The organism is Polaribacter gochangensis (genome assembly GCF_046224025.1).
GTDB lineage: Bacteria > Bacteroidota > Bacteroidia > Flavobacteriales > Flavobacteriaceae > Polaribacter > Polaribacter gochangensis.
The window spans coordinates 980,414-1,038,084 of record NZ_JBJXRF010000001.1 but is presented as its reverse complement, the minus strand read 5'-3'; the positions used below and the strand labels follow the sequence as shown (position 1 = coordinate 1,038,084).

55 protein-coding genes (2 of these 55 running past the window's edge) are annotated in these 57,671 nt (G+C 31.2%); 29 read left to right on the top strand and 26 right to left on the bottom strand.

Annotated features, from left to right (window positions below; all coding sequences use genetic code 11):
* Window positions 1-139, bottom strand: partial view of an alpha/beta hydrolase gene (locus ACEWL1_RS04840; protein WP_409232151.1) — the 5' end (the start) only. The gene continues 659 nt to the left of window position 1, outside the view; only the first 139 of its 798 coding nucleotides appear in the window; its start codon is at window positions 137-139; its stop codon lies beyond the left edge, outside the window.
* Window positions 136-1,005: an alpha/beta hydrolase gene (locus ACEWL1_RS04835; protein ID WP_409232150.1), complete on the bottom strand. Its 870-nt coding sequence runs from the start codon at window positions 1,003-1,005 to the stop codon at window positions 136-138. Before ACEWL1_RS04835 ends, ACEWL1_RS04840 begins: the two co-directional genes overlap by 4 nt.
* 89 nt (window positions 1,006-1,094) lie before the next feature.
* Here ACEWL1_RS04835 and ACEWL1_RS04830 point away from each other — a divergent pair, with 89 nt between their 5' ends.
* A complete protein-coding gene (locus ACEWL1_RS04830) occupies window positions 1,095-1,502 on the top strand; it encodes a cupin domain-containing protein (RefSeq protein ID WP_409232149.1) in 408 nt (135 codons plus the stop codon).
* 367 nt (window positions 1,503-1,869) lie between these two features.
* Here the strand turns inward: ACEWL1_RS04830 and ACEWL1_RS04825 are convergent, their stop codons facing one another.
* The 10 genes from ACEWL1_RS04825 to ACEWL1_RS04780 all read right to left on the bottom strand — a co-directional run bounded on the left by ACEWL1_RS04825 (window position 1,870) and on the right by ACEWL1_RS04780 (window position 11,931).
* Complete coding sequence (locus tag ACEWL1_RS04825) at window positions 1,870-3,177, bottom strand: DUF4886 domain-containing protein (RefSeq protein ID WP_409232148.1); 1,308 nt, start codon at window positions 3,175-3,177, stop codon at window positions 1,870-1,872.
* A 282-nt stretch (window positions 3,178-3,459) separates the two neighbouring features.
* On the bottom strand, window positions 3,460-4,173 hold the full coding sequence (locus ACEWL1_RS04820) for a LytR/AlgR family response regulator transcription factor (protein ID WP_409232147.1): 714 nt from the start codon (window positions 4,171-4,173) through the stop codon (window positions 3,460-3,462).
* 1 nt (window position 4,174) lies between these two features.
* Window positions 4,175-4,933 (bottom strand): sensor histidine kinase, encoded by a 759-nt coding sequence (locus ACEWL1_RS04815; RefSeq protein WP_409232146.1) that lies wholly within the window; start codon window positions 4,931-4,933, stop codon window positions 4,175-4,177.
* Complete coding sequence (locus ACEWL1_RS04810; protein ID WP_409232145.1) at window positions 4,926-5,579, bottom strand: hypothetical protein; 654 nt, start codon at window positions 5,577-5,579, stop codon at window positions 4,926-4,928. Before ACEWL1_RS04810 ends, ACEWL1_RS04815 begins: the two co-directional genes overlap by 8 nt.
* Window positions 5,580-5,837: 258 nt before the next feature.
* The gene (gene nqrF, locus ACEWL1_RS04805) at window positions 5,838-7,148 is read right to left on the bottom strand and encodes an NADH:ubiquinone reductase (Na(+)-transporting) subunit F (RefSeq protein ID WP_409232144.1); all 1,311 of its coding nucleotides are present in this window, start codon (window positions 7,146-7,148) and stop codon (window positions 5,838-5,840) included.
* Window positions 7,148-7,885, bottom strand: a complete 738-nt coding sequence (nqrE, locus tag ACEWL1_RS04800) for an NADH:ubiquinone reductase (Na(+)-transporting) subunit E (RefSeq protein WP_409232143.1) — start codon at window positions 7,883-7,885, stop codon at window positions 7,148-7,150. The genes nqrF and nqrE overlap by 1 nt, the downstream gene beginning before the upstream one ends.
* An 82-nt stretch (window positions 7,886-7,967) precedes the next feature.
* The gene (locus ACEWL1_RS04795; protein WP_409232142.1) at window positions 7,968-8,615 is read right to left on the bottom strand and encodes an NADH:ubiquinone reductase (Na(+)-transporting) subunit D; all 648 of its coding nucleotides are present in this window, start codon (window positions 8,613-8,615) and stop codon (window positions 7,968-7,970) included.
* Window position 8,616: 1 nt separating this feature from the next.
* Complete coding sequence (locus ACEWL1_RS04790; protein WP_409232141.1) at window positions 8,617-9,363, bottom strand: Na(+)-translocating NADH-quinone reductase subunit C; 747 nt, start codon at window positions 9,361-9,363, stop codon at window positions 8,617-8,619.
* Window positions 9,364-9,365: 2 nt separating this feature from the next.
* Window positions 9,366-10,574: an NADH:ubiquinone reductase (Na(+)-transporting) subunit B gene (locus ACEWL1_RS04785; RefSeq protein ID WP_409232140.1), complete on the bottom strand. Its 1,209-nt coding sequence runs from the start codon at window positions 10,572-10,574 to the stop codon at window positions 9,366-9,368.
* Window positions 10,575-10,578: 4 nt separating this feature from the next.
* Window positions 10,579-11,931: a Na(+)-translocating NADH-quinone reductase subunit A gene (locus ACEWL1_RS04780; RefSeq protein WP_409232139.1), complete on the bottom strand. Its 1,353-nt coding sequence runs from the start codon at window positions 11,929-11,931 to the stop codon at window positions 10,579-10,581.
* A 203-nt stretch (window positions 11,932-12,134) separates the two neighbouring features.
* On the opposite strand from ACEWL1_RS04780, the gene ACEWL1_RS04775 reads away from it, so the two are divergent.
* The 3 genes from ACEWL1_RS04775 to ACEWL1_RS04765 all read left to right on the top strand — a co-directional run bounded on the left by ACEWL1_RS04775 (window position 12,135) and on the right by ACEWL1_RS04765 (window position 14,949).
* Window positions 12,135-13,367, top strand: coding sequence for a type IX secretion system plug protein (locus ACEWL1_RS04775; RefSeq protein WP_409232138.1), 1,233 nt, complete (start codon window positions 12,135-12,137; stop codon window positions 13,365-13,367).
* Between the two features lie 68 nt (window positions 13,368-13,435).
* The gene (gene apaG / locus ACEWL1_RS04770) at window positions 13,436-13,822 is read left to right on the top strand and encodes a Co2+/Mg2+ efflux protein ApaG (protein ID WP_409232137.1); all 387 of its coding nucleotides are present in this window, start codon (window positions 13,436-13,438) and stop codon (window positions 13,820-13,822) included.
* Window positions 13,822-14,949, top strand: coding sequence for a DUF3667 domain-containing protein (locus tag ACEWL1_RS04765; RefSeq protein WP_409232136.1), 1,128 nt, complete (start codon window positions 13,822-13,824; stop codon window positions 14,947-14,949). Before apaG ends, ACEWL1_RS04765 begins: the two co-directional genes overlap by 1 nt.
* On the opposite strand, the gene ACEWL1_RS04760 is transcribed toward ACEWL1_RS04765, so the two are convergent.
* Window positions 14,946-15,623, bottom strand: coding sequence for an NRDE family protein (locus tag ACEWL1_RS04760; RefSeq protein ID WP_409232135.1), 678 nt, complete (start codon window positions 15,621-15,623; stop codon window positions 14,946-14,948). The two genes, ACEWL1_RS04765 and ACEWL1_RS04760, sit on opposite strands and share 4 nt — an antisense overlap.
* Before the next feature lie 112 nt (window positions 15,624-15,735).
* On the opposite strand from ACEWL1_RS04760, the gene pruA reads away from it, so the two are divergent.
* From pruA to ACEWL1_RS04735, 5 genes are all read left to right on the top strand, one after another.
* Window positions 15,736-17,361 (top strand): L-glutamate gamma-semialdehyde dehydrogenase, encoded by a 1,626-nt coding sequence (pruA, locus tag ACEWL1_RS04755; RefSeq protein ID WP_409232134.1) that lies wholly within the window; start codon window positions 15,736-15,738, stop codon window positions 17,359-17,361.
* A gap of 171 nt (window positions 17,362-17,532) precedes the next feature.
* On the top strand, window positions 17,533-20,367 hold the full coding sequence (locus tag ACEWL1_RS04750; RefSeq protein ID WP_409232133.1) for a M16 family metallopeptidase: 2,835 nt from the start codon (window positions 17,533-17,535) through the stop codon (window positions 20,365-20,367).
* A gap of 5 nt (window positions 20,368-20,372) precedes the next feature.
* Window positions 20,373-23,594 carry a S41 family peptidase gene (locus ACEWL1_RS04745; protein WP_409232132.1) on the top strand — a complete coding sequence of 1,074 codons (3,222 nt, stop codon included), beginning with the start codon at window positions 20,373-20,375 and terminating at the stop codon, window positions 23,592-23,594.
* Between the two features lie 57 nt (window positions 23,595-23,651).
* The gene (locus ACEWL1_RS04740) at window positions 23,652-25,178 is read left to right on the top strand and encodes an N-acyl-D-amino-acid deacylase family protein (RefSeq protein WP_409232131.1); all 1,527 of its coding nucleotides are present in this window, start codon (window positions 23,652-23,654) and stop codon (window positions 25,176-25,178) included.
* Window positions 25,179-25,330: 152 nt separating this feature from the next.
* Complete coding sequence (locus ACEWL1_RS04735) at window positions 25,331-25,960, top strand: DUF2306 domain-containing protein (protein WP_409232130.1); 630 nt, start codon at window positions 25,331-25,333, stop codon at window positions 25,958-25,960.
* 98 nt (window positions 25,961-26,058) lie between these two features.
* On the opposite strand, the gene rsmG is transcribed toward ACEWL1_RS04735, so the two are convergent.
* The gene (gene rsmG / locus ACEWL1_RS04730; protein ID WP_409232129.1) at window positions 26,059-26,688 is read right to left on the bottom strand and encodes a 16S rRNA (guanine(527)-N(7))-methyltransferase RsmG; all 630 of its coding nucleotides are present in this window, start codon (window positions 26,686-26,688) and stop codon (window positions 26,059-26,061) included.
* 122 nt (window positions 26,689-26,810) lie between these two features.
* Here rsmG and ACEWL1_RS04725 point away from each other — a divergent pair, with 122 nt between their 5' ends.
* Together ACEWL1_RS04725 and ACEWL1_RS04720 are read left to right on the top strand one after the other, a co-directional pair.
* Window positions 26,811-27,902, top strand: coding sequence for a fatty acid desaturase family protein (locus ACEWL1_RS04725; RefSeq protein WP_409232128.1), 1,092 nt, complete (start codon window positions 26,811-26,813; stop codon window positions 27,900-27,902).
* A 21-nt stretch (window positions 27,903-27,923) separates the two neighbouring features.
* On the top strand, window positions 27,924-29,111 hold the full coding sequence (locus ACEWL1_RS04720; RefSeq protein WP_409232127.1) for a pyridoxal phosphate-dependent aminotransferase: 1,188 nt from the start codon (window positions 27,924-27,926) through the stop codon (window positions 29,109-29,111).
* A gap of 207 nt (window positions 29,112-29,318) precedes the next feature.
* On the opposite strand, the gene ACEWL1_RS04715 is transcribed toward ACEWL1_RS04720, so the two are convergent.
* Complete coding sequence (locus tag ACEWL1_RS04715) at window positions 29,319-29,534, bottom strand: hypothetical protein (protein ID WP_409232126.1); 216 nt, start codon at window positions 29,532-29,534, stop codon at window positions 29,319-29,321.
* Between the two features lie 226 nt (window positions 29,535-29,760).
* On the opposite strand from ACEWL1_RS04715, the gene ACEWL1_RS04710 reads away from it, so the two are divergent.
* From ACEWL1_RS04710 to ACEWL1_RS04685, 6 genes are all read left to right on the top strand, one after another.
* Entirely contained in the window at window positions 29,761-30,834 is a 1,074-nt protein-coding gene (locus ACEWL1_RS04710) for a 7TM diverse intracellular signaling domain-containing protein (RefSeq protein ID WP_409232125.1), read from the top strand.
* Window positions 30,835-30,847: 13 nt separating this feature from the next.
* Window positions 30,848-31,702: a hypothetical protein gene (locus tag ACEWL1_RS04705; protein WP_409232124.1), complete on the top strand. Its 855-nt coding sequence runs from the start codon at window positions 30,848-30,850 to the stop codon at window positions 31,700-31,702.
* Between the two features lie 183 nt (window positions 31,703-31,885).
* Window positions 31,886-32,149 carry a hypothetical protein gene (locus ACEWL1_RS04700; RefSeq protein WP_409232123.1) on the top strand — a complete coding sequence of 88 codons (264 nt, stop codon included), beginning with the start codon at window positions 31,886-31,888 and terminating at the stop codon, window positions 32,147-32,149.
* Window positions 32,150-32,170: 21 nt separating this feature from the next.
* Window positions 32,171-32,605, top strand: a complete 435-nt coding sequence (locus tag ACEWL1_RS04695; protein WP_409232122.1) for a hypothetical protein — start codon at window positions 32,171-32,173, stop codon at window positions 32,603-32,605.
* Between the two features lie 18 nt (window positions 32,606-32,623).
* Window positions 32,624-37,165 carry a LamG-like jellyroll fold domain-containing protein gene (locus ACEWL1_RS04690; protein WP_409232121.1) on the top strand — a complete coding sequence of 1,514 codons (4,542 nt, stop codon included), beginning with the start codon at window positions 32,624-32,626 and terminating at the stop codon, window positions 37,163-37,165.
* Window positions 37,165-37,329, top strand: a complete 165-nt coding sequence (locus ACEWL1_RS04685) for a hypothetical protein (protein WP_409232120.1) — start codon at window positions 37,165-37,167, stop codon at window positions 37,327-37,329. The genes ACEWL1_RS04690 and ACEWL1_RS04685 overlap by 1 nt, the downstream gene beginning before the upstream one ends.
* 90 nt (window positions 37,330-37,419) lie before the next feature.
* On the opposite strand, the gene ACEWL1_RS04680 is transcribed toward ACEWL1_RS04685, so the two are convergent.
* Window positions 37,420-37,917 carry a retropepsin-like aspartic protease gene (locus ACEWL1_RS04680; protein ID WP_409232119.1) on the bottom strand — a complete coding sequence of 166 codons (498 nt, stop codon included), beginning with the start codon at window positions 37,915-37,917 and terminating at the stop codon, window positions 37,420-37,422.
* A 119-nt stretch (window positions 37,918-38,036) separates the two neighbouring features.
* Here ACEWL1_RS04680 and ACEWL1_RS04675 point away from each other — a divergent pair, with 119 nt between their 5' ends.
* From ACEWL1_RS04675 to ACEWL1_RS04660, 4 genes are all read left to right on the top strand, one after another.
* Window positions 38,037-38,801, top strand: coding sequence for a TatD family hydrolase (locus ACEWL1_RS04675; protein WP_409232118.1), 765 nt, complete (start codon window positions 38,037-38,039; stop codon window positions 38,799-38,801).
* Window positions 38,791-39,273: a methylated-DNA--[protein]-cysteine S-methyltransferase gene (locus ACEWL1_RS04670; protein ID WP_409232117.1), complete on the top strand. Its 483-nt coding sequence runs from the start codon at window positions 38,791-38,793 to the stop codon at window positions 39,271-39,273. Before ACEWL1_RS04675 ends, ACEWL1_RS04670 begins: the two co-directional genes overlap by 11 nt.
* Before the next feature lie 31 nt (window positions 39,274-39,304).
* On the top strand, window positions 39,305-42,682 hold the full coding sequence (locus tag ACEWL1_RS04665) for a hypothetical protein (protein WP_409232116.1): 3,378 nt from the start codon (window positions 39,305-39,307) through the stop codon (window positions 42,680-42,682).
* A 110-nt stretch (window positions 42,683-42,792) separates the two neighbouring features.
* Entirely contained in the window at window positions 42,793-43,293 is a 501-nt protein-coding gene (locus ACEWL1_RS04660) for a hypothetical protein (protein WP_409232115.1), read from the top strand.
* Window positions 43,294-43,408: 115 nt separating this feature from the next.
* Here the strand turns inward: ACEWL1_RS04660 and ACEWL1_RS04655 are convergent, their stop codons facing one another.
* Both ACEWL1_RS04655 and ACEWL1_RS04650 read right to left on the bottom strand, forming a co-directional pair.
* A complete protein-coding gene (locus ACEWL1_RS04655; RefSeq protein WP_409232114.1) occupies window positions 43,409-44,950 on the bottom strand; it encodes a glycine--tRNA ligase in 1,542 nt (513 codons plus the stop codon).
* A gap of 45 nt (window positions 44,951-44,995) precedes the next feature.
* Window positions 44,996-45,559 (bottom strand): class I SAM-dependent methyltransferase, encoded by a 564-nt coding sequence (locus tag ACEWL1_RS04650; protein ID WP_409232113.1) that lies wholly within the window; start codon window positions 45,557-45,559, stop codon window positions 44,996-44,998.
* Between the two features lie 41 nt (window positions 45,560-45,600).
* Here ACEWL1_RS04650 and ACEWL1_RS04645 point away from each other — a divergent pair, with 41 nt between their 5' ends.
* From ACEWL1_RS04645 to ACEWL1_RS04635, 3 genes are all read left to right on the top strand, one after another.
* Complete coding sequence (locus ACEWL1_RS04645; RefSeq protein ID WP_409232112.1) at window positions 45,601-46,287, top strand: ComF family protein; 687 nt, start codon at window positions 45,601-45,603, stop codon at window positions 46,285-46,287.
* Window positions 46,288-46,351: 64 nt separating this feature from the next.
* Window positions 46,352-47,959: an Ig-like domain-containing protein gene (locus ACEWL1_RS04640; RefSeq protein ID WP_409232265.1), complete on the top strand. Its 1,608-nt coding sequence runs from the start codon at window positions 46,352-46,354 to the stop codon at window positions 47,957-47,959.
* A 62-nt stretch (window positions 47,960-48,021) separates the two neighbouring features.
* Window positions 48,022-48,819: a THC0290_0291 family protein gene (locus ACEWL1_RS04635; RefSeq protein ID WP_409232111.1), complete on the top strand. Its 798-nt coding sequence runs from the start codon at window positions 48,022-48,024 to the stop codon at window positions 48,817-48,819.
* A gap of 37 nt (window positions 48,820-48,856) precedes the next feature.
* Here the strand turns inward: ACEWL1_RS04635 and ACEWL1_RS04630 are convergent, their stop codons facing one another.
* Together ACEWL1_RS04630 and ACEWL1_RS04625 are read right to left on the bottom strand one after the other, a co-directional pair.
* Window positions 48,857-50,008, bottom strand: a complete 1,152-nt coding sequence (locus tag ACEWL1_RS04630; protein WP_409232110.1) for a cystathionine gamma-synthase — start codon at window positions 50,006-50,008, stop codon at window positions 48,857-48,859.
* A gap of 20 nt (window positions 50,009-50,028) precedes the next feature.
* On the bottom strand, window positions 50,029-50,484 hold the full coding sequence (locus ACEWL1_RS04625; RefSeq protein ID WP_409232109.1) for a DinB family protein: 456 nt from the start codon (window positions 50,482-50,484) through the stop codon (window positions 50,029-50,031).
* Between the two features lie 37 nt (window positions 50,485-50,521).
* Here ACEWL1_RS04625 and ACEWL1_RS04620 point away from each other — a divergent pair, with 37 nt between their 5' ends.
* Window positions 50,522-50,872, top strand: a complete 351-nt coding sequence (locus tag ACEWL1_RS04620) for an arsenate reductase family protein (RefSeq protein WP_409232108.1) — start codon at window positions 50,522-50,524, stop codon at window positions 50,870-50,872.
* Window positions 50,873-50,969: 97 nt separating this feature from the next.
* On the opposite strand, the gene ACEWL1_RS04615 is transcribed toward ACEWL1_RS04620, so the two are convergent.
* The 4 genes from ACEWL1_RS04615 to ACEWL1_RS04600 are packed head-to-tail and all read right to left on the bottom strand — an operon-like array spanning window position 50,970 to window position 53,688.
* Complete coding sequence (locus ACEWL1_RS04615; protein ID WP_409232107.1) at window positions 50,970-51,971, bottom strand: DUF3089 domain-containing protein; 1,002 nt, start codon at window positions 51,969-51,971, stop codon at window positions 50,970-50,972.
* A 23-nt stretch (window positions 51,972-51,994) separates the two neighbouring features.
* Window positions 51,995-52,468: a hypothetical protein gene (locus ACEWL1_RS04610; RefSeq protein ID WP_409232106.1), complete on the bottom strand. Its 474-nt coding sequence runs from the start codon at window positions 52,466-52,468 to the stop codon at window positions 51,995-51,997.
* A gap of 31 nt (window positions 52,469-52,499) precedes the next feature.
* Window positions 52,500-52,892: a DUF6165 family protein gene (locus ACEWL1_RS04605; protein WP_409232105.1), complete on the bottom strand. Its 393-nt coding sequence runs from the start codon at window positions 52,890-52,892 to the stop codon at window positions 52,500-52,502.
* Between the two features lie 10 nt (window positions 52,893-52,902).
* A complete protein-coding gene (locus ACEWL1_RS04600) occupies window positions 52,903-53,688 on the bottom strand; it encodes a hypothetical protein (protein ID WP_409232104.1) in 786 nt (261 codons plus the stop codon).
* A 102-nt stretch (window positions 53,689-53,790) separates the two neighbouring features.
* On the opposite strand from ACEWL1_RS04600, the gene ACEWL1_RS04595 reads away from it, so the two are divergent.
* The 4 genes from ACEWL1_RS04595 to ACEWL1_RS04580 all read left to right on the top strand — a co-directional run bounded on the left by ACEWL1_RS04595 (window position 53,791) and on the right by ACEWL1_RS04580 (window position 56,755).
* Complete coding sequence (locus ACEWL1_RS04595; protein ID WP_409232103.1) at window positions 53,791-54,438, top strand: thymidine kinase; 648 nt, start codon at window positions 53,791-53,793, stop codon at window positions 54,436-54,438.
* 15 nt (window positions 54,439-54,453) lie between these two features.
* Window positions 54,454-55,557, top strand: coding sequence for an alanine racemase (alr, locus tag ACEWL1_RS04590; protein WP_409232102.1), 1,104 nt, complete (start codon window positions 54,454-54,456; stop codon window positions 55,555-55,557).
* Between the two features lie 44 nt (window positions 55,558-55,601).
* A complete protein-coding gene (gene mscL / locus ACEWL1_RS04585) occupies window positions 55,602-56,015 on the top strand; it encodes a large-conductance mechanosensitive channel protein MscL (RefSeq protein WP_409232101.1) in 414 nt (137 codons plus the stop codon).
* A gap of 89 nt (window positions 56,016-56,104) precedes the next feature.
* Complete coding sequence (locus tag ACEWL1_RS04580; RefSeq protein WP_409232100.1) at window positions 56,105-56,755, top strand: hypothetical protein; 651 nt, start codon at window positions 56,105-56,107, stop codon at window positions 56,753-56,755.
* A gap of 138 nt (window positions 56,756-56,893) precedes the next feature.
* Here the strand turns inward: ACEWL1_RS04580 and ACEWL1_RS04575 are convergent, their stop codons facing one another.
* Complete coding sequence (locus ACEWL1_RS04575) at window positions 56,894-57,451, bottom strand: MOSC domain-containing protein (protein ID WP_409232099.1); 558 nt, start codon at window positions 57,449-57,451, stop codon at window positions 56,894-56,896.
* Between the two features lie 137 nt (window positions 57,452-57,588).
* Window positions 57,589-57,671, bottom strand: partial view of a GH3 auxin-responsive promoter family protein gene (locus ACEWL1_RS04570; RefSeq protein ID WP_409232098.1) — the end only. 1,414 nt of this gene lie beyond the right edge of the window; 83 of the gene's 1,497 nt are visible here — the last part of the coding sequence; its start codon lies off the right edge, out of view — the gene reads right to left on this strand; its stop codon occupies window positions 57,589-57,591.

The window sequence follows — 57,671 nt, the reverse complement described above, 5'->3', positions numbered from 1 at the left end:
CAAAAGGGAATTGATACATATAATCTGCCTCAATTGCTTCTGGTAAAAAAATAATTTTTTCTTGAAAAACATGTAATAAGCTCATAATCAATACATAAATTGATACTAACGCAATTAGTATCTTTTTTAATCGTTTCATTTCTTAGATGTTCGTTTAGACCTGATAAAATTGATACTTGTATGTTCTCTATCAACTTTAGAAATGCCTTCTTCATTTAAAACTTCTTCCAATGCGCTGTGATAGCTTTCAAAATTATGTAAATTTTTGTGTCCGCCGTCAATAATTGGATATAATCTTGTTAAATTCGGTTTCATTTTAGAGAGTTTTAAGCTTGATTTAAACTGAATTATTTTATCATTTGTACCATGAATAATTTTAATCGGACAGTTCACGTGTTTAATCCATTTATAAGTGGGCATTTGATACCGCATAATCAATCCTAATGGTAGAAAAGGCAAATAACGTTTTACATTTTTTGACATGCTAAAATACGGACATGCCAAAATGAGCATTTTGGGGTTATTCATCGAAGCAACTTTGGTTGCCAAACCTGTTCCTAAAGAGCGTCCGTAGACTATAATTTTATCCTCGTTGATAATTTCTTTTAATTTGTCATACACTAACAAGGCATCATTTTTCATAGATTGCTGACTCATTTTTCCGGTGCTTTTTCCAAAACCACGATAATCAATCATAATCACATCATATCCATAAATAGTAAAATCTACCGCAAATTTCCCCCAACCTTTGATGCTTTTAGAATTGCCTTTTAGATAATACACTATACCTTTGGGGTTTTCCGCCTGAAAATGCAATCCGTTAATTACTACGCCTTTTTTTATTTCTAAATTGTATTCTTTTACTTTTTGATTTTCGTACTGAAAAATAAAATCTTCTGGTAATTTTTCTGGATGAAATAAAAAACGTTCTTGAAAAAAATACAAAACAACACTTACAACAGCAATTACAGATAGAAGAATGAAAATGATAGTTGTATAGTTCATCTAAAAATTTATTTGCACTAAACTACTGATTTTAAATTCAATAAAAAAGAGTAAATTTAACATCAATTAATTATATCAACCAAACCAACATGATTAAATTACCCCATATCAACAGTGAAAATCTATTTAATAAAGTTAAGATTATCATTGCTTCTTTTTTCTTTTTCTTTATTTCGTGTAAACAAAAAACAACACTCCTGGATCCTTATGAAGCGGGCTGGAAAGGCAAAAAAGTTTGTGAAATACTACAAGACAACGCCAAATTAAGAGTGCTAAAATGTACGTTTCCTCCAGGAGTTGGACACGAGAAACATTATCACAATACCCATTTTGGTTATACAATTACTGGAAGTAAATTCAAAATTACAAATAGTGCTGGAGTGAAAGAAGTTGATGTACCAACAGGAAGTGATTTTTCAAATGAAGGAGTTACCACACATGAAGTTTTAAACATTGGCAATACCACAGCAGCGTTTTTGATTATTGAACCTAAATAGATTTTAAAACATTGTTTGAGCAGCTAGTAATGAAAAACTGGTCTATTTAAGAAATTAAAGAAGTAAAATATATTTACTTATTGACTCTTTTTATAAGTGAAATTTTACTCAGTAAATAATTCTTGTTCAGAAAAGCAATCCAAGTGTAACTTTTCTTACAGTTAAAACATTTTGTATGCTTTATAACCGGTATAAGAGTATAGATAGAAACATCTTTCTTCTTTTCACTTTTACAAACCAAACACCTAACCATTAATTGTTTATTTAAAAAACAATATTACCAATAGTTTTCTTAAAAAGTGCTTTAATGTTCTAAACGTAGTTCTTTTAGATATAGAAATTTAAAGTGACGAATAAAGCACTTATTTTATTGAATCACAAAAAGCTTGTTTTTAAAATCTGAAGTATTATTTACATTTGTAACTCTCAACAAATATAATCCAGAATTTAAGTTAGAAATATTTAATTGGTATTTTTTACGTGTAGGCTTAATACCATCTAACAATAGTTTTCCTTCAATTGAAAACACACTTATTTTCACTTCAGTATTTGGCAAATTTATATATAAAAATTCTTGAGCCGGGTTTGGGTAAAGAGTAAGATCAGCTCTGTTTAAATCTTGAACCGAAAGTGTTTTCAAGACAATTGTTTGCTTTTTTATCACAGTTTTATCACATCTATTTACAGCCAAAGTAACTAAATAACTTCCATCTGTAGAGTAAGTATGTTTAGGGTTTTTATCTGTGGATGTTTTTCCATCACCAAAATCCCATTCATAACTAACAGCAAATTCTGTTGCATTTAAAAAAGTAACTTCTAAATTAGAGACAATTTGATAATCAAACTTTATATCTGCATCTAAAACAATGTTTCTCCAAACAGATAAATTATCAAAGCTAACTTCTTTTACTACATCTTTAATTTTTGTTGCATCTAGGTTAGGAATCCCTGGGTTATAAGTTGAGGAACTTGCATCTTTCTCAAAAATAACAGTATAAAAAGTTAATGCTCCTGTAAAGCTTCCTTTTAAGGAAGGATGCGTGTTGTCTAAGTCAAACAATTCAATATCTGGAAAAGAGTTTCTTATATTTCTCCAAACTGGACCAACAGGAGAAATAATTGCATTAAACTTGGTTTGCATTTCTATAAATCGTTTTTGCAATTCATTATCCATTCCATTATAATCACATACATTTGGGTAAGTTGAGCAGTACGTTTGAAAACCTAATTTATAACCCCAAGTATGATATAAAATAATTTTTGCACAAGGGTTGTGTTCTAAAATAAAATCTTTCATCTGCTGTATATAAGGATATACATTTTCTTCTACAAAACTATTCCATAAAGCTGGCAAAGAACTTTGTTCTTGTAAGATTACATAATCCCATCCACCTTTTTTAATTTTATTTATCGTTTCGGGTTTATTTAAGTGTTGCTTTAAACTAAAACCAGGGATGGTAGATTCTTCGTAATTTAACACATCTCCTAAAGAAGCTGCAATATTACTTGTTAATGCTGGCAAATCATTATAAAAAGTTTGACTATTACCAATAAACAAGACTTTTTTTGTTTTTTGAGAATATCCAACATAATTACATATAATTAAAAAACTGATTATAATAAACTTAGCTCGTAAGTTTAAAGAATAATTATTATCATCAATACTTTTTAACATTTTCAACTTAATTAACGTTTCTAAAGATACTCATTAAGTAACAAAACCAAAAAAACCGACACATTTCTGAATCGGTTTTGTAAATCATTATTAGCCCCTAACCAAATAATGATTTTCTTTTAATATGATATTACTGTTCAAAAAGAATACCCGTATATATCTACAGTTTTTCCTTTCTCTTAGTATATTTATGCAATCAAATATCAAGATTATTAAAAACTAAAACAATAATTTGTGAAGAAATGGTGATTTTCTGTGAAGTTTAGAATAACTTTCTTACTACTATTTTATTGAAAGTGCTTTTTCTAAAGCTATTTTATATTTATTAGAAAGTGGTATTTTTTCTTTTTCTAATTGGATAAAATCTTTTCCTAAAGCATAAATAATTGTAATATTTATGATATATCTTCTATGACATTTATAAAAGATAGTTTCGGGCAATTCCACATTAAAATCTAACAATTTACTTCTAATCACATATCTCTTGTCAGCTAAAATAATCTCTAAATAATTACCTTCTGACTTTACATAACAAATATCTTTAAAAAATAATTTTACATTTACATTTCTATCTTTTACAAATATAAAATCCGTATTCCTTTTTTTTAATTTATTAGTTTTTTCCTTAAAATTATTCAATGCAATATTAATAGTTGTTAATAATGTTGGCTCTTGATATGGTTTCATTAAATACCCATTTGGATTTGTTTCTAAAACTTCCTTCACTGTATTTTGATCTCCGTATGCTGTTAAAAAAACAATTGGAATATGTAAATACTTACGCACCTGTTGCGCTAACCAAACTCCGTTTTTTTTTCCTGCCAAATTAATATCTAACAAAATTAAATCCGTTTCATTCTTTTGTAATTCTTTCCAAGCTACTTCTGCTGTAGCTGAAGATCCGGAAAGTTTAAAGTTATTTTCCAACAACATCGTTTCTAAAGAAACTCTTGAGATTGCCATATCTTCTACCACATAAACGCTAATCATTTTCATCTTATACTTTATATGAATTATTGAAATTAAAAATATATGTTAGTCCATTATCATTTATAATTTCTAAATCTGCTTCAATTTCTTCAGCAAACATTTTAATTAATTTTTGCCCCATAGTTTTATCTTTATTTGATGCTTTAACATCTAAACCACACCCATTATCAGAATATGTAAAACGATATTCATTTACCTGTATTTCTACTAAAGAAACCGTTATAACGCCATTTTTATTCTTGTCAAAAGCATATTTTAAAGAATTAGTTATAAGCTCGTTAAATATAAGTCCTAACGTAGTAGCATAATCTAGTGTTAAAGAAATATCTTTTACACTTATATTATAATTTATATTTTTTTTGGAAGAAACTTGTAAAAGTCTAACTCCAAGTTCTTGTAAATATTTTCTCATTGCAACTAAAGACAACGTTTCATCTTGATATAGCATTTCATGAACCAAAGCAATAGAGTTAATATGCTTAAGAGATTCATTAACCATTGTTGTAATTTCAACGTTTTTATGCTTAACAGATTGTAGATATAATAAACTCGAAATTAATTGTAAGTTGTTTTTTACTCTGTGATGAATTTCCTTTAATAAAACTGTTTTTTGGATTACAATTTCTTCAATTTCTTTCTTTTGATTTTGGATATTAACTCTGTCTTTTCTTGACTTAAGAATAAAAATGATAATACTAATTATAAAAATTAATAGAAAAATGATTGCGTACGTTACAATTAGCAATAAGCTGTTATCATTATTCATTCTCTACTCCATGCTTATTTATATATCTCCATTCAGTAAAAATTAGCACTTGATAAATGATATAAAAAACAGTATTAAAAATCCAAACATCAATATATGGGTCTTCAATAAAAACAAGCTCATAATTTCCAAAGAGAAATATTAAAGAACTGCATAGAACATACAAAACCATACCAGTATTCAAGTAAAAATATTTTTTCTTTTCCCCTAAAGTATTATAAAAATGAATAAAAGCATAGACTATTAAAAGTAATGAAGTTGCTGCTATTTCAAATAAGTTAAATTGCCAAAAAGAATCATTATTAAACACATACATTCCTATTATTATTAAAGTAACAATAATATAATTAACAACAACAATTTTCTTTAATTTTTGATTTGTAAAAAGTCGATAAAAAACTGCACTTAATAATACAAACTGAGCATTAAAGTAAAAATGCGACAAGAAAAAATTTGCTCCTGGGTTCAGATACCCAATAACATTACAAAATAGTTCAACAACAAACAGTGCAATTAAATATATGGTAATATATTTATATACTTGATTGTTAAACTTCATAACCTTAGATGAAAATAAAATAGCATTAATAAGTAGTAAGAAAAGACTAAAAATGCTTAATGCAAAACCGAAAAAGAAAGGATCCATATAGTTGTTGTTTTTATAAAAATACTATATATATATTAAATGTGCTTATAACGTAATATAAAAATGAGCTTCATTTCTCAAATAAGCAAAAGAATGTGAAGAACAACATCATATTTGTGAAATACAGCAATAAAAAAAACCGATACATTTCTATATCGGTTTTTTTATCATTCCTGCGTAGGTAGGAATCTACTTTTTTTTAGAATTTAGAGGTTCCTACCTTCGCAGTAATGACATATTTCTTAATGGCGAGTACGCCTACCCTCCAAAGTCATCAAATCGGATGTTTTCGTCTGCAAGACCAAAATCTTCTCCCATTTTTTGAACAGCTTGATTCATTAAAGGTGGTCCACAGAAGTACAATTCTAAGTCTTCTGGAGATTCATGATGGTTCAAATAGTTTTCTATTACACAATTATGTATGAATCCAACAAAACCATCTCCATCTGTATCATTAATGTCTTTTTTCTTTTTCCAATTATCTGATTCTAAAGGATCAGACAAGGCAATATAGAATTTAAAGTTCGGGAAATCTTTTTCTAAAGCTCTAAAGTGTTCTATATAAAACAACTCTGCTTTAGAACGTCCTCCGTACCAATACGTAACTTTTCTTCCTGTTTTTAAAGTTCTGAATAAGTGATATAAATGCGAACGCATTGGCGCCATTCCAGCTCCACCACCAACATATAACATTTCTGCTTCAGATTCATTGATAAAGAACTCTCCATAAGGTCCAGAAATAACACACTTATCACCTTTCTTTAAATTAAAAATATACGAAGATGCAATTCCTGGATTTACATCCATCCATCCACCTTTTGCTCTATCAAAAGGGGGTGTTGCAATACGTACATTTAGCATAATTTCCCTTCCTTCTGCTGGAAAAGAAGCCATCGAATAAGCACGTTCAACGGTTTCAGTATTTTTCATTACCAAAGGCCATAATTTAAACTTATCCCATTCTGCCTTAAACTTATCTGGTGTATCATGCTCTTCTGGATGAGCAGTAATATCCATATCAGAAAATTTAACTTCACAAGGCGGGATTTCAATTTGGATGTATCCACCTGCTTTGTAACCCATATCTTCTGGAATCTCAACTACAAATTCTTTAATGAATGATGCTACGTTATAATTACGCACAACTGTTGCATCCCATTTCTTAATTCCAAAAATCTCTTCAGGAATAGAAATATCCATATCTTGTTTTACTTTTACTTGGCAAGATAAACGTGCACCTTGTGCCAATTCTTTACGCGTAAAATGAGGTGTTTCTGTTGGTAAAGCTTCACCTCCACCAGAATTTACGTGACATTCACACTGAATACACGTTCCTCCTCCACCACAAGCTGATGGTAAAAATATTTTCTCTGCTCCTAAAGTTGATAATAAAGTTCCTCCAGAACCAACTTCAATTGTTCTTTCTCCGTTAATGGTAATCTTGACAGGGCCAGATGGAGATAGCTTTTGTTTTACAAATAATAACAATGCAACTAATAACAATGTTATTACTAAGAATGCAGCTACTGTAGCTGTAATTGTTCCTAATGTACTTACCTCTAATATCATTATTCTTGTATTTCTTTAGAGTTATTCGCTAATTCTTTTTTCTTTACTTCTTTAGCTTTTGCATCTTCTTTGATCACTTTAACCGCTTCGGTTTTTGGAGTTTCTTTAACTTCTTCATCACCACCAGTTAACATCCCGCCAAAACTCATAAAACCAATAGCCATTAAACCCGTTACGATAAACGTAATTCCCAATCCTCTTAGTGGAGCAGGAATGCTAGAGTATCTAATTTTCTCACGAATAGCAGCAATTGCTAAAATTGCTAAAAACCATCCGATACCAGAGCCAATTCCATAGGTAGTTGCTAAACCTAAAGTAGCGATCTCACGAGATTGCATAAATAAAGATCCTCCTAAAATTGCACAGTTTACAGCAATTAAGGGTAAGAAAATACCCAAAGAGTTGTATAGTGAAGGAGAAAATTTTTCTACAATAATTTCTACCAATTGTACCATGGTTGCAATGGTTGCAATAAACAGGATAAATGATAAGAAACTTAAATCGTATGCTGCATATTCTGGACCTAACCAAACCAATGCGCCTTCTTTTAATATGTATTGATCTAACAACCAGTTTAACGGAACGGTAACGGCTAATACAAAGATTACCGCAGCTCCTAAACCAACAGCTGTAGATACTTTTTTAGATACAGCAAGATAAGAACACATTCCTAAGAAGGTTGCAAATACCATGTTGTCTATAAAAATCGACTTGAAAAATAATTCTAAATGTTCCATTTATTTTAGTTTTCAGTTTTCAGTATTCAGTGTTCAGTTGGCATTTGACTGCAAACTGAACACTGGCTACTGTTAACTAATTTTAATTTTCTTCTATTAATGCTTCGTTTCTACTACGTTGAATCCAGATAATGATTCCAACAACAATTAATGCCATTGGGGCTAATAACATAAATCCGTTATTTTCATATCCGTATTCATAAACTCCTGTTTTCTCGATAGGATCTCCTAAAACTTTATATCCTAATAAAGTTCCCGAACCTAGAAGTTCTCTAAAGAAACCTACAATAATTAGAATAACCCCATAACCTATTGCATTTCCTATACCGTCTAACAATGATCTCCATGGCCCGTTTGCCAAAGCAAAAGCTTCAAAACGCCCCATAATAATACAGTTAGTAATAATTAAGCCGATAAAAGCTCCTAAGGTTTTACTTAGCTCATAAGCAAAAGCTTTCAACACTTGATCAACAATAATTACTAATGTTGCTACAACAATTAGCTGTGCAATAATTCTAATTTTTGAAGGAATGATATTTCTCATTAAAGAAATAACAACATTACCAACTCCCATTACAAATAATACAGAAATTGCCATTACAATAGAAGCTTTTAGTTCTGCTGTAATTGCCAATGCAGAACAGATTCCTAAAACCTGAATAGTAATTGGATTGTTATCTGCAAATGGATCTGTGATTAATGCTGCGTCTTTTTTTGATAAAAGTCCCATATTAATTTGTTTTTAAAGTGTTAAAGTAGGTTACATATTTTCTCAACTCTGATTTTATCATTGCTGAAACTCCATCACCAGTAATTGTTGCACCTGCAATTGCATCTACTTCGTTATCTGTTTTATCTTCGTTTTTTGGATCGTTGTTAGATTTAGAAACGGTAATTCCTTTAAACGCTCCATCTTTTAACAAGTGTTCTCCAATAAAATCATCCATAAAGAAACGTAGTTTGATGTTAGAACCTAAACCTGCTGTTTCTCCTTTATGGTCAAAATAAGCACCTTGAATCACCATGTTTTCGTCCATTCCTACATATCCCCAGATGGCATCCCAAAGCCCTTTTCCTCTAATCGGAGCGATGTAAAATGTTTTACCCTCTTTTTCTCCGATAAATAAAGGGAATCTTCTTTCCTTACCTTCTTTAGCTGCTGTTTGCTCTTTCTTGATATCTATTAAATACGCGTTATCATCTTCAGTGATATTACCTCCTTGAATTACGATTTGCTTTGTGATGTATTTAGAAAACTCTTCAGCCACTTTATCTTTAGAAACAAAGATTGCGTTGGTTTCGTCATTTTCATTTACGCCCATTGCGTATAAAATATTTTGTTGCTTTTCGATTCGTTTATTTTCATCAATTGCTGGTTTCAATGACGAAGCGAAAAACGCTAATAAAGTTCCTACTACAAGCACCATTCCTGCTGCGAATAGTATTGTATATAAATTACTATCTGTTCTCTTACTCATAACTAGGCAGTTTTAACTTTAGCACGTTTTAATCTTCTCTTTACATTTCCTTGAACCACATAATGGTCAATTGTTGGAGCAAAAACGTTCATTAATAAAATTGCTAACATAACTCCTTCTGGATATGCTGGATTAAATACTCGAATCATAATTGAAATAAATCCAATTAAGAAACCATAAATCCATTTTCCTTTGTTTGTTTGCGATGCTGTTACTGGATCTGTAGCCATATAAACTGCTCCAAATGCAAATCCACCAATTAATAAATGGTGCCAGAAATTTGTGCTCATTAAATCGTAGAATTTACTTCCTTCTCCAATCCATCCTTGATCTACAACACCGTTGAAAATTAGTCCCATTGCTAAGGCTCCTATAGATGCACTTAACATGATTCTCCAACTTCCAATCTTAGTAAAAATCAAGAATAAAGCTCCAATTAAAATTAATAAGGTAGATGTTTCTCCAACCGAACCAGGCATAAAACCGGCAAACATATCCCAAGTAGAATACACAACCTCTTTTCCTTGTGCTAAGCTTCCTAAAACAGTTTCTCCAGAAATTGCATCTGCAGTTCCTGTTGCTTCTACGGCTCCAGTTACCCAAACTTTATCTCCAGACATCCAAGTTGGATAGGCGAAGAATAAAAATGCTCTAATGGTTAAAGCAGGGTTTAAGATATTCATTCCTGTTCCTCCAAAAACTTCTTTTCCGATTACTACACCGAAAATTACAGCTACTGATAACATCCAAAGTGGAATATCTACAGGAACAATTAAAGGAACCAACATCCCTGTTACTAAATATCCTTCTTCTACTTCGTGTCCTTTGATTACAGCAAAGATAAATTCAACTAAAAGTCCAACTCCGTATGAAATAATTACCAAAGGTAAAATCTTAGCTGCTCCAATAAAGAAATTCTCTAAATTCCAAAAGTCTCCACTAAAGAAAGACATTCCAGAAGTAAAGTTTCCGTTAACAGCAACGTTGTGTTGAAAACCTGTATTAAACATACCGAAAATTAAACATGGCACTAAAGCCATAATTACAATATTCATGGTACGTTTTAAATCGTCTGCCGCTTTGATGTGAGTTCCTCCGTGAGTGGTCTCATTCGGCAAATATAAAAAGGTATGGATTGCATTAAACGCAGGAGCCATTTTTGTTCCTTTATATTTTTCTTTTAAATTATGTAAATTTTGTTTTAAGCCCATAACCTTATCCTAATTCTTCTCTCATTAAATCCAACCCTTCACGAATAATCTTCTGATGTGGTTGTTTTGATACACAAATAAATTCTGTTAAAGCAAAATCTTCTGGTGCTATTTCATAAGCGCCTAAAGCTTCCATTTCATCTAAATCTTTATACATACAAGATTTTAACAATTGCATTGGATAAATATCTAAAGGAAAAACTTCCTCGTAAGAACCAGTAACTACAAATGCTCTGTGTTCTCCGTTGGTATTGGTGTTTAAATCGTATTTTTTCTTTGGGTTCATCCAAGAAAAAGTGAATGCTCTAGAAGTTGATACTTTATCAAAAACTGGCTTGTTCCATCCAAATAATTCATAATCATCTCCTTCTGGAATTGCAGTTATTTGATTGTCATAATACCCTAAATTACCATCTAAAGAAACTTGAGAACCTGTTAATACATTACCACTAATAATTCTAGTGTTTTCTGTATTTAAATTATCGGTAACAATATTTTTAATACTTGAACCAATTATGGCTGTAACGTATTTTGGTTTTGAAAACTGAGAACCTGTTAATGCAATTTTTCTTGTTGCATTAAATGTACCAGTTAACAATAACTTCCCAATAATTACCAAATCTTGTGCAGCAACAACCCAAACAACCTCTCCTTTGTTAATCGGATTTACTTGTGCAATTTGTGTGCTTACATTTCCAACAGGATGCGGACCAACCAAACCGTGTAGCTCTGCTCCTTTCACCCCATTAAATGGCGATAAATTTGTCCCTTTAGAGATAGAAACATGAACTTTTCCTTCTGTTAATTTCCCTAAAGCAGTAATTGCTTCCTGAATTTCGGCTTCTTTTCCTTTGAGTGCATAATCTAAATCTGCAGCTAATGGCGCGCTATTATATCCGGAGATAAAAATAGCTTTTGGAGCTTGATTTGGATTTGCAACAACATCATACGGGCGTTGTTTTACAAATGGCCAACAACCTGAAGAAAGCAAGTGAGTTTTCACTTCTTCTCCAGACATTTTAGCTGCTTCCTTTTTACCAAAATCTGCAAACTGCTGAGTAGCATCTGCTTGGATTTTAATTTCTAAAACTCTTCTTCTTTCTCCTCGAATAACATCTATTACTTTACCACTTATTGGCGAAGGAAATAAAATACGCTCATCACTTTTTGAATAAAATAGCGAATCACCTGCTTTTACTTCTGCTCCAATTTTAGCGGTAAGTTTTGGTGTTATTCCGTGAAAATCTTCTGGCTTTACAGCAAAAACTCCACTAACATTCGTATCTGATGTAGTTTGTTCTGCTTCGCCAACAAGTTTGATGTTCAAACCTTTTTTTATACGGATGTCTTTTGACATAGTAAATATGACTTTTAATTATCTTAAAAAAACATGCAAATTTAAAAAATTTAAAACCCTTTATCGAATAATTAGAGTTAATCTTAAAAAGTTTTATTTATTTGTAATCATTCTAAATAGAGCTGCTTTGTGTTTTTTTAAAATTTAGTACGTTTGTAGAATAACAAAGGATAAATCGCTTTGTTTTAATAATCTATTTAATCATGAAAAGAAGCGTTGTTACTTTGTGTATTACTATTATGTTTAGCACTATTTCTGTCGCTCAACAATTAACAACAAAAAATATAAAATCAATTATTTTAAAACCGTTAGAAAGCAATAATTTTTCCACCATTGTTCCTTTAGGACAAACATTAATACTTTCTTTTGATGATTTAGATGCAGATCAAAAAGAATATTCTTATAAGATAGAACACATGAATTCTGATTGGAAACCAAGCAATATTTCTACCAATGAATATATTACTGGCTTTCAACAAAACAACATTTTAGATTACGAAAATTCTTTTAACACATTACAAGATTACACAAATTATAGCGTACAAGTTCCGAATGAAAATACCAAAATAACAAAAAGCGGCAATTACCTTATTTCTGTATTAGACGAACTACAAAATATAATTTTTAGCAGAAAATTTACTTATTACGAAAGCAAAGCGTTGGTTGGAGTTGCTGTTGTAAGAAGCAGAAATACATCATCCAAAAACCAACAACAAACTGTTCAGTTTACAATTAATTATAACGCGAACGAAATTAGAAATCCATCACAAGAACTTAAGGTTGTTGTTTTACAAAATAACATCTGGGAAACAGCAGTTTCTAATTTAAAACCACAGTTTTTTAGAAATAATCAATTGGTTTATAAATACTACAACAAACCAAATTTTTATAGTGGAAATGAATATTTGAATTTTGACAATAAGCAAATAAGAAATAGCACAGTTCAAATTGCTCGTGTAGAAAAAAAAGACATTTATCATGCTTATTTATACCCGCAAGAAGCCCGGAATTTAAAATCATACACGTATTTCCCAGACATTAACGGCCAGTTTGTCATCAGAACTACCGAAGGAAACAATCCGTTTACAGAAGCAGATTACGCGATGGTTCATTTTTCATTAGATATTGATGAAATTGCAAACAAAGAAATTTATGTTTATGGCGCTTTTAACGATTTTAAAACCACCTCAGAAAACAAAATGAATTTTAATACTGATACAAAAAAATATGAAGCTTCTATCTTATTAAAACAAGGCTTCTACAATTATACTTTTGCTACAAAAGACAAAAAAAACTGTATAAATACTCACGAAATTAACGGCTCTTTCTATCAAACAGAAAACGAATATACAGTGCTTGTTTTTTATAAAGCTTTTGGAGAAAATTACCAACGTGTTTTTGGAGTTGGCAGCACAACAGTTAACGAACAAGAATAAATTGCACTAATTTTTCTCTATTTCTCTAAAGTTCTTATATTTGATACGCTAACTTTTCTAAAAATTGTATGGTACAACAAATTACAAATGGTATAAAAATATCTGTTAAAACAGAGTTTAACGGTGTAATTGAAAGAGGAATAAACTCTTTTAATGCGTTCAGTTATTTTATTACTATCGAAAATAAATCTAGCGATGTTGTGCAATTATTAGAACGTTTTTGGGAAATTTCTGATGCATTAAACGAAAAAGAATTTGTTGTTGGCGAAGGTGTTGTTGGGCAAAAACCAACATTACATCCAAATGAACAATACACATACAGGTCTAATTGTTTTTTACTGGGCGATTCTGGCTCAATGAAAGGAACTTTTAAAATGATTAATAAAAAAACAAACACGCTTTTTCAAGTAATCATTCCAACTTTTCAACTATCAACTTTACCGCTTCTTAACTAATGAAATTTAAAATTAGAAAGCAACGCAATAAACCAGTAAAAGTCTTAGATGCTGAATGTTTTAATTGCGGACACCCGTTTTCTGGTCATGAAAAGTTTTGTCCAGAATGTGGACAAACAAATAAAGACAAGCGCATAACTTTTGGCAATTTTTTACACGAAGTTTTTAACGGATTTATTTCTTGGGATTCAAAATTTTGGACAACAATTATTCCGCTTTTAACAAAACCAGGCAAAGTTTCTAGAGATTATATTGATGGCAAAAGACAGCGTTATGCAAATCCGTTTCGGTTTTATTTATCAGTTTCTGTACTTTTCTTTTTAATTTTAGGAGCCACAGAAAGTTATGAAGCATTTAATGAGCTTAGAACAGGAAAGACAACAAAAAAGAAAAGTATAAACGAACAATTTGATGCTGCAACAAAAGAGTTAGATTCTGTTAAAACAAACTCAAGTATAAACGATGCATTAAAAAACATTGATTCAACTGATAGGCAAGAAATTTTAAAAGTAATTCCACAATTAAACCCAGATTCTCTAAAAATAAAATCTAAAAACTCAGGGAACTTTAATTTAAGTTTCTTTCCTGATGCAAACAAGTATTATTCTTTTCAAAAAAAACATCCAACTATAGAAACAGACAGTGCTTTAGATAGCTTAAACGCAGAGCATACTTTTTTTAATCGTTTTATGTATACCAGGCTTAAAGCCTTCAACAAAATATTTGAAAGTAGCGAAAATCAAAAAGAATTCTCTAAACAATTAATCTCGTACATTTCAATTTCATTATTTATCTTTTTACCGTTATTTACATTGTTTTTAAAATTCTTTTATGCGAGAAGAAAATTTACCTATGTAGAACATTTAATTTTTGTTTTTCACACACAAACCGTTTTCTTTTTATTACTAATTCTTTTTTACATTGTTGATTACGCGAAGCATCCAAAATATATTACAGGAATTTTCATACTACTATTCTTGATTTATTTATACATCGCAATGAGGCGTTTTTACAAACAGGGACACATTAAGACGTTGATAAAATTTATATTGGTAAACTGGGTTTTCTTCTTTATTACCTCTATCGGATTTATACTTGTTGCCCTTATTGCCTTTTCTTTTTATTAAGTGATTTTTTCGTAATTCAACCTAATGCTTTCAGCACATTTTTTAACAGAAGTAATGCTCACCGTTTCTACATAGCTGCGTTTCATTTTTGGTGAGTTTTCTGGTGTTCCGATTTCTGAATTATGATGAAATTTTAAGATTTCTTCTTGTGTAAATTTTGGGTGATTTATCAACCAATCTGCAAACCAATCTTTTCGCAATTCCTTTTCTTCTTTTGTGTATAACGTTGATGAAGACCAAATTTTAGGTTCCTTTTTTAATTTAGAAAAATGTTGTTGTTTTCCGTCCCAGACCAATTCATAGGCTTTTAATTTAGTGTTCCAATCTAACAATACAATGGTAAAAGGTTCTATTCCATTAAAATCAAAAGTGGTAATATAGCTTTCAAAATCGTCCGATTTTAAAATGGCTTTTACAATAATTCCTCTGCTCATTTTATAGAGCGCTTCACGTTGGTGAATTTCAAATCCGCCATTTAACAAACAAACCAATCTGTTTTTATCACTTAAACCAATCCAAGTTCCGCCAGCTAATTCATCTTTCGGATACGTTAGTTTAACACCATCTTCAACATATTCTTTTGGTGCAATCGTTTTTCTTGATCGTTGCTCATCTCTATTAGAAGTCAATATAAAATCAGAATCGCCAATTGGCAAAAAGGTAACTGTACACATAAATAGTATTTGTTTTTGATAATTTACAACAGACCATCGAGTTCTTAAAACTAAAAATAAGTTGTAACTTTGCACTTCAAAATTAGTCGATTAAAACTTAAAATCATATAAAATGGCAAGAGGATTTTTTAAAGTTCCAACAGCAGTAAACGAACCTGTAAAAGGGTATGCTCCAGGATCTCCAGAAAGAACAGAATTATTAGCAATGTACAAAACAATGTTCAACAGCAACATTGATGTGCCAATGCATATTAATGGTGAAGAAGTAAGAACAGGAAACACTAAAAATATTACTCCGCCACACGATCACAAACATGTAGTTGGGCAATATCATACCGCAAATAAATCGCATGTAGATGCTGCAATTTCTACTGCTTTAGCTGCAAGAGAAGCTTGGTCTTCTGTAAGTTGGATGGAACGGGCTTCTATTTTCTTAAAAGCTGCTGAATTATTAGCAGGACCTTATAGAGCAAAAATGAATGCTGCAACCATGATTGCACAGTCTAAAAATTTACATCAAGCAGAAATTGATGCGGCTTGTGAAATGATTGATTTCTTTAGATTTAACGTACAATATATGACGGATATATTTAAAGATCAGCCAGATTCTGCACCAGGAATATGGAATAGAGTTGAGTACAGACCATTAGAAGGATTTGTCTATGCAATTACTCCATTTAACTTTACTTCTATTGCGGCAAACTTACCTGCAGCAGCCGCATTGATGGGAAATGTGGTGGTTTGGAAACCATCTGATCATCAAGCATATTCTGCACAGGTTATCGTAGATTTATTTAAAGAAGCGGGGTTACCTGACGGCGTAATCAATGTTGTTTACGGGGATCCTGTGATGATTACGGATACTGTTTTAGCTTCTCCAGATTTTGCCGGACTACACTTTACTGGGTCTACACACGTTTTTAAAAATTTATGGAAACAAATCGGAAACAACATCAATATTTATAAAACATATCCAAGAATTGTTGGAGAAACTGGTGGAAAAGATTTTATCTGGGCACACAATTCTGCAAACCCTTTACAAGTTGCCACTGCAATTACAAGAGGTTCTTTTGAATATCAAGGACAAAAATGTTCTGCTGCTTCAAGAGCGTATATTCCAGCTTCCATGTGGGCAGAAGTAAAAGGGCATTTAATTGCACAAGCAAGTGAAATAAAAATGGGTTCTCCAGAAGACCCATCAAATTACGTTAACGCAGTAATTCATGAAGGTTCTTTTGACAAAATTGCAAGTTTCTTAGACGCTGCAAAAAAAGATGCTGATGCAGAAATTATTATTGGTGGTGGACACGATAAATCTGTTGGATACTTTATTGAGCCAACTGTTATTGTTGCTAAATCGCCAACATACAAAACCATGTGTACTGAATTATTCGGCCCCGTAATGACAATCTATGTTTACGATGATACTGAATGGGAAGCTTCATTAAAATTAGTGGATGAATCTACAGAATATGCTTTAACTGGAGCCATTTTTTCTACAGACAGATATATTGTAGAAAAAGCCTCTAAAGCCTTAGAAAATGCAGCTGGAAACTTCTACATTAACGACAAACCAACAGGAGCTGTTGTAGGTCAGCAACCATTTGGTGGGGCAAGAGCTTCTGGAACAAATGACAAAGCAGGTTCTGCACAAAACTTATTACGTTGGACTTCTGTTCGCTTAATCAAGGAAACTTTTGTAACACCGCAAGATTATAAATATCCGTATTTAGGATAAGAAGAACATAAATTTTTATTTAAACCCTCATCTTTTTACTGAACACATTTCAGTAATTGATGGGGTTTTTTTATTTATCAAAAAATCCTATCATTACTTTAACATTATTGAAAGTCAAGATTTTGTATATTTATCGTCATCAAAAAATAATACATTCTAACAACCGAAATAATGATTAAAAAAATTCTATTTATTGCTTTTGCAATTGTATTAGTTTCCTGTAACACAGATAAAAAAGAAAAAAAAACTTCCTTAAATGTTCCTTTCGAAAAATTTGAATTAGAAAACGGGCTACAAGTTGTAATGCACATTGATAAGTCTGACCCTGTTGTTGCTGTAGAGTTAATGGCACATGTTGGTTCGGCAAGAGAAATTGCAGGCAGAACGGGTTTTGCACATTTATTTGAACACTTATTATTCTTAGAATCAGAAAATCTAGGAAAAGGTGGATTGGATAAAATGAGCGCTCGAATTGGTGGTTCTGGGGCAAACGGATCTACATCTAGAGACAGAACAAATTATCTACAAACCGTTCCAAACGACGCCTTAGAAAAAATGATTTGGGCAGAAGCAGACAAATTGGGTTGGTTTATCAATACAGTTACAGATCCTGTATTGGCAAAAGAAAAGCAAGTTGTAAAAAACGAAAAGAGACAAAGTTATGACAACAGACCTTATGGTCACAATCAAGTAATTATTGATCGGAATTTATATCCAAAAGATCATCCTTACAATTGGCAAGTAATTGGTTCTTTAGACGATTTACAAAACGCAAAACTAGAAGATGTAAAAACCTTTTTTAGAAAATGGTACGTTCCGAACAATGCTACTTTGGTCTTGTCTGGTGATTTTGATCCTGTTCAAGCTAAAAAATGGGTGAAAAAATATTTTGATGAAATTCCGAGAGGAGCCGAAATTACTCCGTTAGAGAAAAGACCAGGCCTTGTAAAAGAATCAAAATTTTTATATTACGAAGACAACTTTGCAAGATTACCAATGTTAACGTTCGCTTGGCCAACTGTGGAATTGTATCATGAAGATTCGTATGCATTAGGTATCTTAACGCAGTATTTATCACAAGGAAAAAAAGCGCCATTAAATCAAGTTTTAGTGGATGATTTAAAACTAACTTCATTTACTTCTATGTACAATAGGAGTTCTGAGTTAGCAGGACAAACTCAATTAGGAGTTCGTGGATTTGCAAATGTAGATTTGAATGAAATCAATAACGGAATCAAAAAAGCTTTTGAAAAGTTTGAAAAAGAAGGCATTTCAGACAAAGATTTGAATAGAATTAAAGCAGGATTAGAAACTCGTTTTTACAATAGTTTATCTAGTGTTTTAGGAAAAGGAACCAACTTGGCATCTTTTAACACCTATGCTGGTGATCCTGGTTTCATCAATAAAGAAATCAATTCTACATTGAGCGTTACGAAAGATGATGTAATGCGTGTTTACAATACATACATCAAAAATAAAAACTTTATTGCAACTAGTTTTGTGCCAAAAGGGATGGCAAAATTAGCTGTCAAAGATTCTAAAGAAGCCATTATAAAAGAGGAAAAAATTGTACAAGGAGCTGAAGAAAAGTTCGATCCAAAAATTGCTGCGAAATACACAAAAACACCTTCTACTTTTGATAGATCTATAGAACCACCTTACGGAAAATCACCAGAATTATCAGTTCCTACAGTCTGGAAAGGTCAATTATCAAACGGAATTAAAGTATTCGGAATTGAAAATAGCGAAGTTCCTTTAGTGCGATTTAATTTAGTAATTGACGGTGGTCAGTTATTAGAAAAAATGGACAAATTAGGCGTAGCAAACCTAACTGCTAGTTTAATGAACAGAGGAACAAAAAACAAAACCGTTGCTCAACTTGAAGAAGCAATCCAAGAATTAGGTGCATCAATTAGAGTTTCTGCTTCTAAAGAAAATATTACAATTAGCGGAACAACGTTGGCTAAAAACTACAACAAAACACTATCGTTAGTGGAAGAAATGTTATTAGAACCTCGTTGGGATGCAACAGAATTTGAGTTGATAAAAAAATCGGTTGTTGGTAATTTACGTCAACAAAAAGCGAGTCCGACTACAATTGCAAGCAATGTGTATAGCGAATTGATTTACGGAAAAGACAATATTCGTTCTAAAAATACTTTAGGAACTATAGAGTCTGTTGGCACTATTACATTAGATGATTTAAAATCATTTTACACAAATTATATGTCTCCGTCTGTTGCTAGAATGCATGTTGTTGGTGATATCAATCAAGAAAAAGTAATCGCATCTTTATCTAATTTAGATATAAAATGGCAATCAAAGGAAGTGGTAATTCCAGATTACAAAACACCAGAAGCACCAAATAAACCAACTGTTTATTTTTATGATGTTCCGAATGCAAAACAATCTGTAATTAATTTTGGAGCACCTGCTTTGGCTGCAACAGATACAGATTTTTATCCGGCAACGGTGATGAATTACATTCTTGGTGGCGGTGGATTTGCTTCTCAGTTAACTCAAGAATTAAGAGAAGGAAAAGGATATACGTACGGAATTGGTTCTGGTTTTTCAGGAACAAAAGCTGCTGGAGCATTTACGATTTCGAGTAGAGTTAGAACCAATGTTACCTTAGAATCTGCTCAATTAGTAAAGAAAATTATTACTGATTATCCAAAAAACTATTCTGAGAAAGATTTGGCAACTACAAAAGGGTTTTTAATTAAAAGTAACGCGCGTAGATTTGAAACAATGGGCGCAAAATTAAACATGCTTCAAGACATGAGTGCTTACGGATTTAACTCTGATTATATTAAAGACAGAGAAAAAATCGTGAATGAAATGACCATCGAAAGAATTCAGGAATTGTCTAAAAAATATGTAAATCCAAACAAAATGATTTGGCTTTTTGTGGGTGATGCAGAAACGCAATTAGACAGATTAAACGAATTAGGTTTTGGCGCTCCAATTTTATTAAATAAGACCAAAGAAAAAATCAAACAATAAAAAACATGAAACTATTCAACAAAAGCATTATTGCTTTCGCATTGTTGTTTTCAACAATTGTGTTAGCGCAAGAAACAAGGTTGCTTCGTCAACCAACAATGCATGCAAATCAAGTTGCATTTGCGTATGGAGGAGATATTTGGACAACCAATTTATCAACCAACATAACCACAAGATTAACAAGTACTCCTGCACAAGAAAGTACGCCGCATTTTTCTCCTGACGGAAAATGGATTGCGTTTACATCAAACAGATCTGGTTCTCAATCAGTATATATTGTTTCTGTAAATGGCGGAGAAGCAAAAAGATTAACTTGGCACACAAGCGCTAATGTTGTAAAAGGTTGGACAAATGATGGGAAAAATGTGCTTTTTGCATCAACTAGAGATACGGCTCCTTCTTCTTTTGATCGCTTATATACCGTTTCTGTAAATGGCGGACCAGCAACTAAATTGATGGAACAATGGGCTACTTCAGGTTCCTATTCTTCAAACGGAAAAGAAATGGTTATTGATAAAATGAGACGTTGGGATGTTGAATGGAGAGATTATCGTGGTGGACAAAATACGCCACTTATAATTGTTGATTTAAAAACTTTAAACGAAACTTTATTACCAAATAACAAAACTACAGACAGACATCCTGTTTGGTTAAATGATGTTATCTATTTTCTTTCGGATAGAACGCATACATCAAATGTTTGGTCTTACAATACCAAAACAAAAGCAGTAACTCAAATTACAAAATTTAAAGGAACTGCAGTAAAATCGTTAAGCGGATCTAAAAACACATTGATTTTTGAACAAAATGGTTATTTACACACGTTAGACTTAAAAAACAATCGTTCTAAACAATTGAAAATTTCTGTAAAAGGAGATTTTCCTTGGACAGCAACGAAATGGGAGAACGTAAATGATCGTGTAGATTTTGCGAGCATTTCACCAAACGGAAAAAGAGTTGTAATGGCTTCTCGCGGAGATATTTTTACCACACCAGTTGAATTTGGTGATTCTAGAAACATTACACAAACTTCTGGAATTGCAGATAGAGCACCAATTTGGTCTCCAAAAGGAGATAAAATTGCTTGGTTTTCTGATGCAAACGGAAAAAATTACGCATTACATATTACCAATCAAGACGGAACAGCAAAAACAGAAATTATTTCTATCGGAATTTCTAAAATGGCTTGGGAACCAACTTGGTCTCCAGATGGAAAACACATTGCTTTTGTAGATGATGATACACGTATTAGAGTTATCAACTTAGAAAAAAAATCTATCAAAACTATTGATAATGCAGGCACTAATTTAGAACGTGGCAGCATGGGAATTACGTGGTCTCCAGATTCTAATTGGCTTGCATATGCAAAAGCCGGAGATAATGGTATGAAACAAATTAAAGTTTGGTCATTAGAAACTAATAATGTTACAGCAATTACAGATCCGTTTGCAGATTCGTTTTCTCCTGCTTGGGATTTAGACCACAAACATTTGTACTTTTTAGCAAGTACAGATGTTGCGCTACGTTCAGGTTGGGCAAACACTAGCTCAATGACCGCGAGACCAAATTATGCAGCGTATGTTATCAATCTTGCAAAAAAAGACGATTCTCCTTTTAAATTAAAAAGTGATGAAGAAAAAGTAAAAGAAGAAAAATCAGAAGACAAAAAAGACGATAAAAAGAAAGACGCGAAGAAAAAACCTGCAGATAAAAAAGTTGTGATAGATTTTGATGGAATTGCTCGTAGAATTATGGCACTTCCTTTACGCGGAAACTACAACAGTATTATTGCGGGACCAAGTGGGTTTGCTTTTATCAATGAAGGTGCAACTGTGCATAAATTTGATTTAAAAAAGTTGAAATCAAAAGAATTCGGAAAAGGATTAAGAATTTATGCAATTTCTTCGGATGGAAAACACATGGTTGTTAGAGCTGGAAGAAGCTGGAAAGTTACGAGCACTTCTGCTCCAAATGCAAAAGCTGCAAAAACATTAAAGCTAGATTTAAACATGAAGCTAAACAGAATTAGCGAATGGAAACAAATGTTTGAAGAAGCTTGGCGTTACGAACGTGATTATTTTTACGATCCAGGAATGCACGGAAGAGATTGGAACAAAGTATATAAACGTTATGCTCCATTAATTCCGTTTGTAAAACACAGAGCAGATTTAAACTATATTTTAGACCAAGTTAACGGAGAATTGTCTGTTGGACATAGTTTTGTAGGTGGCGGAGATTTTCCAACGATTGATAGAGCAAAAGGCGGATTATTAGGTGCAGATTTTATGTCTAGACAAGGGAGATGGCAAATCAAAAGAATTTATACTTCAGAAAGTTGGAATCCAGGATTGAACGGACCTTTAGATCAACCTGGAATGAATATCAAAGCTGGGCATTATTTAGTTGGAATCAACAATCAAGAAATTACAGACAAAGACAATATCTACAAGTATTTAGATGGCACTTCTGGAAAACAAACTACGTTACACATCAATACAAAACCATCTTTTGAAGGTGCTTGGAAAGAAATTGTAGAACCAATTAGAAGCGAAAACTCTTTACGCCAAAGAACTTGGGTTGAAGACAACCGTAGGATGGTTGATAAATTATCTGGCGGAAGATTAGGATATATTTGGGTGCCAAATACTGGCGGACCAGGATTTGTATCGTTCAATAGATATTATTTTGCACAACAAGATAAAGAAGGTGCTGTAATTGACGAACGTTTTAATGGCGGTGGATTGTTAGACGATTATATGGTAGATTTAATGACTCGTAAACCAAGAGCAGCACTTACAAATGAAGTTCCGAATGGAAAACCAATGCGTTTACCAGCCGGAATTATGGGACCAAAAGTATTATTGATTAATGAACTTGCAGGGTCTGGTGGAGATTTTTTCCCGTGGGTTTTTAGACAACAAAAAGCAGGCTTGCTAATTGGCGCTACAACTTGGGGCGGATTGGTAAAATCATCTACACATTATCGTTTAATTGATGGTGGTTCTTTAACGGCACCAGACAATGCTGTTTTTGATCCAGCAACAAATACTTGGGTTGCAGAAAACAAAGGAGTTGCTCCAGATATTGCTGTTAGACAAGATGCAAAATCATTAGAACAAGGAATAGATCCTCAGTTAGAAAGAGCGGTGAAAGAGTTGTTATCTCAACTAAAAGGAAAAAAGGAAATAACACCTCCAAAATTTCCTAGACCAACGAAAGGAAACTAAAAAGCCAGAATCCTCGAAACTTAAATTATTTCGAGGATTTTTTTATATCTTAGAATCATGAAAAACAAACTATTCCAACTTGTTATTTTATTGCTTGTTGTTCAGCTTACAAGCTGTAAATCTGAGCATAATATTACATCAGTTGATGTTGCTATTGTAAATGGTAAAATTATTGATGGAACTGGAAAAAAAGCATACAATGCTACTATTTATATTAATGGTGATAGCATTGTTTATATTGGCAACATAACAAATCCGGGTTTGAAAATTGGCAAAACAATTGATGCAAAAGGAAAAATTGTGAGTCCTGGTTTTATTGATTTACACGCACATGGAAATCCGTTAAGAACTCCAGATTTTGAAAATTTTTTAGCAATGGGAGTTACCAGTATTGTTTTAGGGCAAGATGGTTCTAGCCCAAATGTGAAAGATTTAAAAGCGTATTTGAATTCTGTAAATCAACAAAATTTAGGTGTAAATATTATGGAGTTTGTTGGACATGGAACGTTGCGAAATCTTGCAGGAATTGGCGTTAAAAGTAAAATTTCAGCAACCGAATTAGAAACTCTAAAAAGCATTTTACAAGAACAATTAAAATTCAGTTTTGGTTTATCAACAGGATTAGAATATGCTCCAGGATTGTATGCAGAAGAAAGTGAATTGATGGAATTAGCAAAAATTGTTGGCAAACACAATAAAATCATCATGAGCCATATGCGAAATGAAGACGATGACGAACTGATTAAATCTATCAACGAATTAGCTAAGCAAGGAAAATACGCTCGCGTACATATTTCGCATTTAAAATCGGTATTTGGAAAAGGAGCACAACGTGCAGAAAACATTTTAGACAGCATAAAACAAATCAGAAAATCTGGAGTTCAACTTACTGCGGATGTGTATCCGTACATGGCAAGTTATACAGGAATTTCAATTGTTTTTCCGGATTGGTCTAAAACAGCGAAACAATTTGCCATCGCCAAACGAGATAGAAAAAAAGAACTAGAAACCTATATTAGAAATAGAGTAAATCTACGAAATGGCCCAGAAGCAACATTATTAGGTTCAGCTCCATATACAGGAAAAACACTGGCGGAAGCTGCTGCTTCAAAAAATAAACCTTTCGAAAAATTTTTAGTAGAAGATTTGGGACCTCAAGGTTCATCTGCCGCGTATTTTGTAATGAATAATGAACTACAAGAAACATTGATAAAAGACGCACTCATTGGCATTTGTTCTGACGGAAGTAAAACAGGTTTCCATCCACGTGGACACGGAACTTTTGCTAAAATTATTGAAAGTTATGTTGTAGACGATAATATGTTAAGTATTGTAGAAGCTGTGCGAAAAATGACTTCCTATGCAGCAGAAATTCTGCAACTAACAGACAGAGGTGTTTTAAAAGTGGGTAAAAAAGCGGACATTATTATTTTTGATCCAAAGAATGTAAAAGCTACAGCAAATTATGTGAATCCACATCAACTAGCAAAAGGATTTGATATGGTTTTGGTAAACGGAAAATTAGTTAGAGAAAATGAACAATTAAAAACTCAGTTAAGCGGAAAAGTGTTGTTACCAAAATAGTTTGGTTTGTTTCTAAACTTAAAAAACACGACTTCACTAACCCTTAATTTAAAACATTAAAACGGTCGATATTATTAAAGTTAGCAACAAATAAAAAATACTGTAACATTTCAAATTTAGTTTTGTCTATAGGTAAACAAAACTAAATACAAATGAAAAAAACTTCTTGGATTATAATTGGAATTTTATCAACGCTCGTTGGTCTATATCCTATTATCTATTTTTTGATTGACAGGCAATTTGGATTATTATCATCAAAATCTGCGGATCTTTTAAGCAACAATCTATGGAATATTGCATTTTATGGGCACATAGTTTTAGGAGGTATTGCTTTATTAATTGGATGGTTACAGTTTAGTAAAAAGTTAAGGAGAAATAGAATTAAACTGCATAAATCAATTGGAAAAATTTATGTTATTTCTGTTTTAATAAGTGGTATTTGTGGTCTTTATATAGCTTTTTTTGCAACGGGTGGAATTATCAGCATACTTGGCTTTTACTCTTTGGGTATTATTTGGTTAAGCACTACTATTATTAGTTTTATAGCAATTAAAAATAAGAATGTTGCATTGCACGAAAAATTAATGATTTTTAGTTATGCTGCATGCTTTGGTGCTGTAACCTTGAGAATTTGGCTACCTATATTGATTAATCTAATAGGTGGATTTACTGTCGCTTATAGAATTGTCGCATGGCTAAGTTGGGTTCCAAATATCATTATTGCATATTTAATAACTAAAAACAAGTCAAAACCAAATATAATTGATTTGAAAAAAAGCTAGTAGACAACAAATATATAATTCATTGCTACTGAATAAATAGACTGTACTTTTTGCTATCTATAGTACGAAGCAACAAAACCATACACTACACGTATATTTTACCCTTTAAATTTCATTGCCAAATGCACTACTTTTTTAGTTTCAAAAAATTCTTCTTCAAAGTAGTTTGGTAAATCGTAAATCGTTGCAGAGGTATATTTTGCCAGTTCCTCAGATAAATCTCCACCTTTTAAATATAAGATTCCGTTTTTGAGTTCGTGGTTTTGTTTTTTAAGCGTTTTTCCTTTGGTCCATCCTACAAAAGTTTCCATTTGTGCTACGGCTCTACTTACAATAAAATCGTATTGTTCCTTTACATCTTCTACTCTTCCATGTGTAGTTTTTACATTTTCCAAACCCAAACCTGCAACAACTTCATCAACTACTTTTATCTTTTTACCGATAGAATCTACCAAATGGAATTGTGTTTGTGGAAATAAAACTGCTAACGGAATTCCAGGGAATCCACCACCAGTTCCAACATCCAATACTTTAGAACCTGGTTTAAAAGAAATTACTTTTGCAATTCCTAATGAATGTAAAACATGCCGTAAATACAATTCGTCGATGTCTTTACGAGAAACCACATTAATTTTTAAATTCCAATCTTTGTATAATTCCTGCAATTTTGTAAATTGCTCTAATTGAGTTTCAGTTAAGTTTGTAAAGTATTTTTGTATAATTTTCATAAAAAAGTAATAAAAGCACAAAAATAGTGATTGTTAACAAACAATTAGTAACAATAACTGACGTTTATCATATAAAGCAAATTCAAAAAGCATATTTTTGTAACTTATTTTTAAAACAATTAATGAAAGCAATAAATTTTTCAAGAGTAGACAAAGCAAAATTTTTTAGAACACTAAACAAAAGAGTCAACTCATACTTTAAAGAAAACAATATAAAACGTACTGGAAATTGGAAATTATATACGAAAGCCATCGTTATGTTTTCGTTATTTTTAGTTCCGTTTATTTTAATCTTAACCGTTTCTATGCCGCAATGGTTGATGGCACTTTTAATGGTAGTAACGGGGATTGGAATGGCTGGTGTTGGAATGAATGTGATGCACGATAGCAATCACGAATCTTTTTCTAGCAAAAAATGGGTAAACAAGTTAATGGGGAGTAGTATTTATATACTTGCCGGAAATGTGTATAACTGGAAAGTACAACACAATGTTTTACACCACACATTTACCAATGTAAAAGATCATGATGAAGATATTGATGCTGGTAGAATTATTCGTTTTTCTCAACATGCCAAATGGTTTCCAGTTCATAAATTTCAAAAATATTACTCCATTTTTTTATACGGATTGTTAACCATCAATTGGGCAATTACTACCGATATTAAACAAATGCGTAATTATTTAAAACGTAAATTATCATACGGTAAATTTCCAAACCCAAAAGTAGAATGGACAAAGCTAATCATCTCTAAAATAGTATATTATGCGCTTTGGATTGTGTTACCGCTTTTAGTTTTAGACATTGCCTGGTGGAAAGTTTTAATAGGCTTTTTTGTAATGCATTATACAGCAGGAATGATTTTAAGTTTGGTATTTCAATTGGCACATATTGTTCCTAAAACAACAATGCCTGTTCCTGATAAAGAAGGAAATTTAGAGCATACTTGGGCGGTTCATCAACTGTATACAACATCTAATTTTGCGCCAAGCAATTGGATTGTTAATTTTTACACTGGTGGATTAAATCATCAAGTAGAACATCATATTTTTCCGCATATTTCTCATGTACATTATCAAAAATTAGCAAAAATTGTAAAAGACACGGCAAAAGAATTTAATTTACCGTACAACGAATATGAAACTACACGAAGAGCTATTATAGAGCACTTTAAACATTTAGGTAGTTTAGGAAAACAACCAGAATTAGCATAAACAACAAGCATCAACTAAAAAATGTCACACCCTTTATCGGACAGAATCAATAGCTTGCCAATTTCTCAGACATTGGCAATGGCTGCTAAAGCAAGAGAATTAAAAACTGCTGGAAAAGATATTATCAGTTTAAGTTTAGGAGAACCAGATTTTAACACGCCAGACTTTATTAAAGATGCTGCAATTGAAGCAATCAATCAAAATTACAATACATACACTCCGGTTGATGGTTATGTAGATTTAAAAGAAGCAATTTGTGTAAAATTTAAACGCGATAATAATTTAGAATACAACCCAAATCAAATTGTAGTTTCTACAGGCGCAAAACAATCTATTGCAAATGTTGCACAAGTTTTGTTAAACCCTGGTGATGAAATTTTATTACCTGCACCTTATTGGGTAAGTTATTCTGCAATCGCAATTTTATGCGAAGCTACTTTTAAAGAAATTCCGTCTTCTATTGAAAGTGATTTTAAAATTACTCCGGCGCAATTAGAAGCAGCAATTACGCCAAAAACAAAAATGATTTTCTTTAACTCGCCAAATAATCCTAGCGGAACAATTTATACCGAGCAAGAATACAGAGCATTGGCAAAAGTGTTAGAAAAACATCCGCAGATATTTATTTTATCTGATGAAATTTATGAACACATCAATTACGGAACAAAACCATTTAGTTTTGCTGCAATTGAAAATATGTACGACAGAACAATTACCGTAAACGGATTGGCAAAAGCTTTTGCTATGACGGGCTGGAGAGTTGGTTATATTGGCGCTCCAGAATGGATTGCAAAAGCGTGTACAAAAATGCAAGGGCAAATTACATCTGGTACAAATTGTATTGCACAAAGAGCTGCAATTACAGCTGTATTAGCTCCGGTTTCTAAAATTCAGTTTATGGTAGATGAGTTTAAGAATCGTAGAGATATGGTGCTGGAATTCCTTGGAGAAATTGACGGATTCAAATTAAATATTCCTGACGGAGCATTTTATGTCTTTCCAGATATTTCTGCATTTTTTGGAAAAACAATCAAAGGAAAAACAATTGCTAATGCCAATGATTTTTCTATGTTATTACTAGAAGAAGCAAACGTTGCAACGGTAACTGGCGAAGCTTTTGGCGCACCAAATTGTGTGCGTTTATCGTATGCTGCATCTGTAGAGCAACTACAAGAAGCAATTAAAAGAATTAAAGAAGTTTTAAGTTAAAGAAAATACTTCCTATATTTTTTATTTAAAAACGAATGTCATTACTGTGAAACCTGTGCTCAACTTGATTGGGTAACAGGAATCTATTAAAGTAGTTCCTTTTGGATTCCTGCCTACGCAGGAATAATTATAAAAATAAAATCTTGTTTATGCTGAGTTCAGTTAGATCCTGAAATAAATTCAGCATAAATGAGATTTTTTTGTTTTCTAAAAAAGAATGACTACCAAGACAATGGCAAAAAGTGATACTTGTAAAACAGTTCCGGCCTGACTTTGAAGTTTGTCGTGGCTGTTTAAAATTGAAGTCTTAATGCGAGACAAAGATTTTCTCTTCATTTCACTAATATTTTGTCTGATTGCTTGTTTATATGCAGATGTTAAAATTCCTCTTTCAACGACTCGTGGATGTGATGCTAATTTCATGATTTTAAGTTTTAATGTTATACTTTAAAGACGAGGATTTAAAATATTTGTTACAATTAAACAATCTTTAAAAAAACTTAAACCCTTAAAAAAAATAAATAAAATACTGAATTTCAATTATATAATTAAATTTTTGTATCGTTTACGAAATAAAAAAATTCAATTTTTATTCTCTATAATTTTCATTATTTTTAGCTTCCAAAACTTTATTACTTAAAGATAGTTTATGCATTCATTTATATCTTACACTTTAAACTTAATAGTTTTTTCTTTTGATTATTTAAGTTTAAAAATTATATCACCTCAAGATATAGATGTTTTAGACAAAGTCAGGGTCGTAACAGATTCTCGGAGTTTCCTTTTAGGAATCTTCTTTGGCTTTATGTTAGTAATGGCAATTTATAATTTATTGCTCTATTTCTCTTTAAAAGACAAAGCATATCTATTGTATGTTGGTACGGTAATCTTTAACATATTAACAACATTAGCAACCAACAATATTAGTGGACAGTTTTTTTGGCCTAACCGGCCCGAATTAGATGAAATTATCTACGTTACATTTGCTGGTTTAAGCATGTTCTGTTCTAGTAGATTTACTTCCGAATTTTTACAATTAAAAGAACACCATAAATTATTAGATAAATTAATGTGGGGTATTGCTTACCTAAGTTTATTATTAACTGTTTTAAGTTTATTTCTAACAATAGAACAAATTACGCCGTTTGGAAGATGGTTGGTATTACTTTCATTTCCTTCTTATATTTTTGTTGGAATCGTTGCTTTTAGAAAAGGGTTTAGACCAGCCATGTTTTATTTAATCGCCTGGATTCCTTATGTATTAGGTTTAATTATAAGAGTACTACATGGTGCTGGTTGGTTACCAGGAAATGCATTCGTAATGTCTTCTTTAGAACTTGGAGGAGCGCTTGAAATTGTCTTATTATCATTTGCATTAGCAGACCGTATTAAAAATTTACAAAAAGAAAATTTTAAAATTAGAACACAATTAAAAACATATATTTCTCAAGTGCTTAACCTTGAACAGAAAATAAAATCTACAAATAATAATGACGCAGATTCTCCAGAAAATAAAATTGAAAAACTCGCCGAAAAGCATCAGTTAACAGAAAGGGAAACCGATATTTTATTACAAATTAGTTTAGGTTTAAACAATCAACAAATTGCTGACAAGTTATTTATTTCTATCAATACGGTAAAATATCACACCCGTAATGTCTATGAAAAATTAGATGTAAAAAAACGCACAGAAATTTCCTCAAAAATCTTATTCGACAAATAACCAAATACAACTAATGAAAAAATTAAAAGAATCAGATTTACAAATTGGTGATATCTTAATTTTTGAAGATTTTAATTTCAATCCTTTAACTTTTCTAGAAAAATGTGGAAATGGTAAAAAAGATGCTTTCTATTATTTATTACATTATTTAATTGCGTGGTTTGATCCAGGGAAAGAAGGTAAAAATTATCGGAATATTTATCATGCTGGTATATGGGGAAATGTAGACATACATCTTCACAATAAAGATGTGCCTTTTTCTTTTCAAGATTGTGTAGTACAAGCGGGAGGAAACGGAATCGGAATCGCTACATTAAATGACACTTTAGCGCACGAAGCTGTTATGAATGTGTATGTATGCAGATTAAAAAATAGGCCTGTTAATTTTCATCAAGAAATTAATCAATCTATCAGAAATTTTTATAAAATAAAAGGTTATTATTCTTTTGAAACTGCTTGGTTATTAGCTGCTATTTGCTCTTTGCGATATACAAAAGGTACATTACATAAATTGATAGCAGATTCTTTTGGAAATGATCAAGCCAATTACATTGTTGAACAAATTTTATATCATATAAATGAATTTAACAATCTGAATCAAAGAAATATGGTTGCTTGCAGTCCTTTAGTTGCCATGATGTACAAAAATGCAGGGTATGAATTGGCAGTAAATGTATTTGAAGTCTTTAAAAATAATGAATTACAACTACCTAATTTCTCTTTAGACGAATTACACAAAAACTTTATTACAAATATGTCTTCTATTTCTGAAAATTGGCCTCCAATAAAAGAAACAATTGTAACTCCAAGGCAATTATTAGAATCTCCTGATATAGCATTAATTGGCTACTTACCACACACCGAATAACCTTTTATTTAAAGTATACAATCTATTTTTACTTCACATCTAAAAATATTGATTTTTTAGATAGCTTCAAAGACTGTTTTTAACAAAAGTCAGTAAAATAAGGGCGCTAAAACTAAAAAACTACCCAAAAGGATGGGATAAAAAACAGAATTCTTATTTAAAATTGCATCAAAATATCACAAGATGCATGCACACATACATAAAAAATCACTGTATTATTCTTTACAAGAAAACAAAGGAAAAATTAGACAAACTACCAAGTGGTTAATCTTTTTTTCATCACTAATAAGTGTTGTTCTATTGGTGCTAGCATTCTTGTTTTTTGACAATGAATACACTTATATCATAGCACTAATTTCTGGGTATGTAATTTACTTAGGCTGTACCATTTTTAGTCTTTGGCATATTCGTAAAAAAATTAAAGAAAAATTAAAAACATTAAAATAGTGATAACTAAAATTAAATATAATGGAAACCACAGTACAATTAGACTTACGAAGGTTTATAAGCGCAGAAGCTGCAGAAAGTAAAAGTTTTGAAGTAAAACTTGCAGGAAATATAAAAATAGGGATTGGTAGTTGGTTACAAGTAGATTCCTCTGAAATTAAAGTTCTCATAGAAGGAGAGTATCTAAATCAACAATTTGAAATAACTATTATTATAACTAAGATTTCAGATTCAACTTTAAAAATAAATATTAGCGGTTCTATTAATGCCTCTGGGCAAGGCTTATTACAAAGAGAAAGTAATGACGAGTTAAAAATTGTAGAACTAGATCTTGATAATTCGAACCTTTCTTCAATAAAGCAAATATCCCTTACTAGATGGAAACATAATGAAACTAGAGCGAGTGTTTGTCAAAAAATACTATTTGACATCTGGACACAAACTTGGTGGGTTTAATCTTAAAAAATATTTATCATGAAAAAAAATACTTTTATAATACTTATAACGCTTATAACTATTTGTTCTTCTACAACTTTTTCACAAACTTTAAAAGTAAATTCTATTGAACGCCAGAATCCAACAGATGCAACTACTAGTGCAGATGAAGTTACATTTAGAGTAACTTTTAATGATGAGGTATTAAATGTGTCAACTGATGATTTTACTTTGAGTGGTACTGCATCAGCAAATGGAATAATTTCATCAATAGCCAAAATAAACGATGCTGTATATGATGTGAAAATTACTGGAATTACTAATTCTTCTGGCACTATAAATTTAGATATAAAAGGTGTAGATGCTACAGGAAGTAACGATATTAAAAAGAATAGCAGTGCACTATCTATAAGTAATACTCCAACTGCACAACAAACCGGTTCTTTTGAATTTGGTCAATCATTTGTTGCTGAAAACACTGGTTTGTTAACAAAAATAATTTTAAGAAAATTTCCTGGAATTCATACTGCTATTGGTACAGGAACACTAAAGTTATTTTCAGGAGATGGATTTGGAGGAAATCTTTTATCCACAGAAAACATTACTGTAACTAGCGATACTGGAGAAGTAACATATACTTTTTCTAACCCTGCATCAATTACCACTGGAAACACCTATACTTTTAAACTAAAATATTCAGGCACTGGTACATCTGCTTTTACAGCAAAAACTGGCAATACTTACGCAAATGGTTATTTATATAATCCAGACTTACTTTCAAGCGCAGATTTATACTTTAAAATTTATGTATTCACTGGTGGCATAGTATTATTATCCAATACATTACCAACTACAGATGAAACTTACACAATTAGTAATTTACCTACAATTACAACAACAAGTTCAAATACAATAACTCAAACATCTGCAGTGTTAGGAGGTAATGCAATTTCAAATAACGGAAGTTCTATAACAGAAAGAGGAATAGTATATTCTTTTATAGATACTACTCCTGAAATTGGAGAGGCAAACGTTACAAAAGACACTAACGGAACAGGAACAAGTGTTTTTTCTGAAACTATAAATGATTTCACTGGAGAAACAACCTATTATTACAGAGCTTATGCCATTAATAGCTCTGGAACTGGTTATGGAGAAATTAAAAGTTTTACAACTCTAGGAGTTTCCATTACAGCAATAGAAAGAGAAAACCCTACTTTAGAAAACACCTACGAAAATACAGTAACCTATAAAGTTACGTTTAGTAAACCTGTTAAAGATGTAGATGTTTCAGATTTTACAACAAATGCTGCTGGTGCAACAATTAGTACTATAAATCAAATATCAACTACTGTGTATGAAGTAACAGTAAATAATATTACTGCTAATGGAGATGTTTTTTTACAAATAAAAGGCGTTAACGGTGTTGCTAACAGTAATGATATTAGCACGCTTGCAGTTGCAAGCACAACTAATATTACAGTAAACCAAACTACTACCAATGATTATTTGAATCAAGCTAAAATAGGGCAAACGTATTCAGCTGGCGTAAATGGTATACTAAAAAAAATAACATTTTATCCAAAAGATGGTAATCATACTTTTTCTGGCACAGCAGATTTAAAAATTTATAGTGGAGATGAAACCAATGGAGGAACAGAAATACATTCAGAATCTATATACATCTCAAACAGTACAGTTGCTAGTGGTCAAGAATTTATAGTATCATCAGCAGTAAATGTAACACAAGGTAATACGTATAGTGTTGTGTTAACTAATTTTAGTGGAAGTGGAAATCATGCATTAAGTTCTAATACAACAAATGTATACAATGATGGGCATGTAATTTTTACAGGAATGAATGACTCTTCTCATTTAGACTTTGATTTAAAAATTATAATTGAAGAAGAAACTATTGGTTTTATAGGAGACATGACACTTTCTACTACTGCTCCAACGACGAATGAAAAATATATAAAATTAACACCTCCAACTTTACCGGTTGTAGAAACTACCAACGCAACTAATGTAACAAGTACTTCTGCTACATTAGCAGGGAATATTACGCATCAAGGAGCAAGTGCAGTTACAGAAAGAGGTATTTTATATTCCACAACAGATACCAACCCAAAAATTGGAGATACAGATGTTACCAAAGATACAAATGGAACTGGAACAGGAGTTTTCTCAGAAAACATTACTGGTTTAACCGCAAATACCATTTATTATTATAGAGCTTACGCCACCAATACTCAAGGCACATCTTATGGTGATGTTAAAAGCTTTAGCTTAAACAATGCTTTAAATTTTGATGGGACTGATGATAGAGTTACCATTGCAGACAATGCTGCTTTTGATTTTTCTACTGGCTTTACTGCCGAAGCTTGGTTAAACCCAGATGAATTAAGTACTCAAACCTATTTAAGTCAATATGATACAAATCAAAAAGCGTTTGCGTTTATCTTATTAGCTTCTGGTAGAGTAGAGTTTACAGTAACAACTGATGGTACTACTGATGAATATTTTGAATCTACAGCTACAATTGCAGCTGGAGAATGGTCTCATGTAGCACTTACTTTTGACGGCGCAACTATGAAAGCCTATATCAATGGAGTAGCAACTGGAACAAACGCTGTTGCAGGAACTATGTTTGATAGTACTGCTCCTATAGAAATTGGAGCAAGAAATAATGCTCACTTTTTTAATGGTAGTATAGATGAAGTTAGAATTTGGTCGCGTGTTTTAACAGCAACAGAAATCAATAATCAAAAAGACAAAAGTGTTCCTGCAAATGCAAACGGTTTAGCGGCTTATTATAAAATGAATCAAGGAATTGCAGAAGGTGATAATTCATCTATTTCTTTACTTACTGATAGCGGTTCTAATAATCTAAATGGAACTTTAAACAATTTTACAAAAACAGGTGCTACTTCTAATTTTGTTGCAGGTGCTACTGGTAATTTTTCAAACACAACTATTACAACCAACACATTTACCACTACAGGAGATTGGTCAACTCCAAGTAATTGGGGTTTAGGTATTGTACCAACACAAGTTGATAAAGTTACTATTAACTCAGGAAAAACTGTTACCATTGATGTTGATGATTTAAAAATTGATGATTTTACGTTAGAAAACACAGCAGTTCTAAACATTCCAAAAGACAAAGAAATTATCATACAAAACTCTTTTAACAGCAGTGGAACTTTAGAGTTGTCATCTGACAAAACAAATAGTGGTGTTTTATTAGTTGAAGGCACAAGCACAGGAACTGTTACTTACAAACGTGGTGGTTTATTGGCTAATAAATGGAGTATTGTTACTCCGCCAGTTGCAGGACAAAAAATAAAAGCGTTTGCAGAAAACGTTGCAAATAACATTAGAAAAAGAACCGATGTTACGCCAAACAAATACGCCATTAGTTATTATGATGATTCGCAACCTAACGGGCAAAAATGGGTATATTATTTTGCCGATATGGATGAAAATTTAGAGTTTGAAGTGGGTAAAAGTTATGCCATTTCTAGAGCAACAGACGGTGAAATATCATTTACTGGAACTTTAACTACCAATACAACAACTAAAACTGTAACAACCAACCAATGGAATGCTATTGGAAATCCGTTTACAACGTATTTTCCAGCAAATAAAAACAGTTCTAATAGTTTTTTAAATGACAATTTAACTGCTTTAGATGACACGTATCAAAGTATCTACGTGTGGGATAATACACAAAATAAATATGTCGTTGTTTCTGAGGTTGATGACGCCAATCGTTCTCTAACTCCGGGACAAGGTTTCTTTGTAAAACTTAAAAACGGACAAACAGAAATTACTTTTAACCAAGAAAAGAGAAGTACAAAACCAGCCGCAGGAAATAACCTTTTTGAAAAAACAAAAAATGCAACACCTGCTATAAAAGTATTGTTAAGTGATGGAAATTACACTGTAAATACTGCTATCAAATACTTTGACAATGCAACAGTAGGTTTTGATAAAGGTTATGATATTGGAAACTTTAATAGCGATGGTTTAGATATTTTTACTCGTTTGGTTGATGGTAATCATAAAACGAATTTCACCATTCAATCGTTACCAAAAGATAATTATGAAAACATGGTTATCCCAATTGGAATTAATGCAAAAGCAAATAGCGAAATAACTTTTACATTAACCAAAGAAAGCATTCCAAACACTTATAAAATCTTTTTAGAGGACAAAGTCTTAAACACCTTTAAAAGGTTAGATGAAGAAAATGCTTCTTACAAAATAACAGTATCAGAAGATTTAAATACTACTGAACGTTTTTCTGTACATGTTACAACACAAGTATTAGCTGTAGAAAAGCTACACCAAAACAAACTTAATGTTTATTTATCTAACAAAAGAACGTTAAATATCACAGGATTAAACAACCAAAAAGCAACCATAAAAATAATTTCAATTTTAGGAAAAGAATTGTTAAACAAAACCACTCACAATACTACTTTACAAATTTCCAACGATTTAAAACCTGGAATATATATAGTAAAGATCGCATCTGACAATGGAAATATTATTAAAAAAATAATTTTAGAATAATGGAAAATAAAAAACAACAATCAGAAAACATTACTCGCAAAGAAGCTATTCAAAAAATTGGTAACTACGGAAAATATGCCGCATTAACCGCTATAGGAACTTATATGCTATTAAATCCTAAAACTGCTCAAGCAAGAAGCCCAGAAGCCCCAAGTGGTTTTTAATACAAAAAAGTAAAAAATGAGATTTCATTTTGGGGAAAAAGAGAATCATTTTTTTAAAGGCTCGCCAATTTTTGTGAGCCTTTTTTTATTTTAAAACGGAAGTGCTGTTTGATCTTCTGTAAACACTTTTTTATTTTTAAAAATAGGATCTTTTTTTAAATATAAATCCAAGGTTTTATAATCAATAATTGCCTTGCCCATTTCTAAAATATCTGCACCAATAATTCCATGAACTTCTTTTGCGTGATGCTGCGTTAAAGCGGTATTTACATGTGTCATATCAAACAGTACTAAATGACTTTCATTGGTTTTCCATTTTCCAATTTGTAAGGTATTATCGGTAGATTTTTGAGTTTCCATATCGGTTGCTCCTGCACCGGCTGCTTTTGTTTCAGATGCTTCTGCATGTAACTTAAAATAGTCTATCAAATCTACTCCAACACAAGAGTTTGATGCGCCCGTATCTAAGATAAATCGCCCTTTAACTCCGTTTATCTTTGCTTTTAACTCCAAGTGATTTGTAGCAATTCTTATCAACTTGATTTTTATATATTTCTTTTTTTGCAATACTTTTTTAAGACTTGGCATTTAACAGTACTTTTGTTTTTGCTAAAATACAATTCAATTTACAATGAACAATTATCAATAAACAGTTTAATTGAACATTGATAACTGATAATTGATAACTGATAACTGAACACTAAAAAATGATTACTGATACACATACGCATTTATATTCTGATCAATTTGATAAAGACAGAAATGAAATGATGAACCGAGCAAAAGACGCTGGAGTTTCTCGTTTTTTTATTCCTGCAATTGATTCTTCGTACACAGAAAGCATGCTTAAATTAGAAGCTGAATATCCAGACGATGTTTTTTTAATGATGGGATTGCATCCAACTTCTGTAAAAGAAAATTACAAAGAAGAATTAGCGATTGTAAAAAAATGGATTGATCAACGTAATTTTTATGCCATTGGAGAAATAGGAATTGATTTGTATTGGGACAACAATTTTTTAGTGCAACAACAAGAAGCTTTTAGAACTCAAATTCAGTGGGCAAAAGAAAAAAAACTACCTATTGTAATTCATTGTAGAGAAGCTTTTGATGAAATTTTTGAAGTGTTAGAAATGGAAAAAAGTGATGATTTATTCGGAATTTTTCATTGTTTTACAGGAACTTTAGAACAAGCAAAAAAAGCCATTTCTTACAATATGAAATTAGGAATTGGCGGTGTTGCAACGTTTAAAAATGGGAAAATAGATCAGTTTCTACATCAAATTGACATCAAACATATTGTACTAGAAACAGACTCGCCTTATTTAGCACCAACGCCTTTTAGAGGAAAACGAAATGAAAGCAGTTACATCACACAAGTTGTAGAAAAATTAGCGGCTATTTATGAAATCTCTTTCGAAGAAATTGCCGAAATTACAACTCAAAACTCAAAAGATATTTTTGGAATCTAACAACGTTATATATTACAAAACTCCCATCGGAACTGCAAAAATTGTTGGAGACGAAGACGGGATTCAATCTATTTCTGTTTTAGATGACGACATAGAAACATCCAATAATATTCCAACTTACTTAAAAAACTGTATTTCTCAGTTAGAGGAATATTTTGCAGGAACAAGAACCCAATTCGATTTAAAGTTAAATCCACAAGGAACTGAATTTCAACAAAAAGTTTGGAAAGAATTACTAAACATTCCATTTAATAAAACCAGAACGTATTTAGAACAAACCAAAGCAATTGGCGACGTAAAAGCTATCAGAGCTGTTGCATCAGCAAATGGTAAAAATCCAATTTGGATTGTAATTCCGTGTCATAGAGTTATTGGTTCTGACGGTTCTTTAACTGGTTATGCTGGCGGAATTTGGCGTAAAAAATGGTTATTAGCTCACGAAAATCCTGTAAAACAACAATCGTTATTTTAAACTATTTTTACAATTAGAACGTTTGTATTACATGATTAAAAAAATCATTTTTATCATTTTTGTTTGTATAGGTTTTTCAATCTATGCACAAACTGGTTCTTCAGATTTTAGATCAAAGGATTTTACGTTGGTAAAAGACACGGTTCAAATAGATTCTGTGAGTATCAATTCGCAATTATTTAAAGTTTTTTCTCAAAATAAAACGGTAATTCCGACTTCAGAATATCAAGTAGATTTTATAAAAGCACAACTGATAATCAATTCAAAAAAACATCCTTTTATAAGGGTTGAATATTTTAGATTTCCTGATTTTATCACCAAAACCTATCAAAAATATAATGACAACATAATTGTTCCAAATACCAACAATACACAACAATTATACAGTTTAACAACCAATAAAAATCAACAAAGAAAAGAGCTTTTTAATAATTTAGAAACTTCTGGAAACATTACACGTGGTTTAACAATTGGCAACAATCAAAACTCGGTTGTAAATTCCTCTTTAGACTTAACAATTAAAGGAAATTTATCAAAAGATGTTACCATAAAAGCCAATATTTTTGACACTAATATTCCGTTACAAGACAACGGATATTCTCAAAATATCACTGATTTTGATCGTATTTTTATTGAGTTTGAACACAAAAATTGGCGTGTAAAAGCAGGAGATTTAGATTTAACAAATTCAGACAGTTACTTTATGCCTTTTTCTAAAAAAGTTGCCGGTTTAGAAGTGGAGGCAAAACTAAATGACAATCTAAATGTACTTGCTTCTGGAGCAGTTGTAAGAGGAAAGTTTACCAGTTTTAAATTTCTTGGTAAAGAAGGAAATCAAGGTCCGTATAAAATTATTGGTCCAAACAACGAAGCGTTTATTATAATCGTTGCCGGAAGCGATGCTTTGTATGCAAACGGCGTTTTGTTAAACAGAGGAGAAAACAAAGATTACACCATCGATTATAACAATTCCGAAATACGTTTTAACACTACTTTTCCGGTTACAAATGACATTCGTTTTCATTTAGATTATCAGTATTCTAACAGAAATTACACGCGTTTTGTTACTTATGAAAAAGCAAAATATGTTGGAGAAAAATTTACCATCAACGGAATTTTCTATAACGAAAATGATGCAAAAAATCAGCCTATACAGCAAAATTTATCGGATTCACAAAAGCAGATTTTAGCAAATGCTGGTAATGATGAATCTAAAATGTTTGCAAATAGTGCTTACGAAGATGTGTATTCTGAAAACAGAATTTTGTACAGAAAAGTAACAAACGGAGTTACAGAAAACTTTGAATATTCAACAAATGCAACAGATCAATTATACAATGTTACTTTTACGTTTGTTGGCGCAAATAAAGGAGATTACACGTTAGATAAAACCATCGCAATTGGAAATATTTACAAATATGTTGGAATCAATTTAGGGAATTATCAACCAATTATCAGACTAGCTGCTCCTTCAAAATCGCAAGTTGCAGTTGTAAATACAACGTTAAATCTGACTAAGAAAACAAGTTTCTTTGGAGAAATTGCTTTGAGCAATACTGATGCCAATTTATTTTCTACAATCGATGATTCTGAAAACAAAGGGTTGGCTGCAAAACTAAAATGGCAACAACTCTTTGTGGATAAAAAATGGAGGTTTTCAACGGATATAGGTTTCGAATATGTACAACAAAATTTTGCGACCGAACAACGTTTTGATGCTGTTGAATTTTTACGCGATTGGAATATTGTAAATCCGTTAGGAAATAGAAATCAAATTAGCACACAACTTATTTTAGACAACACACAAAATTCTAAATATATCTATGGTTTTAACCTAATAAATTATTCCGATAATTACAACGGAATTAAACACGTTTTTAACAGCCAAACAAACATAAAAAACACAAAATTTAGTTCGTTTGTTAGTTTATTAAACAGTTCATCTACTTTAGAAAAAAATAAATTTTTAAGAGCTAAAGGGAAAATAGAACATTCATTTTCGAATTCTTGGCTTGGTGGTTTTATCAATGTAGAAACCAATAAAATCGAATCTAAATCAACGCAACAGAAAAGTGCATTAAGTCATCAATTTAAAGAATACGAAACCTTTATTGGTTTAGGAGATTCTACTAAAGTGTTCACCAAAATTGGTTTTAATTTTAGGCAAAATGACAGTATTAGAAACAATGCTTTTACAGAAGTAAATTCACGAAAAACCTATTATATCAATAGTAGAATTTTACAAAACACCTCTAGTAATTTATCGATCTTAGCAAATTACAGAAGTACAAAAAACACTTTTACAGCTGATGAAAAGGCGTTGAACTCTAAAATAGTTTATAGCCAAAAACTCTTTCGTAATTTTATCAATTTTAATACTGTTTACGAAACCTCTTCGGGCAATATTCCGCAACAAGAATATGTCTATATTAAAACCGAGCCTGGACAAGGATATTATACGTGGATTGATTATAACAACAACGGAATTAAAGAATTTAACGAGTTTGAAATTGCTATTTATAAAGACCAAGCAGCATATTTGCGTGTTGCCTTACCAAACATCACTTTTATAAATACACAACGTGCAAAATGGCAACAAGTTTTTACGATTAATCCATCTCAATGGGCAACTAAAAGCGGCGTTAAAAAAGTACTTTCTCACTTTTACAATCAAACCAATTTTGTGGTTGATAACGAACAAAAAAGAACTGATAATTCTTTTAATTTGAATCCGTTTGATTTGGATGAATCAAAATTATTAGGATTGAATTTTAGTTTTAGAAACAGTTTGTATTTAAACAAAAATCTACAGAAATATAGCCTTATTTTTACCTACGCAACTTCTAAAAACAAACATTTATACAACATTGGTAATCAAGAAAACAACACCAAATTGCATCAATTAGAGTTTGCGCATAAATTAGCTGCTTTTTGGCTTTTTGATTTAAAAACAAACACATCAAAAGACGAGATTATTACTGAAAACTTTACCAATCAAAATTACAGAATCGACGCTTATGAAATCGCTCCAAAATTTACTTTTGAATATAATAAAAATCATCAATTTTCTTTCTTTTACAATTATAAGAACAAAGAAAACAACGTTGGTAGTTTAGAAACTTTACAACAACAAAAATTAGGAAGTTCTTATTATTACAAATCAACAAAAGATGCATTGATTAGAGTAGAAATCAATTTGTTTCACAATAATTTTATGGGAAATCAAAATAGCCCAGTTGCGTATCAAATGTTAGAAGGTTTACTAGCTGGCAGAAATTACACATGGTCTTTGATGTATCAGCAAAAAATAAATTCTTTTATCAATTTAAACTTTAATTATTTAGGCAGGAAAGGAGAAAATTCGACCACTATACACAACGGATCAATTCAGTTACGAGCAGATTTTTAAGCTTTAGTAGGTTATAATTATTAAAAAATAACATTAGATTTGTAGTAGCATATAATTGTAACAACTTATTTACGTTATATAACAAACAATACTAATTTTAAAACCAAAAAATGAAAAAGCTTTTTATCGTTATTGCCATTTTATCGGCATCTTATACACAAGCACAACAAGAAATTAAATTAGATATTTTTGATGCTTTAGTTTTAAAAACTATCGAAGTTTCTTATGAAAAATACATAGATGAAACCTCTTCATTTGGAGTTTCTGCCTTAATTAATTTTGAAAAGAACAGTGCAGATTTTAGATACAACGAACAAAGATCGTTAACTCCATATTTTCGTCATTATTTTACTTCTGATAGCAATTGGAATTTCTTCGGAGAAGGTTTTTTTAGCTTAAACTTTGGAGAAAAAGAAAACTTAATGAATGGGGGACCAATCACATATGAAGATTATACAGATGGTGCTTTAGGTGTAGCAGTTGGATTAAAATATGTTTCTGAAGGCGGGTTTACCGTTGATGTTTATGGTGGTGCTGGACGAAATTTATTTAGCGAAAACTCACCAATAGTGGTTCCTAGAACTGGCGTAAATATTGGTTGGAGATTTTAAAACCAAACGATCTATAAATTAAAAAACCACATCTGTCACTGAAATAAATTCAGCATAAAGATGTGGTTTTTTGTATATTAATGAGATGCTAAAAACAAGTTCAGCTACTTAGTGTTTACATTTTTTGTAACCAAGTTTTTACGTCAACTTCTGCTTTGATAATCTCTTTTAAATCAGCAATTGCTACACGCTTTTGTTCCATCGTATCTCTGTGTCTAATGGTTACACAATTGTCTTTTAACGTATCGTGATCTACCGTAATACAAAATGGCGTTCCGTTTGCATCTTGTCTTCTATAACGTTTTCCAACAGCGTCTTTTTCGTCATAAAAAACATTGAAATCCCATTTTAAATCATCCATAATTTTACGAGCAACTTCTGGCAAACCATCTTTTTTAACCAACGGTAAAACTGCCGCTTTAAAAGGTGCTAAAACTGCTGGTAATTTCAACACTGTTCTTGTGGTTCCGTTTTCTAATTCTTCTTCTTGTAGCGCGTTAGAAAATACTGCTAAAAACATTCTATCTAATCCGATAGAAGTTTCTACAACATAAGGCACATAGCTTTTATTTTCTTCGTGATCAAAATATTGTAATTTCTTTCCAGAAAATTCTTCGTGTGCTTTTAAATCGAAATCTGTTCTTGAATGAATTCCTTCTAATTCTTTAAATCCGAACGGAAATTTAAATTCAATATCTGCTGCTGCATCTGCATAATGTGCTAATTTATCATGATCGTGAAAACGGTAATTTTCTGCTCCCATTCCTAAAGATAGATGCCATTTCATTCTGGTTTCTTTCCAGTTTTCGTACCATTCTTTTTGAGTTCCTGGCTTTACAAAAAATTGCATTTCCATTTGTTCAAATTCTCGCATTCTAAAAATAAACTGTCTTGCAACAATCTCGTTTCTAAATGCTTTTCCGGTTTGTGCAATTCCGAACGGAATTTTCATTCGTCCTGTTTTTTGCACATTTAAGAAGTTTACAAAAATTCCTTGAGCTGTTTCCGGACGTAAATACACTTGTGTAGAATTTTCTGCTGAAGCACCAATTTGTGTTCCAAACATCAAATTAAACTGCTTTACTTCTGTCCAATTTTTAGATCCAGAAGCTGGACAAGCAATTCCTAAATCTATAATAAGCTGTCTAAAACCAACTAAATCACTTTCTTCTTGAACGCGCGTCAATTCAACTGTAATTTCATCCATTTGTTTTTGACGACGCAACACATTTGCATTGGTTGCTCTAAACTCTGCCTCATCAAAATCATCGCCAAAACGTTTTTTTGCTTTGATAATATCTTTTTCAATTTTTTCGTTGATTTTTTCTCTAAAATCTTCTACCAAAACATCAGCTCTGTAACGTTTTTTAGAATCTTTATTATCAATTAATGGATCGTTAAAAGCATCTACATGTCCAGAAGCTTTCCAAGTTGTTGGATGCATTAAAATTGCAGCATCAATACCCACAATATTTTCGTGCATTTGCACCATTGCTTTCCACCAATAATCTCTAATATTTTTCTTTAACTCAACGCCATTTTGAGCGTAATCATACACAGCGCTTAATCCGTCATAAATTTCAGAGGATTGAAATACATAACCGTATTCTTTAGCGTGCGATAACACTTTTTTAAATTGATCTTCTTGTTTTGCCATAATGAGTGCAAAGATACAGTAATCTAAAAAGTTAACAAGAAAAAATTAATGCTCTTTTTTGCATCGATATACAAATGCGGGCGGGAAATTTAACAGTTCAAAATCTAAAGATATTTTTTCTTTAAAAACAGCTTTTAGCTTTTTGTAGTAGGTTAAACTATATTGATATTGAATAAAAGTTCCGTTTTTATGTAATGAGTTTAACGAATTTTCTAAAATGGCTTCAGAAATTGTATTTGGAATAATTGTAAGCGGCAAACTTGAAACAATATGGCAGGCTTTTGAATACCCTAACTTTTCCATTTCTGGCCGTATTTCTTCTGCGGATGCTTTTAAAACTGTTAACTGCGGATGCTTTATCTTTTTTAAATTTTCGTAAAAAATATCATTTACTTCAAAGCAAATTAAATGAGAATTTGGTTGTAACTTTTTTAATATTTGATTTGTAATTACACCGTTTCCTGGACCTAATTCTACCAATACTTTGCAAGAAGAAAAATCGATTTCTTTTAACATTTTTTGAGCCAAAAACCTTGAACTAGGAGTTACGGTCCCAGAAGTTTTTATGTTCTTTACAGCTACTTTAAAAAAGTCGATTTTTTTACCCACTAATATGTTTTTTAGTATCTTAACTTTAAAAAGCTAAGAAAATGAAATATTTACAAGATGTTTTGCATTTATTTTTTCCGAAGATATGCATTACTTGCGAATCAAAGTTATTACAATCCGAAAAAATCATCTGTACACTTTGTAGACATGATTTACCAATAATTTGTTACAAAGACTATAAAGATAATAAAATTACAAAAGCTTTTTATGGAAGAATTTCGATAGTAAAAGCAAACTCTTTTTTATCTTACAGAAAAGACGGAAAAACAAAAGACCTAATTCATGCTTTAAAGTACAAAGTCAATCAAGAAGTTGGTTATTTTATCGGTGATTGGTTTGGTCATGTTTTAAAAGAATCTAATGAATTTACTGACCTCGATTGTATTATTCCGGTTCCGTTACATCCAAAAAAACAAAAAAAACGCGGATACAATCAGCTAACAACTTTCGGATTAACTGTGTCAAAACATCTAGAAAAACCATATCTAGATGATGTTTTAATTAGAACTTCTAGCTCAAAAACCCAAACGTTTAAACAGCGTTTCGAAAGATTTAGCAACAACGATACAAAATTTAGTGTACCAAATCCATCCGCCTTAAAAAACAAACACATCTTATTAATTGACGACGTAATTACAACTGGAGCAACTTTAGAATCTTGTTGCAAGGAATTGCTACAAGCAGAAAACATTAAAATTAGTATTGTAACAATGGCATATACAGAATAATTTAACTAAAAAATGAATCATTTTACAGTAAAAAAATTGTTATTTTGCAGTAAAATTAAAGCAACTGAAACCTTTTATAAAACATATTATTTTTGTTTTTGCAGTAATCCTTTTAACAAGTAATTGCGCAAAAAAAGGAAGACCAAATGGCGGACTAAAAGATAGTTTAGCTCCGGTTATGGTAACTGCAAATCCTCCTTATAAAAGCATTCATTTTAATAGCAAAAAAATTAAACTTTCGTTTGATGAATATATTACGTTGAAAAACGTAAATCAACAACTGGTAATTTCTCCGCCGTTAAAATATTTTCCTACAATTAGTCCGCAAGGATCTCCAAGCAAAGAAATTACTATAAAATTAACTGATACGTTAAAAGAAAATACTACCTATATTTTTAATTTCGGAAATAGCATTGAAGACAACAATGAAGGGAATGTTTTAAAGAGTTTTAACTACGTTTTTTCTACTGGCAACTATGTAGACTCCCTAAAAACAAAAGGATTTATTAAAGACGCTTTTAATAATAAATTTGACAAAGACATTAGTATTTTACTGTATGAAGTAGATTCTACATATTCAGATTCTATTATCTACAAACAAAAACCAAATTACATTACAAACGCATTAGATTCACTGTTTAAAATTACAAATATTAAAGAAGGAAAGTATCTTTTAGTTGCGTTAAAAGATGTTTCTAACAACTATACCTTTAATCCGAAAGAAGATAAAATTGGTTTTTACAATCGGTTTATAGAATTGCCAAATGATAGTATTTTAGAGGAACCTTTATCGCTTTTTAAAGAAACTCCGACTTTTAAAATAATTTCGGCAAAAGAAACTTCAAAAGGAAAAATTATTTTTGATTTTGAAGGAGAACGAGAAAACATTGATATTAGTGTTTTGTCTGATGTGTCATCGGATTTTAATAGTAAATCTAGATTAGACAATACAAAAGACAGCCTTTATCTTTGGCATTCTAAAATTGATACAGATTCTTTAGTTTTTAAAGTAAAAAAAGAGAATTATATAGATACGTTAACAGTTTTTCTAAGAAAAAAAGTATTGGATTCTTTAAAAATAAATTCTAACATCACAAGAACCTTAGATTTAAAAGACACGTTAACTTTAAAGAGTAATAATCCTGTTATAAAAATAGACACCTCTAAGATTGCCTTTTTTGATCAAGATTCTGTGGCGGTAATTTATCAGCATATATTAAAAAAATCTACAAATAAAATTCAGTTTTTATTTGATAAAAAATACAATACAAATTATAAATTAACACTTTTACCCAAAGCTTTAACAGATATTTTTGAAACACAAAACGACACTTTAAACTATAATTTTAACACAAAAGAACCTGAAGATTATGGAAGCATCTCTTTAACACTAAACAAAAAACCTTTATCTTCAGTAATTGTAGAATTGTTATCAGAAAAAGACAAAAAAGTAATTCAAAGAACGTACGTTACAGATACTAAAAACATCAAATTTGAACTACTTCCACCAGGCAATTATATTATCAGAGCAATTCTAGATACAAACAGCAATAAGAAATGGGATACTGGTAATTATTTGAAAAAAAAGGAACCAGAAAAAGTAATTTATTTGCCAATTACATTTAGTATAAAAGCAAATTGGAATTTTTCTGAGATATTTACAATAAATTAATCATAATCGAGTTATTGTTTTACCCTCGTTTTAATATATTTGTCAACTTATAAAACTATTTCTTGAGGAAACCCCTAAAAATATTATTCTTTCTCGTAATAGCCTTATCTGCAAATGCCCAACATCTAACACACGACGTTGGTTTCTTTGCTGGTACTGCTACCGTTCAAACAGACTATGGCCAAAGAGGCAACTTTTTAAGCAGTTATGGAAATAGCGCTATGTCTTTTAGTTTAATACATTACCTTCATTTCTTTAATATAGATACTCGTTGGAATGCAGAAGATGATATTGCCAATCATTTAATGGTTAAAACTGAATTTAACATAATGACCAAAGGTGATTTTCAACATCATGGTGTATATACGCAAGGAAGTAATCCATTGGCAGTACAGTTAAGAGCAATGAAAGGAACAATTTCCATGCTTAATTATGGAGTACAAGCTGAATATTACTTTAAGGATTTAAGGGAATTTATGTTTCCTTATTCTGAAATGAAATGGAACCCCTATGTAAGTGTTGGTCTTAAATTTTCGTACTATAAAAACACTTTAACTTCTGATTTAGGAGATTGGAGAACCGATATTTCTATTTTACCAAGTAAATATAGAATTCTAGATAATTTAAATGTTGGAAACGGCGGAACATTCTCTTTTATTTTGGGTGCTGGAACGCGTTATAAATTAACAGAAAAGTTTGATTTAGCGGCCAATTTTAATTGGCAATTCTTTTTCTCGGACGCTGTAGATGGTTTGCAAGCTGATGTAATAGAAAACAAAAATAATGAATGGCTAATTCATGTTCAAGTTGGAATTATTTATCACTTAAATTTTGCTGGAGGAATCTTTTGTAAAAAATAGAATGTAAAAAAAACGCACAACTCTTTTTTGTTTGTTTTTATGATTTATCTAAAGCTTGTTCTAAATCCTCTAACAAATCTTCAACATCTTCAATTCCTACACTTAGACGAATTAACGAATCTGTTATTCCGATTTTTAAACGTTCTTCTTCAGGAATGCTTCCATGTGTCATTGTTGTAGGATGATTTACCAAACTCTCTACTCCGCCTAAAGATTCTGCCAACGTAAATATTTTTGTATTTTCTAAAAAAGTAAATGTAGCTTTTTGAGTTTCATCTTTTAGTTTAAAGGAAACCATTCCTCCAAAATCTTTCATTTGTTTTTTTGCAATTTCATAACTCGGATGGTTTTCTAAACCTGGAAAATAAACCTCTTTCACCTTCGGATGTTTTACTAAATAAGCAGCAACTGCACTGCCGTTTTCACAATGACGCTGCATTCTAATGTGTAGGGTTTTAATGCCTCGAAGTGCTAAAAATGAATCCATTGGGCCAGCGATTGCACCAGCAGCAAACTGAATAAAATGTAATTCTTCTGCTAATTTTTCATCGTTAACCATTAAAGCTCCCATTACCAAATCAGAATGTCCGCCTAAATATTTTGTCGCAGAATGCATTACAATATCTACACCTAAATTTAAAGGTTGCTGTAAATACGGAGTTGCAAAAGTATTATCTACTCCAATTAAAATAATAGAATTTACTGCCTTAACTGCTTTTGTAATTTCTGCTATATCTGCAATTTTCATTAATGGGTTTGTAGGTGTTTCTATCCAAACTAGTTTTGTTTTTTCTGTAATCGCATTGGTAACATTCTCAACAGAATTCATATCAACATAAGAAAATTTCAATCCTTGTTTTTCAAACATTCTTGTAAAGATTCTATACGTTCCTCCATACAAATCATCACCTGCAATAACTTCATCACCAGACTTTAAAGTTCTTAAAACACAATCAATTGCAGCTAATCCAGATGAAAAAGCCAAACCGTGCGTTCCGTTTTCTATGGCTGCAAAACTTTTTTCTAATGCGGTTCTAGTTGGATTTGCAGTTCTAGAATATGCATAACCTTTGTGTTTTCCAGGACTTGATTGCGCATACGTTGATGTTTGATAAATTGGCGGCATTACTGCTCCTGTTGAAGGATCGTTTTGTTGACCGCCGTGTATTGTTTTTGTGTTAAATTTCAACTTTAAAAATCTTATGTATTTTACACTAATTTTTTTATTGATCTGATGATTCCTAAATGCATTCCTTCGTGAAAATTATTAAAAGAAATCGCTGTTTCTAAAGAATCTAACACAAAACCTGTACTGGTTTCGTATGCTTCGTAATCTTGAAAAATACCCGCTTCGTAATCTTCTATCAAGGTTTCTGGCAAAGCAATTAATAATTCTTTGATTTCGTCAAACTCTTCGTTATTAAACTCTCTTTCTGGAAAAGTTCCTTTTCTATAATTTGCGATTAAATCATCGGGCACTAAACAATTTACACCTGAAAGCTTATAATGCAACAATTGTTGCGTAACAACCAAATGCGCTACATTCCAAGCAATATTATTTTTAAATCCTTTCGGAATTAAATGTAATTGTTCAATTGTTAAATCATCGATTACTTGCAAAACAAGTTCTCTCGATTTGATTAATATTTCGAATTGTGTTTTCATTTTTTATCCTAATTTAGCATCAAATATAACGTATAAAATGAAAAAAGTCTACTTTTTACAAACTTGTGATACTTGCCGAAGAATTTTAAAAGAAGTAAATCTTGATGGATTTGAAAAACAAGAAATAAAAACCAATCCAATTTCGGTAAAACAACTTGAAGAAATGCACAAATTTTCTAAGAGTTACGAAGCATTGTTTAACAAACGTGCAAAGTTATATAAAGCAATGGACTTGAAAAATCAAACCATTTCTGAAGCAGATTACAGACAGTATATTTTAGATGAATATACTTTTTTAAAAAGACCCGTTTTTATTGTTGATAATGAAATTTTTATTGGAAATAGTAAAAAAGAAGTTGAACGATTGAAAGAATATTTAACCAATTAATTGTCAGGTTGAGGGGAGTCGAAACCCAATAAACATCTATAGTTCTCGACTCCGCTCGAACAGACATTTTTTCAGCTTTTTCAAATCACTAAACGTTTTAATTATTCTCCAACCAAGTTTTTGTTCTTAACTCGACATTCTCTTTAATATCTTGCCAAAACAAGTTGATGTCGCCAACATGATAATTTTTCATAAAAGACATGAAAAACCGCATTGGAAACTTCGGATTTGTAGACCAAACCATTCCGTCTGTGATTTCAATTTTCAACGCTTTTGTATATAATTTTCCGTTAGAATATAAAAATCCTTTGTGCTGATTTAAAGTTGTTGTTTTAGAAGCATCCCACGTAATTGGATTTGTTGTTACCGCTCCTTTATACACATTTTTGTTTTTCGGGTAACTTCCTTTTTTTCGGGTATTCCAAGAAACAAAACCACCAGTTTCAGTTGGATTTGTCATTGGTTGAATGGTTTTGAATTCGTTTGGTTGAATTCCCATTCCAACTAAATATGCGGCAATTAATTGCTTTTGCAACGGTTTCGAGTCAATAAAATCTTTTAACAATTGTGTGGCGTGATTGGTTCCTTGACTATGACTTACAATAATAATTGGCCTGCCGTTATTGTAGTTTTTTAAATAATATTCAAAGGCATCTTTTACGTCGTCATAGGCAATTTCAAAAGCTTCTTTTCCGCCTTTAGTATATAAATTATACGATTTAATATGTGCTTGTCTGTATATTGGGACATAAATTTTTCCTGAAGTTGCAAATGGAGAAGCTTGATTTTTAACCGCAGTATGTATAATTTTATCATTCTGAATTTCATCATCAATTGCTGCGTTCCAACGAGCAACTTTTTTATCCATTAACAAAGTGGGATACACATAAAAAACATCTGCTTTTAAATCTTGAAGATTTGTAGTTGCATATTTTTCTAAGCTTTCAGGATATTTTGTTGGTAAAACTGCCCAAGAAGTTGCGTCAGCATAATTTGGGGCATCTGGAATGTTTTGTTTTTCAAAACTAATGGTTTGATACGAGCTTTTACATCCAACCAAAAAAAACACAAGCAATAATAGAACACTTATGGTTTTCAAATATGTTTTTAGGCTAACTATCATTAAAAGGACATCGTTATTCCAATACTATTTTCTTTCATATTTAAATTAAATGAAGGTTGAAACCTATAAGAAGTTGATGAAAAACCAGAGTTGTATAAGTCTACTGCATTTTTAGATTTATTATTGTAATTATTGTTTATTGGTATTGCAACTAATATCAATGCTGCACCAACACCGGCAAGTTCCCACTTTGCATCACCTCCTCCAATTGCTGTTCCAATTGGAAAACCAATGAATGCGCCTCCTACACCACCTAATATTGTAGCCCAAATTTTACTTTTGTTTGCAGATTTCATTAATTGTGATGCCTCATTATTACTACCCATCAACTTAACCAATTGTTTACTAGATAAATAGCTGTCATTTTGTTTGTATATATAACTTCCTAAAACTTTTTTAGATTCAATTTTTTGTGCATTAACGGTACCAAATCCTGTTACTAAAATTAAACCAAGTAATATTAATCTTTTCATTTATTTGTATGTTATAATGGTTTTGCTCTTTTTATTTATAATCTTCATAAGATTTTTCTTCAACCAAATCTGAGCCAGTGTATGTGTTAATTTCTTTTTTAACATCAGATCTGTCATCATTTACATAATACACAGCACGTGCTAAATCAATAAAGGTTTGACTAAAGTCTTTTGCACGTTCGCATTCTCTAATATCGTCTTCTATTTTCCACAATTTCTTGTTGACTTCTAACAAATCATTCTGTAATTTTTTAAGATGCAATTTATCTTTTGCAACCGCATACATATTTTTTACATCTGGTGTTAACGTATCATATTCATGCTGAATATTGACTAACTTTTTTGCGTCTTTAATTTTAGAAAGTTTGATTTCTAAAATGGTGTATTTGTCTAAAATTTCTCCGTTTGATACTTCAATTTTCATCCTGTATATTTTATGCGAATTTACGTTCTATAATTTCAAAAAAGCGCTCCTCATACTCTTCTTGGTTAGACCAATCGTACTCTGGTTTTACCATTTTATTGATAAACTTTTTTGCTTCTTTTGCTGTTTTAATCGTGTTTAATTGAGAAACAACTCTGTTAAACTCTTCTTGACTTCCATCAAAAAGGTTTTTTACAAAAGCAATTCTGTCATTCAACCCAATATGTATATTTTGTTGTAATTGATCGTTTAACGATTTTTTAATTGCTGGTTTTTCAAATAAATCTGCAGCAACTTCTATAGAAATAGTGTCATTTAACTCTTCTTCTAGAGTAATTGTTTTTTTGTCTTTAGTTACTGATTTTTCTTCAACACTTTCAGCAGAAAACAATGTTTGTTCTAATTCATCAAACGGTTGTTCTGTAATTTCTTCAGCAACTTTTATGCTTGGCTCTTCTTTTTCTTCTTTATCAATTGCAAATTCTTCAACAATTTTTTTTACTTTTTTTGTAATCGGTTCTACTTCTGTAAACTCATTTTCTTGTTTATCATCTACAATTTCTAATGTAGGTTCTTTAACTTTTTTAACCACATTTTCTATCTTTTTAAGAATTTCTTCTTTTGTTTCGGTAGCGTTCGGAGTTGTATGTATATATTCATCAACATAAGCCAAAACGGTTAGTTTTTCATAAACTTCGTAGGCTTTTTCTTTCAACACTAAAACATCTTCTTTGTTTTTTAGTTGCAAAATACTATGTGCAATACTTGTTAAGTCGGCTGCTAATTTTTTGTGCATAAGTTGATAAATTAATTGATGCTTGGCATCTATATTTTTATAAATTTGTAAGACTTGAAGTAAAATACAATTATAATCATATTTCAAGCATAAAATTACAAAATGTTTCTCGAAAATACGGTAAATCATACAGAACAATTTGGTTGGATTGAAGTAATTTGTGGCTCAATGTTTTCTGGTAAAACAGAAGAATTGATTCGCAGATTAAAGCGAGCACAATTTGCAAAACAACGTGTAGAAATTTTTAAACCTGCGGTTGATACGCGTTACGACGATGAAGAAGTGGTTTCTCATAACGACAATCGTATTCGTTCTACGCCAGTTCCTTCATCAGCAAATATTAGATTGTTAGCAAATGATGTAGATGTTGTTGGAATTGATGAAGCGCAGTTTTTTGATGATGAAATTGTTGCGGTTTGTAACGATTTAGCAAACAGAGGAATTCGTGTAATTGTTGCTGGTTTAGATATGGATTTTAAAGGAAATCCGTTTGGGCCAATGCCTGCTTTAATGGCAACTGCAGAATACGTAACTAAAGTACATGCTGTTTGTACACATACCGGGAATTTAGCACATTATAGTTTTAGAAAAGCGCAAAATGATAATTTAGTCTTATTGGGTGAAGTTGACGAATATGAGCCTTTAAGTAGAGCTGCGTATTACAAAGCATTGCAATTACAGAAAGCTGAAAAGTTGGCTTCAGAAAAATTGGAATCTAATTTAAAAGATCCTGAAACAAGTTCAGAATAAACAAGTTCAGCATAAATGAATAATCATGTAACTATTTTAGAAATTGATGGAAAGGCTGCACAGCATAATCTTCAATATTTTAAAGATAAATTAGAAAAAGACACCAAAATTTTAGTGGTTGTAAAAGCGTTTGGTTACGGAAGTGAAGCTTCAAAAATTGCCAAACTCTTAGAAAACAACGTCGCTTATTTTGCAGTTGCTTATACAGATGAAGGAATTGCTTTGCGAAAAGCAGGAATTGAAAAACCAATTTTGGTGTTGCATCCTCAAATACCAAATTTAGAGTTGCTAATTCAACATCAACTAGAACCAAACTTATACAGTTTTAAAATTTTTAATGCTTTTTTAGAATTGGCAGACACGAACGTTTTATTAAACTATCCAATTCATTTAAAATTTAATACGGGCTTAAACAGAATTGGTTTTTGGCACACAGATGTTCCGTTAATTTTATCTAGAATTGCAGCAACAAGTCATGTGAAAATTACTTCACTTTTTTCGCATTTGGCAGCAAGCGAAGATGCCAATGAAAAAGAATTTACAGTCAATCAAATCAACGATTTTGCCTTTATTGTAAAGCAATTTTATCAGCATTTAAATTACAAACCAATGGTGCATTTGCTAAATACATCTGGAATCATTAATTATCCGCAAGCACAATTTGACATGGTGCGTTTGGGAATTGGATTGTATGGTTTTGGCAATGACGAAAAGGAAACAAAACAACTTAAAAATGTGCTTTCCTTAAAATCAATTATTTCTCAGATTCATACTATTGAGACTGGAGAATCTATTGGATATAATAGAGCTTTTACTGCAAACAAATCCATGAAGACAGCCACAATTCCAGTGGGTCATGCAGACGGAATTTCAAGAAAGTTAGGGAATAAAAAATACTCGGTTTTAATCAACAATAAAAAAGCGCCAATTATTGGTAATGTGTGTATGGACATGATTATGGTTGATGTTTCTAACATTGATTGTAAAGAAAGTGACGAAGTAATCGTCTTTAATTCTCAAGAAATGGTGAACGAAATGGCTCAAAAATCTGAAACTATTTCCTACGAAATCTTAACCGCAATCTCTCAGCGTATAAAAAGAAGATTGCTAAAATGTTAAAATTTTCTTAAATTGGCTACTTATTAACTATAAAAACGAATAATATGGGAATGTTAAAAGAATTTAAAGAATTTGCTGTAAAAGGGAATTTGGTAGACATTGCAGTTGGTTTTGTAATGGGTGCAGCTTTTAAACAAGTAGTAACTTCATTTACAGGCGGAATTGTTTCTCCGTTAATTGGCTTGGTATTTAAGGCAGATTTTAGAGATTTAAAATATGTAGTTACCGAAGGTGTTGCTGATGCAACCGGAAAAGTAACTGGAGAAGTTGCTATTTTGTACGGTGATTTTTTAACCAATGTAATCGATTTTATTATTGTAGCATTTGTAATGTTTATGATTATCAAAGGAATTAACGCAACTAAGAAGAAAGAAGAAGCTGCGGCTCCTGCTCCACCAGCTGGCCCAAGCCAAGAAGATTTATTAGCTGAAATTAGAGATTTATTAGCGAAGAAATAAGATTCTTGTTTTTTATAAAATTAAAACCGAAGTATTAATGCTTCGGTTTTTTTTATCTTTATAGATAAGTTGCAATTAAAAGTTGTTAAATGGAAAAAAACAGAATCATAACACCTGAAATAAAAGAGTTTTTAAAAAAAACTACATCAATTTTTGAAAAACTTAAAAAAGAATATCCCGTTGAAATGGGTATGATGTTTAAAGAGCATGATCAATTATTCGCTGAGTACGGCTGGTACATTTATGATGGATCTAGCCTTGAAGAGGTTCTAATAATTTTAAAATTATTAAATGAAACAAATATCAAAAAAGCTGAAGAAAAAATTAAGATCATCTTTGAAGATAACCTTAACGAAATAGAAACTGATTTATCTAAGTTAAATAAAGAATCTAGTCAAATAATCAAAGAAGCTTTTCATTGTCATAAAATGAAGTTATTTTATGCCTCTACAATATTATTTATATCTCTTTCCGATGGATTGACAAAAGGAAAACTATTCACAAAATCATATATTCAAAAAATCAAAAAGAAAAATAAAAATCATTTTCTATTGAATATATTTAATGACGAAAATCCTGTTAATAAAAATTATATCCCAAATAAATCTTCAAATTCAGAATTAATGCGTCATGGGATTATGCACGGGAATTCAACAAATTACGGAAATAAAATAAATAGCCTGAAAGCATTAAGTTTATATCATTTTATTTCTATTCGAAAGTATAAACTCAACAAATAATTATCATCAACACTTTATATATTCAATTAAAAATAAAACACAATTTAATAACAAAAAAATTATGTTTCTATAATTTTATTTGGAATAATCGGAACATGAATTCAATTTATGAATTAAAAAATCATACTTGATTTTTATCTACATTCCTTTCGCAACTTTTTTAGCAACATACAACTCTGCAATCGTTGGGTTATCTGGACAACTTTTAATTTGCTCAAAAACATCGCCAGCTTTTACAAAACCAGTTTGCAACACTTTAAAATAAACGCCACACATATTTGTATTCCAAAATTGTTTTATAATCTTGTTATCCTTAAAACGAATTCCTAATTTATAACACGGTGTTCTTATGGTAGTTACTTCTAAGATCGTTTCGCCAACTTTAAATGTATCGCCAACATGAGTTTTGGTTTCGTCTAAATCATCTACCGTTAAGTTTTCGCCAAACATGCCTAGTTGCCAATCTAAATGTGGATGCAATTTTTTAAAATAATCGTAATGTTTTAAAGAATATCCATACACCGCTTGGTCAATTCCGCCATGATGTTTTCTATCAGAAATTTCATCATTTAAAACATTTTCTGTTCCTAAAAAAATAGGTTCTTTTATTGGATACTTAAAAATTCCTGTAGTTATGGTTTTTCCGTTCCAATCAATTTCTCTTTTCTCTCCAATGTTTGTTGAAATGATTTTCATGTGATTTATTTTTTGTCAGGTTGAGCAATTTTCTGTCATATCGAGCGGAGTCGAGATAAAAGAAAATTGTATCGAGAAGTTGTTTGTTCTCGATACAAAATTCTTAAAAAAGAATTTCACTCGAACTAACAGTTCGTTTAGTCAATCAAAAAATCTTGTAAAACATCTGCAATTTTTCGATTGTCAGATAATTGTGGAATTTTATTTTGTCCGCCAAACT

What these genes read in the sequence shown, in the direction of transcription:
- ACEWL1_RS04745 (WP_409232132.1), top strand. Translation starts at nt 20,373, where the DNA reads ATGAAACTATTCAACAAAAGCATTATTGCTTTCGCATTGTTGTTTTCA.
- ACEWL1_RS04715 (WP_409232126.1), bottom strand. Translation starts at nt 29,534, where the DNA reads ATGAAATTAGCATCACATCCACGAGTCGTTGAAAGAGGAATTTTAACA.
- ACEWL1_RS04685 (WP_409232120.1), top strand. Translation starts at nt 37,165, where the DNA reads ATGGAAAATAAAAAACAACAATCAGAAAACATTACTCGCAAAGAAGCT.
- ACEWL1_RS04660 (WP_409232115.1), top strand. Translation starts at nt 42,793, where the DNA reads ATGAAAAAGCTTTTTATCGTTATTGCCATTTTATCGGCATCTTATACA.
- rsmG (WP_409232129.1), bottom strand. Translation starts at nt 26,688, where the DNA reads ATGAAAATTATACAAAAATACTTTACAAACTTAACTGAAACTCAATTA.
- ACEWL1_RS04765 (WP_409232136.1), top strand. Translation starts at nt 13,822, where the DNA reads ATGAAATTTAAAATTAGAAAGCAACGCAATAAACCAGTAAAAGTCTTA.
- ACEWL1_RS04605 (WP_409232105.1), bottom strand. Translation starts at nt 52,892, where the DNA reads ATGAAAATTGAAGTATCAAACGGAGAAATTTTAGACAAATACACCATT.
- ACEWL1_RS04740 (WP_409232131.1), top strand. Translation starts at nt 23,652, where the DNA reads ATGAAAAACAAACTATTCCAACTTGTTATTTTATTGCTTGTTGTTCAG.
- ACEWL1_RS04780 (WP_409232139.1), bottom strand. Translation starts at nt 11,931, where the DNA reads ATGTCAAAAGACATCCGTATAAAAAAAGGTTTGAACATCAAACTTGTT.
- ACEWL1_RS04680 (WP_409232119.1), bottom strand. Translation starts at nt 37,917, where the DNA reads ATGCCAAGTCTTAAAAAAGTATTGCAAAAAAAGAAATATATAAAAATC.
- ACEWL1_RS04790 (WP_409232141.1), bottom strand. Translation starts at nt 9,363, where the DNA reads ATGAGTAAGAGAACAGATAGTAATTTATATACAATACTATTCGCAGCA.
- ACEWL1_RS04720 (WP_409232127.1), top strand. Translation starts at nt 27,924, where the DNA reads ATGTCACACCCTTTATCGGACAGAATCAATAGCTTGCCAATTTCTCAG.
- ACEWL1_RS04815 (WP_409232146.1), bottom strand. Translation starts at nt 4,933, where the DNA reads ATGAATAATGATAACAGCTTATTGCTAATTGTAACGTACGCAATCATT.
- ACEWL1_RS04820 (WP_409232147.1), bottom strand. Translation starts at nt 4,173, where the DNA reads ATGAAAATGATTAGCGTTTATGTGGTAGAAGATATGGCAATCTCAAGA.
- nqrE (WP_409232143.1), bottom strand. Translation starts at nt 7,885, where the DNA reads ATGGAACATTTAGAATTATTTTTCAAGTCGATTTTTATAGACAACATG.
- ACEWL1_RS04620 (WP_409232108.1), top strand. Translation starts at nt 50,522, where the DNA reads ATGAAAAAAGTCTACTTTTTACAAACTTGTGATACTTGCCGAAGAATT.
- ACEWL1_RS04810 (WP_409232145.1), bottom strand. Translation starts at nt 5,579, where the DNA reads ATGGATCCTTTCTTTTTCGGTTTTGCATTAAGCATTTTTAGTCTTTTC.
- ACEWL1_RS04580 (WP_409232100.1), top strand. Translation starts at nt 56,105, where the DNA reads ATGGAAAAAAACAGAATCATAACACCTGAAATAAAAGAGTTTTTAAAA.
- mscL (WP_409232101.1), top strand. Translation starts at nt 55,602, where the DNA reads ATGGGAATGTTAAAAGAATTTAAAGAATTTGCTGTAAAAGGGAATTTG.
- ACEWL1_RS04795 (WP_409232142.1), bottom strand. Translation starts at nt 8,615, where the DNA reads ATGGGACTTTTATCAAAAAAAGACGCAGCATTAATCACAGATCCATTT.
- ACEWL1_RS04705 (WP_409232124.1), top strand. Translation starts at nt 30,848, where the DNA reads ATGAAAAAATTAAAAGAATCAGATTTACAAATTGGTGATATCTTAATT.
- ACEWL1_RS04830 (WP_409232149.1), top strand. Translation starts at nt 1,095, where the DNA reads ATGATTAAATTACCCCATATCAACAGTGAAAATCTATTTAATAAAGTT.
- ACEWL1_RS04750 (WP_409232133.1), top strand. Translation starts at nt 17,533, where the DNA reads ATGATTAAAAAAATTCTATTTATTGCTTTTGCAATTGTATTAGTTTCC.
- ACEWL1_RS04595 (WP_409232103.1), top strand. Translation starts at nt 53,791, where the DNA reads ATGTTTCTCGAAAATACGGTAAATCATACAGAACAATTTGGTTGGATT.
- ACEWL1_RS04725 (WP_409232128.1), top strand. Translation starts at nt 26,811, where the DNA reads ATGAAAGCAATAAATTTTTCAAGAGTAGACAAAGCAAAATTTTTTAGA.
- ACEWL1_RS04625 (WP_409232109.1), bottom strand. Translation starts at nt 50,484, where the DNA reads ATGAAAACACAATTCGAAATATTAATCAAATCGAGAGAACTTGTTTTG.
- ACEWL1_RS04690 (WP_409232121.1), top strand. Translation starts at nt 32,624, where the DNA reads ATGAAAAAAAATACTTTTATAATACTTATAACGCTTATAACTATTTGT.
- ACEWL1_RS04610 (WP_409232106.1), bottom strand. Translation starts at nt 52,468, where the DNA reads ATGAAAAGATTAATATTACTTGGTTTAATTTTAGTAACAGGATTTGGT.
- ACEWL1_RS04665 (WP_409232116.1), top strand. Translation starts at nt 39,305, where the DNA reads ATGATTAAAAAAATCATTTTTATCATTTTTGTTTGTATAGGTTTTTCA.
- apaG (WP_409232137.1), top strand. Translation starts at nt 13,436, where the DNA reads ATGGTACAACAAATTACAAATGGTATAAAAATATCTGTTAAAACAGAG.
- ACEWL1_RS04700 (WP_409232123.1), top strand. Translation starts at nt 31,886, where the DNA reads ATGCATGCACACATACATAAAAAATCACTGTATTATTCTTTACAAGAA.
- alr (WP_409232102.1), top strand. Translation starts at nt 54,454, where the DNA reads ATGAATAATCATGTAACTATTTTAGAAATTGATGGAAAGGCTGCACAG.
- ACEWL1_RS04600 (WP_409232104.1), bottom strand. Translation starts at nt 53,688, where the DNA reads ATGCACAAAAAATTAGCAGCCGACTTAACAAGTATTGCACATAGTATT.
- ACEWL1_RS04775 (WP_409232138.1), top strand. Translation starts at nt 12,135, where the DNA reads ATGAAAAGAAGCGTTGTTACTTTGTGTATTACTATTATGTTTAGCACT.
- ACEWL1_RS04575 (WP_409232099.1), bottom strand. Translation starts at nt 57,451, where the DNA reads ATGAAAATCATTTCAACAAACATTGGAGAGAAAAGAGAAATTGATTGG.
- ACEWL1_RS04835 (WP_409232150.1), bottom strand. Translation starts at nt 1,005, where the DNA reads ATGAACTATACAACTATCATTTTCATTCTTCTATCTGTAATTGCTGTT.
- ACEWL1_RS04655 (WP_409232114.1), bottom strand. Translation starts at nt 44,950, where the DNA reads ATGGCAAAACAAGAAGATCAATTTAAAAAAGTGTTATCGCACGCTAAA.
- ACEWL1_RS04710 (WP_409232125.1), top strand. Translation starts at nt 29,761, where the DNA reads ATGCATTCATTTATATCTTACACTTTAAACTTAATAGTTTTTTCTTTT.
- ACEWL1_RS04760 (WP_409232135.1), bottom strand. Translation starts at nt 15,623, where the DNA reads ATGTGTACAGTTACCTTTTTGCCAATTGGCGATTCTGATTTTATATTG.
- ACEWL1_RS04735 (WP_409232130.1), top strand. Translation starts at nt 25,331, where the DNA reads ATGAAAAAAACTTCTTGGATTATAATTGGAATTTTATCAACGCTCGTT.
- nqrF (WP_409232144.1), bottom strand. Translation starts at nt 7,148, where the DNA reads ATGATATTAGAGGTAAGTACATTAGGAACAATTACAGCTACAGTAGCT.
- ACEWL1_RS04675 (WP_409232118.1), top strand. Translation starts at nt 38,037, where the DNA reads ATGATTACTGATACACATACGCATTTATATTCTGATCAATTTGATAAA.
- ACEWL1_RS04825 (WP_409232148.1), bottom strand. Translation starts at nt 3,177, where the DNA reads ATGTTAAAAAGTATTGATGATAATAATTATTCTTTAAACTTACGAGCT.
- ACEWL1_RS04695 (WP_409232122.1), top strand. Translation starts at nt 32,171, where the DNA reads ATGGAAACCACAGTACAATTAGACTTACGAAGGTTTATAAGCGCAGAA.
- pruA (WP_409232134.1), top strand. Translation starts at nt 15,736, where the DNA reads ATGGCAAGAGGATTTTTTAAAGTTCCAACAGCAGTAAACGAACCTGTA.
- ACEWL1_RS04645 (WP_409232112.1), top strand. Translation starts at nt 45,601, where the DNA reads ATGAAATATTTACAAGATGTTTTGCATTTATTTTTTCCGAAGATATGC.
- ACEWL1_RS04785 (WP_409232140.1), bottom strand. Translation starts at nt 10,574, where the DNA reads ATGGGCTTAAAACAAAATTTACATAATTTAAAAGAAAAATATAAAGGA.